General features: G+C 57.2%; 54 protein-coding genes and 3 tRNA genes (2 of these 57 running past the window's edge). 32 read left to right on the top strand and 25 right to left on the bottom strand.

What is annotated here, in order from left to right; translation table 11 throughout:
* The 4 genes from C3Z11_RS08870 to C3Z11_RS08855 all read right to left on the bottom strand — a co-directional run.
* A protein-coding gene (locus C3Z11_RS08870) for a DUF2252 domain-containing protein (RefSeq protein WP_106477553.1) crosses the window boundary here: on the bottom strand, window positions 1-1,421 show its 5' portion. It extends 73 nt beyond the left edge of the window; 1,421 of the gene's 1,494 nt are visible here — the first part of the coding sequence; it begins with the start codon at window positions 1,419-1,421; its stop codon lies beyond the left edge, outside the window.
* A gap of 363 nt (window positions 1,422-1,784) precedes the next feature.
* Window positions 1,785-3,224 (bottom strand): PQQ-dependent sugar dehydrogenase, encoded by a 1,440-nt coding sequence (locus tag C3Z11_RS08865; protein WP_106477552.1) that lies wholly within the window; start codon window positions 3,222-3,224, stop codon window positions 1,785-1,787.
* On the bottom strand, window positions 3,221-3,649 hold the full coding sequence (locus C3Z11_RS08860) for a DUF2231 domain-containing protein (protein ID WP_106477551.1): 429 nt from the start codon (window positions 3,647-3,649) through the stop codon (window positions 3,221-3,223). Before C3Z11_RS08860 ends, C3Z11_RS08865 begins: the two co-directional genes overlap by 4 nt.
* Before the next feature lie 306 nt (window positions 3,650-3,955).
* Window positions 3,956-4,876 carry a LysR family transcriptional regulator gene (locus tag C3Z11_RS08855; protein ID WP_106477550.1) on the bottom strand — a complete coding sequence of 307 codons (921 nt, stop codon included), beginning with the start codon at window positions 4,874-4,876 and terminating at the stop codon, window positions 3,956-3,958.
* A gap of 143 nt (window positions 4,877-5,019) precedes the next feature.
* Between C3Z11_RS08855 and C3Z11_RS08850 the strand changes: the two genes are divergently transcribed.
* On the top strand, window positions 5,020-5,760 hold the full coding sequence (locus C3Z11_RS08850) for an SDR family oxidoreductase (protein ID WP_106477549.1): 741 nt from the start codon (window positions 5,020-5,022) through the stop codon (window positions 5,758-5,760).
* 117 nt (window positions 5,761-5,877) lie between these two features.
* Here C3Z11_RS08850 and C3Z11_RS08845 read toward each other — a convergent pair whose 3' ends face one another.
* Complete coding sequence (locus C3Z11_RS08845; protein WP_106477548.1) at window positions 5,878-6,426, bottom strand: DsbA family protein; 549 nt, start codon at window positions 6,424-6,426, stop codon at window positions 5,878-5,880.
* 231 nt (window positions 6,427-6,657) lie between these two features.
* On the opposite strand from C3Z11_RS08845, the gene yghU reads away from it, so the two are divergent.
* Window positions 6,658-7,533, top strand: coding sequence for a glutathione-dependent disulfide-bond oxidoreductase (yghU, locus tag C3Z11_RS08840; RefSeq protein WP_106477547.1), 876 nt, complete (start codon window positions 6,658-6,660; stop codon window positions 7,531-7,533).
* Window positions 7,534-7,682: 149 nt separating this feature from the next.
* A complete protein-coding gene (locus C3Z11_RS08835) occupies window positions 7,683-8,531 on the top strand; it encodes a putative RNA methyltransferase (RefSeq protein WP_106477546.1) in 849 nt (282 codons plus the stop codon).
* A gap of 101 nt (window positions 8,532-8,632) precedes the next feature.
* Here the strand turns inward: C3Z11_RS08835 and C3Z11_RS08830 are convergent, their stop codons facing one another.
* The 6 genes from C3Z11_RS08830 to C3Z11_RS08805 form a co-directional block, all read right to left on the bottom strand.
* Window positions 8,633-8,944, bottom strand: coding sequence for a hypothetical protein (locus C3Z11_RS08830; protein WP_106477545.1), 312 nt, complete (start codon window positions 8,942-8,944; stop codon window positions 8,633-8,635).
* A gap of 163 nt (window positions 8,945-9,107) precedes the next feature.
* Window positions 9,108-10,106, bottom strand: a complete 999-nt coding sequence (gene yejK / locus C3Z11_RS08825) for a nucleoid-associated protein YejK (RefSeq protein WP_106477780.1) — start codon at window positions 10,104-10,106, stop codon at window positions 9,108-9,110.
* A 185-nt stretch (window positions 10,107-10,291) separates the two neighbouring features.
* Window positions 10,292-11,743 (bottom strand): alkaline phosphatase, encoded by a 1,452-nt coding sequence (phoA, locus tag C3Z11_RS08820; RefSeq protein ID WP_106477544.1) that lies wholly within the window; start codon window positions 11,741-11,743, stop codon window positions 10,292-10,294.
* Between the two features lie 200 nt (window positions 11,744-11,943).
* Window positions 11,944-12,132: a DUF3008 family protein gene (locus C3Z11_RS08815; protein WP_106477543.1), complete on the bottom strand. Its 189-nt coding sequence runs from the start codon at window positions 12,130-12,132 to the stop codon at window positions 11,944-11,946.
* A gap of 250 nt (window positions 12,133-12,382) precedes the next feature.
* Window positions 12,383-13,105: a YebC/PmpR family DNA-binding transcriptional regulator gene (locus tag C3Z11_RS08810; RefSeq protein ID WP_106477542.1), complete on the bottom strand. Its 723-nt coding sequence runs from the start codon at window positions 13,103-13,105 to the stop codon at window positions 12,383-12,385.
* Between the two features lie 38 nt (window positions 13,106-13,143).
* Window positions 13,144-13,869 (bottom strand): CTP synthase C-terminal region-related (seleno)protein, encoded by a 726-nt coding sequence (locus C3Z11_RS08805; RefSeq protein WP_106477541.1) that lies wholly within the window; start codon window positions 13,867-13,869, stop codon window positions 13,144-13,146.
* A 95-nt stretch (window positions 13,870-13,964) separates the two neighbouring features.
* On the opposite strand from C3Z11_RS08805, the gene C3Z11_RS08800 reads away from it, so the two are divergent.
* On the top strand, window positions 13,965-14,393 hold the full coding sequence (locus C3Z11_RS08800) for a pyrimidine dimer DNA glycosylase/endonuclease V (RefSeq protein WP_106477540.1): 429 nt from the start codon (window positions 13,965-13,967) through the stop codon (window positions 14,391-14,393).
* Window positions 14,394-14,408: 15 nt separating this feature from the next.
* Here the strand turns inward: C3Z11_RS08800 and C3Z11_RS08795 are convergent, their stop codons facing one another.
* Together C3Z11_RS08795 and hglS are read right to left on the bottom strand one after the other, a co-directional pair.
* Entirely contained in the window at window positions 14,409-15,650 is a 1,242-nt protein-coding gene (locus tag C3Z11_RS08795; RefSeq protein ID WP_106477539.1) for a multidrug effflux MFS transporter, read from the bottom strand.
* Window positions 15,651-15,866: 216 nt separating this feature from the next.
* On the bottom strand, window positions 15,867-17,264 hold the full coding sequence (gene hglS / locus C3Z11_RS08790) for a 2-oxoadipate dioxygenase/decarboxylase HglS (RefSeq protein WP_106477538.1): 1,398 nt from the start codon (window positions 17,262-17,264) through the stop codon (window positions 15,867-15,869).
* 235 nt (window positions 17,265-17,499) lie between these two features.
* Between hglS and C3Z11_RS08785 the strand changes: the two genes are divergently transcribed.
* The gene (locus C3Z11_RS08785; protein ID WP_158700975.1) at window positions 17,500-18,240 is read left to right on the top strand and encodes a carbon-nitrogen hydrolase family protein; all 741 of its coding nucleotides are present in this window, start codon (window positions 17,500-17,502) and stop codon (window positions 18,238-18,240) included.
* Between the two features lie 49 nt (window positions 18,241-18,289).
* Here C3Z11_RS08785 and C3Z11_RS08780 read toward each other — a convergent pair whose 3' ends face one another.
* Window positions 18,290-20,764 (bottom strand): EAL domain-containing protein, encoded by a 2,475-nt coding sequence (locus C3Z11_RS08780; protein ID WP_106477536.1) that lies wholly within the window; start codon window positions 20,762-20,764, stop codon window positions 18,290-18,292.
* A gap of 217 nt (window positions 20,765-20,981) precedes the next feature.
* On the opposite strand from C3Z11_RS08780, the gene C3Z11_RS08775 reads away from it, so the two are divergent.
* Window positions 20,982-21,758: an ADP-ribosylglycohydrolase family protein gene (locus C3Z11_RS08775; RefSeq protein WP_106477535.1), complete on the top strand. Its 777-nt coding sequence runs from the start codon at window positions 20,982-20,984 to the stop codon at window positions 21,756-21,758.
* A gap of 55 nt (window positions 21,759-21,813) precedes the next feature.
* Here C3Z11_RS08775 and C3Z11_RS08770 read toward each other — a convergent pair whose 3' ends face one another.
* Entirely contained in the window at window positions 21,814-22,833 is a 1,020-nt protein-coding gene (locus C3Z11_RS08770; protein ID WP_106477779.1) for an SDR family oxidoreductase, read from the bottom strand.
* A 338-nt stretch (window positions 22,834-23,171) separates the two neighbouring features.
* Here C3Z11_RS08770 and C3Z11_RS08765 point away from each other — a divergent pair, with 338 nt between their 5' ends.
* Window positions 23,172-23,510: a DUF3817 domain-containing protein gene (locus tag C3Z11_RS08765; protein ID WP_262927308.1), complete on the top strand. Its 339-nt coding sequence runs from the start codon at window positions 23,172-23,174 to the stop codon at window positions 23,508-23,510.
* A gap of 56 nt (window positions 23,511-23,566) precedes the next feature.
* Here the strand turns inward: C3Z11_RS08765 and C3Z11_RS08760 are convergent, their stop codons facing one another.
* Window positions 23,567-24,481 carry an AraC family transcriptional regulator gene (locus C3Z11_RS08760; RefSeq protein WP_106477534.1) on the bottom strand — a complete coding sequence of 305 codons (915 nt, stop codon included), beginning with the start codon at window positions 24,479-24,481 and terminating at the stop codon, window positions 23,567-23,569.
* Window positions 24,482-24,683: 202 nt separating this feature from the next.
* Between C3Z11_RS08760 and C3Z11_RS08755 the strand changes: the two genes are divergently transcribed.
* The 3 genes from C3Z11_RS08755 to C3Z11_RS08745 all read left to right on the top strand — a co-directional run bounded on the left by C3Z11_RS08755 (window position 24,684) and on the right by C3Z11_RS08745 (window position 27,015).
* Window positions 24,684-25,748, top strand: a complete 1,065-nt coding sequence (locus tag C3Z11_RS08755; RefSeq protein WP_106477533.1) for an NAD(P)-dependent alcohol dehydrogenase — start codon at window positions 24,684-24,686, stop codon at window positions 25,746-25,748.
* A gap of 108 nt (window positions 25,749-25,856) precedes the next feature.
* Window positions 25,857-26,324 (top strand): tRNA adenosine(34) deaminase TadA, encoded by a 468-nt coding sequence (gene tadA, locus C3Z11_RS08750; protein ID WP_106477532.1) that lies wholly within the window; start codon window positions 25,857-25,859, stop codon window positions 26,322-26,324.
* A gap of 208 nt (window positions 26,325-26,532) precedes the next feature.
* A complete protein-coding gene (locus C3Z11_RS08745) occupies window positions 26,533-27,015 on the top strand; it encodes a hypothetical protein (protein ID WP_158700974.1) in 483 nt (160 codons plus the stop codon).
* Window positions 27,016-27,029: 14 nt separating this feature from the next.
* Here the strand turns inward: C3Z11_RS08745 and C3Z11_RS08740 are convergent, their stop codons facing one another.
* Window positions 27,030-28,967: a sensor domain-containing diguanylate cyclase gene (locus C3Z11_RS08740; RefSeq protein ID WP_158700972.1), complete on the bottom strand. Its 1,938-nt coding sequence runs from the start codon at window positions 28,965-28,967 to the stop codon at window positions 27,030-27,032.
* A gap of 37 nt (window positions 28,968-29,004) precedes the next feature.
* Complete coding sequence (mltF, locus tag C3Z11_RS08735) at window positions 29,005-30,462, bottom strand: membrane-bound lytic murein transglycosylase MltF (protein WP_106477529.1); 1,458 nt, start codon at window positions 30,460-30,462, stop codon at window positions 29,005-29,007.
* Window positions 30,463-30,682: 220 nt separating this feature from the next.
* Between mltF and purL the strand changes: the two genes are divergently transcribed.
* Window positions 30,683-34,582, top strand: coding sequence for a phosphoribosylformylglycinamidine synthase (gene purL, locus C3Z11_RS08730; RefSeq protein ID WP_106477528.1), 3,900 nt, complete (start codon window positions 30,683-30,685; stop codon window positions 34,580-34,582).
* 108 nt (window positions 34,583-34,690) lie between these two features.
* Here purL and C3Z11_RS16800 read toward each other — a convergent pair whose 3' ends face one another.
* Window positions 34,691-35,005, bottom strand: coding sequence for a putative quinol monooxygenase (locus C3Z11_RS16800; protein ID WP_158700970.1), 315 nt, complete (start codon window positions 35,003-35,005; stop codon window positions 34,691-34,693).
* 100 nt (window positions 35,006-35,105) lie between these two features.
* A complete protein-coding gene (locus tag C3Z11_RS16795; protein WP_158700968.1) occupies window positions 35,106-35,519 on the bottom strand; it encodes a hypothetical protein in 414 nt (137 codons plus the stop codon).
* Window positions 35,520-35,653: 134 nt separating this feature from the next.
* On the opposite strand from C3Z11_RS16795, the gene C3Z11_RS08720 reads away from it, so the two are divergent.
* The 7 genes from C3Z11_RS08720 to C3Z11_RS08690 all read left to right on the top strand — a co-directional run bounded on the left by C3Z11_RS08720 (window position 35,654) and on the right by C3Z11_RS08690 (window position 40,767).
* A complete protein-coding gene (locus tag C3Z11_RS08720) occupies window positions 35,654-37,483 on the top strand; it encodes a DEAD/DEAH box helicase (RefSeq protein WP_106477526.1) in 1,830 nt (609 codons plus the stop codon).
* Between the two features lie 208 nt (window positions 37,484-37,691).
* Window positions 37,692-38,576, top strand: coding sequence for a segregation and condensation protein A (locus C3Z11_RS08715; RefSeq protein WP_394810205.1), 885 nt, complete (start codon window positions 37,692-37,694; stop codon window positions 38,574-38,576).
* Window positions 38,576-39,349 (top strand): SMC-Scp complex subunit ScpB, encoded by a 774-nt coding sequence (scpB, locus tag C3Z11_RS08710; protein WP_106477524.1) that lies wholly within the window; start codon window positions 38,576-38,578, stop codon window positions 39,347-39,349. Before C3Z11_RS08715 ends, scpB begins: the two co-directional genes overlap by 1 nt.
* Entirely contained in the window at window positions 39,346-40,377 is a 1,032-nt protein-coding gene (gene rluB / locus C3Z11_RS08705) for a 23S rRNA pseudouridine(2605) synthase RluB (protein WP_106477523.1), read from the top strand. Before scpB ends, rluB begins: the two co-directional genes overlap by 4 nt.
* Before the next feature lie 59 nt (window positions 40,378-40,436).
* Window positions 40,437-40,512 (top strand) — tRNA-Lys (locus tag C3Z11_RS08700).
* Window positions 40,513-40,562: 50 nt separating this feature from the next.
* Window positions 40,563-40,638, top strand: a tRNA-Lys gene (locus C3Z11_RS08695).
* A 53-nt stretch (window positions 40,639-40,691) separates the two neighbouring features.
* Window positions 40,692-40,767: transfer RNA gene (locus tag C3Z11_RS08690), tRNA-Lys, on the top strand.
* Window positions 40,768-40,884: 117 nt separating this feature from the next.
* Here C3Z11_RS08690 and C3Z11_RS08685 read toward each other — a convergent pair.
* On the bottom strand, window positions 40,885-42,078 hold the full coding sequence (locus C3Z11_RS08685; protein ID WP_106477522.1) for an AI-2E family transporter: 1,194 nt from the start codon (window positions 42,076-42,078) through the stop codon (window positions 40,885-40,887).
* Window positions 42,079-42,366: 288 nt separating this feature from the next.
* On the bottom strand, window positions 42,367-43,773 hold the full coding sequence (locus C3Z11_RS08680; protein WP_262927307.1) for a M48 family metalloprotease: 1,407 nt from the start codon (window positions 43,771-43,773) through the stop codon (window positions 42,367-42,369).
* 138 nt (window positions 43,774-43,911) lie between these two features.
* Between C3Z11_RS08680 and C3Z11_RS08675 the strand changes: the two genes are divergently transcribed.
* Window positions 43,912-44,151 (top strand): sulfurtransferase TusA family protein, encoded by a 240-nt coding sequence (locus C3Z11_RS08675; protein ID WP_106477520.1) that lies wholly within the window; start codon window positions 43,912-43,914, stop codon window positions 44,149-44,151.
* A 5-nt stretch (window positions 44,152-44,156) separates the two neighbouring features.
* Entirely contained in the window at window positions 44,157-45,254 is a 1,098-nt protein-coding gene (locus tag C3Z11_RS08670; protein WP_106477519.1) for an AI-2E family transporter, read from the top strand.
* A gap of 30 nt (window positions 45,255-45,284) precedes the next feature.
* On the opposite strand, the gene C3Z11_RS08665 is transcribed toward C3Z11_RS08670, so the two are convergent.
* Window positions 45,285-45,761 (bottom strand): peroxiredoxin, encoded by a 477-nt coding sequence (locus C3Z11_RS08665; RefSeq protein WP_106477518.1) that lies wholly within the window; start codon window positions 45,759-45,761, stop codon window positions 45,285-45,287.
* A gap of 288 nt (window positions 45,762-46,049) precedes the next feature.
* Here C3Z11_RS08665 and dapA point away from each other — a divergent pair, with 288 nt between their 5' ends.
* The 4 genes from dapA to purC all read left to right on the top strand — a co-directional run bounded on the left by dapA (window position 46,050) and on the right by purC (window position 49,473).
* The gene (dapA, locus tag C3Z11_RS08660; protein WP_106477517.1) at window positions 46,050-46,934 is read left to right on the top strand and encodes a 4-hydroxy-tetrahydrodipicolinate synthase; all 885 of its coding nucleotides are present in this window, start codon (window positions 46,050-46,052) and stop codon (window positions 46,932-46,934) included.
* The gene (gene bamC, locus C3Z11_RS08655; protein ID WP_106477516.1) at window positions 46,931-47,869 is read left to right on the top strand and encodes an outer membrane protein assembly factor BamC; all 939 of its coding nucleotides are present in this window, start codon (window positions 46,931-46,933) and stop codon (window positions 47,867-47,869) included. The genes dapA and bamC overlap by 4 nt, the downstream gene beginning before the upstream one ends.
* Before the next feature lie 18 nt (window positions 47,870-47,887).
* On the top strand, window positions 47,888-48,661 hold the full coding sequence (locus tag C3Z11_RS08650; protein WP_106477515.1) for an MBL fold metallo-hydrolase: 774 nt from the start codon (window positions 47,888-47,890) through the stop codon (window positions 48,659-48,661).
* A 98-nt stretch (window positions 48,662-48,759) separates the two neighbouring features.
* Window positions 48,760-49,473: a phosphoribosylaminoimidazolesuccinocarboxamide synthase gene (gene purC, locus C3Z11_RS08645; RefSeq protein ID WP_106477514.1), complete on the top strand. Its 714-nt coding sequence runs from the start codon at window positions 48,760-48,762 to the stop codon at window positions 49,471-49,473.
* 91 nt (window positions 49,474-49,564) lie between these two features.
* Here the strand turns inward: purC and C3Z11_RS08640 are convergent, their stop codons facing one another.
* Together C3Z11_RS08640 and tsaA are read right to left on the bottom strand one after the other, a co-directional pair.
* Window positions 49,565-50,131, bottom strand: a complete 567-nt coding sequence (locus C3Z11_RS08640; RefSeq protein WP_106477513.1) for a peptidylprolyl isomerase — start codon at window positions 50,129-50,131, stop codon at window positions 49,565-49,567.
* Window positions 50,132-50,282: 151 nt separating this feature from the next.
* Window positions 50,283-51,008: a tRNA (N6-threonylcarbamoyladenosine(37)-N6)-methyltransferase TrmO gene (gene tsaA, locus C3Z11_RS08635; protein ID WP_106477512.1), complete on the bottom strand. Its 726-nt coding sequence runs from the start codon at window positions 51,006-51,008 to the stop codon at window positions 50,283-50,285.
* Window positions 51,009-51,136: 128 nt separating this feature from the next.
* Here tsaA and C3Z11_RS08630 point away from each other — a divergent pair, with 128 nt between their 5' ends.
* From C3Z11_RS08630 to aceE, 8 genes are all read left to right on the top strand, one after another.
* The gene (locus C3Z11_RS08630; RefSeq protein WP_106477511.1) at window positions 51,137-51,754 is read left to right on the top strand and encodes a methylthioribulose 1-phosphate dehydratase; all 618 of its coding nucleotides are present in this window, start codon (window positions 51,137-51,139) and stop codon (window positions 51,752-51,754) included.
* 129 nt (window positions 51,755-51,883) lie between these two features.
* On the top strand, window positions 51,884-52,435 hold the full coding sequence (locus C3Z11_RS08625; RefSeq protein ID WP_106477510.1) for a 1,2-dihydroxy-3-keto-5-methylthiopentene dioxygenase: 552 nt from the start codon (window positions 51,884-51,886) through the stop codon (window positions 52,433-52,435).
* Window positions 52,432-53,115 (top strand): acireductone synthase, encoded by a 684-nt coding sequence (gene mtnC, locus C3Z11_RS08620; protein ID WP_106477509.1) that lies wholly within the window; start codon window positions 52,432-52,434, stop codon window positions 53,113-53,115. The genes C3Z11_RS08625 and mtnC overlap by 4 nt, the downstream gene beginning before the upstream one ends.
* Window positions 53,105-53,587, top strand: a complete 483-nt coding sequence (locus tag C3Z11_RS08615) for a GNAT family N-acetyltransferase (protein ID WP_262927306.1) — start codon at window positions 53,105-53,107, stop codon at window positions 53,585-53,587. Before mtnC ends, C3Z11_RS08615 begins: the two co-directional genes overlap by 11 nt.
* 30 nt (window positions 53,588-53,617) lie before the next feature.
* A complete protein-coding gene (locus C3Z11_RS08610) occupies window positions 53,618-54,067 on the top strand; it encodes a hypothetical protein (protein WP_158700966.1) in 450 nt (149 codons plus the stop codon).
* 146 nt (window positions 54,068-54,213) lie between these two features.
* Window positions 54,214-54,834: a homoserine/homoserine lactone efflux protein gene (gene rhtB / locus C3Z11_RS08605; RefSeq protein ID WP_106477507.1), complete on the top strand. Its 621-nt coding sequence runs from the start codon at window positions 54,214-54,216 to the stop codon at window positions 54,832-54,834.
* A 134-nt stretch (window positions 54,835-54,968) separates the two neighbouring features.
* Window positions 54,969-55,541 carry a 1,6-anhydro-N-acetylmuramyl-L-alanine amidase AmpD gene (gene ampD, locus C3Z11_RS08600; RefSeq protein WP_106477776.1) on the top strand — a complete coding sequence of 191 codons (573 nt, stop codon included), beginning with the start codon at window positions 54,969-54,971 and terminating at the stop codon, window positions 55,539-55,541.
* 250 nt (window positions 55,542-55,791) lie between these two features.
* Window position 55,792 carries a 1-nt sliver of a pyruvate dehydrogenase (acetyl-transferring), homodimeric type gene (gene aceE / locus C3Z11_RS08595; RefSeq protein WP_106477506.1) on the top strand. 2,675 nt of this gene lie beyond the right edge of the window, so just 1 of its 2,676 coding nucleotides falls inside the window; its start codon straddles the right edge of the window (only 1 of its three bases is visible, at window position 55,792); its stop codon lies off the right edge, out of view.

The following is a 55,792-nucleotide window of genomic DNA, read 5'->3' as shown; positions in this document are numbered from 1 at the left end:
CGCATACGATCAGCAGCTTCCACGGCGAACTCCACAATATCTTCGGCAAACAGATCCGGTGGCCCGATGGCGTTCATGATGGCCGGTTCGATGTCGTAATCGATATTGCCGGATTCGTCGGATAGCGCATGCACACGCGCGAGAACGCGCCCGCAGATGCCGGCATACTCCTTCCACTCGCTCTTGGAAAGATCGTCAAGATCGATGCCGTCGCGAAACGGCGCGCGCTCACGTGACGTGTAACTTAAGCCATCGAACTCGATATGGCCGTAGAACACGTCGCCGCGTACCAGGTGCACGGTATGGGCGTGGCTGATGCGCTCGGCGCGCGTATCCATGACGTAGGCCGAGGGCGGTACCAGGCCGGCCAAGGCTGAGCGCCGTGCCTGCTTGTATTCGATGATCAGATCGTCCGTGCCGTCGCGCTTGGGGCCTTCGATCAGCACGTAATAGCGGTTGAGCCCCAGCGAGGCGGTGCCTTGCCCGCGGCGCAGCGCCACGTCCTTGACTCGCATGCCCTTGGCACGTTCCGGCACCTCGATCGCGTTCTCCTTGACCAGCCGATCGGTGATCTTCTGGAAGTCGTCACGGCGCGACGAGATCGGCACCAGCTCCTCGGTAGAGCGAAAGCCGCTTTTCGTCTCGTCGAGATAGTCATCGACCAGCCATTCGGCGCGATTCTCATCGGCATCCTTGAATAGCTTGCGAATGAGCTTCGGCGCATTGTCGAAACGCATTTCTTCGTCCTGCTCGGTGCCCTCGCGTGCCAGCCGCTGCATATCCTCGATATAGCCCTGCACGAAGTGACGCACGATCTTGATCTGATGCTTGCGCTTGAGCTCGCCTTCGGTGTCTGCCGCAATCATGAAGCCGACCGCTCCCCGCTTGATATCCCAGGTGAACGGGGCGTAATAGGACTCATCGAAATCGTTGACCGAAAAGATCGGCACGTTGTTCACGTTGGGCATGACGCCGAAATTCCCGGGATGTACATCCCCAAGCGTGAGCACGGTGGGCATCCAGGCATCGTCGCCGGCCATGTCGCGATAGAACAGCAACGCTGTACCGCGAAAGAATGAAAACAGCGAATCCGACAGCTTGTCGAACTTGATGTCGGTCTCCTCGGAGGACGCCGCAATGCGTTTCTCATGATCCTCGCGCAGCGTTTGACGCACGTGCTGGCGACGCTCGAAGCCGGTCAACACCCGCGGGCGCAGCACGAATTCCCCGGCAGCCACCGCTTCGGCCAACCGGCGAAAGGTATCGACACGCGTGGCCACCACCGGACGTGCATCGTCGAACGGTTCACGTTCGAGTGCGGCCGCCAATTCCGCCTTGCTCATTGAAGAGCGCCCGGCAATCTCCTGCCGCTGGGCTTGCTCGTACAGTGCCTTGCGCGTTGGTTCCGATTTCTTGGCCATGGGTATCCCTTACCTGTCTCGTCTGCGCGTGATGTGGATGAGTCGTGGTATGTCCAGCATGGACGATTTGGCTGGGCGCTGCATGCTCGAAAGGTGGGAACGCTTATACTGGCTTGCATTGCAAAAAGCACATCGCGGCAAGCACCTTCGGGGACGACGGGCTGGTTTTGATTTCGACGAGGGAGAACGAGACTGCAGGTCAAGACTGCAAAATCCTCGATAGTTCACCGGTAAAGCCTGGGAAGGGCGGGAAGGGAACGGCTACGCCGCCAACGCTGAGAGACGCCAAGCCCATCGAAAAATACCCCGAGGAAGGAAGCCCATCGGGGTATTGAGTTACTCCGTCATGAACTTATGACGTGTTCAGGTGGATGTGGCAGGCTCATCGCTAGCCGTGGCGGCTCCACTCTCAGGCGCAGCAGCGTCATTCCCATCTTGGGCGGGTTCATCCTCAGACATATCCCCAGACATAGCGGGCTCATCCGCGACTGTCGGCTGCTGCGAGTTGGCGCCATCCCGCGTTACCCGCCACACCGCATTGGTCAGGTCGTCAGCAATGATCACCGCCCCATCCGGCGCGACGGTCACGCCGACCGGGCGACCACGCGTTTTGCCGTCGCCGGTGAGAAACCCTGAAACGAAGTCGACCGGGTCGCCGGCTGGCTGGCCGTTGCTGAAAGGCACGAATACGACCTTGTAGCCCACGGGGTCCGAGCGGTTCCAACTGCCGTGCTCGCCGACGAATACGCCTTCCGAGAATTCGCCACCTACGGCAGGCGTGGAGAAGGCGATGCCCAGTGGGGCCCGGTGTGAGCCCAGGCTGTAATCGGGCGCAATCGCCGATTGCACTTTTTCGGGTTTTTCCGGTTTGACGCGTGGATCGACGTGCTGCCCCCAGTAGCTGTAGGGCCAGCCGTAGAAGCCACCTTCCTGGATGGAGGAGAGGTAGTCGGGCACCAGGCCTGGCCCGAGTTCGTCGCGCTCGTTCACTACCGCCCAGAGCTGATCCGTTCCCGGCTGGAAGGTCAGCGCGGTGGGGTTACGCACGCCAGTGGCATAGGGCCGGTGTGCGCCGGTCTCGGCGTCGATCTGCCAGATTTCGGCCCGGTCGACTTCTGCCTCCATGCCGCGCTCGGTGATGTTGCTGTTGGAGCCGATACCGACGTAAAGAAAGCGCCCGTCTGGGCTTGCGGTCATCGCCTTGGTCCAGTGGTGGTTGATCGCTGAGGGGAGTGGCGTTACTACCTCGGGCGGGCCGCTGGCCTGAGTCTGCCCTTCCGCGTAATCGAAGCGCACCACTGCATCCTGATTGGCGACATAGAGATTGTCATCGACCAGGGCAAGCCCGTAGGGCGCATTGAGGTTCTCGGCGAAAACCGTCTGCTCTTCATAGGTGCCGTCACCATCGCCATCACGCAGCAGGCTCAAGCGGTTACCACTCGAAACGGAGGTCTTGCCTTTAGCCTTGATAATGCTGGCGATGAAATCTTTCGGCTTCAATTTCGGTGCGTTGCCGCCGCTACCTTCGGCCACCAAGATATCGCCGTTGGGCAGCACCAGTGTCTGGCGCGGTATCTTGAGATCAGTGGCGATAGCCGTGATCGTATAGCCATCGGGCACCGTCGGTTGCTGGTCGCCCCACTGCGCCGGCTCGGGCACCGTCATGTCGGGCAAGAGCCCCCGCTGGGGCTCGGGCAGGGCAGGGTTGGGGCCATATTCTCGCTCCGATTGTGCGGCGCTATTCCCAGAGGCGATCAGTAGAACCGTGAAGATGCTAACGGAAAGGAGGCTGGAAGGCTTCATTGCTTGTCTCCTGCGCTGAGGCTGGAAAAACCGATCCAGGTCGCCGCGCATGCCAGCACGGTAACGATAATCGAAAGAACAAAGCCGGTGGGCATCATGGCCCAGGCATCGCGGGCATGGACCAGCGCATTGATGAAGCCGAGTATCCAGGTGACGAGCAGTAAAGCGATGTAAACGAGGGAAAGACCGCGACGATGGTCGGCTCGAAATAGACCGATGACCCCACATAATAGCGCGAAGCCGGTGAAAACGAGGCCGCCAGCAATCAGCCAGGAGGCGAAGATGCTCCACTCTATCTCGTAAGTCGACACGTAGGCGTAATCACACAACGCAGCGCCAAGAAAGAGCGGAAGGGTTCCGCCAAGTAATATCGCATGAAACGGATTCAACCCGCTTCGGTAAGTTCGTTCGGCAGTGGCTGTCATGGCAAGCTCCTTGTGCTGATCAAGCGAAGACACGGCGCCTGGGGCCCCGGGCCTTCTTTCAGCGCTGATATCGCGGGCATTCGGTCAGAGTGTAGTTTAATTTTGGCTAATATGGCCAAGCTGGGCCTTGCCTCATTAGTGGAATGCGTTGCATTTCATTCAGTTAAAGGCGCTTGCGAAGATCCGCTAAAGGTGTCAGCTACGAGCGAATAAAAACGGGTTGACGCTAGGCTGACTCGTTTTCCTGCCTGTCTTGCGGCGCCTCAATTAAACCGTTTCCATTTGGCGGTGTTGTGGACGTCATTGTTAGCGGGATAGTGAGCGTTCCTCGCCGAAACGCTCCGCGTAAATCCCCACTAGCCAATCGACGAAGACCCGCACGCGCGGTGAGAGTTGTCGTCGCTGCAGGTAGACGACGTTGACTGGCAATGCGGGCTTTTTCCAGTCCGCCAGCACTTCCACCAGCCTGCCGCTGGCAAGTTCAGCGTCGAGGCGGAAGCGTGGCAGCTGAATGAGTCCGTAGCCTTGCAGCGCGCTGACCACGTAGCTCTCGGCATCGTTGACCGTCAACCAGCCTTCAGTCGTGAAAGAGTGCACCTGGCCGTCGATAACGAGATCCAGCGCAGTATCCGGCGCGTTGTGGCCGGAGACGAAATGAACGCCGTGATGGGTGCGCAACGCTGCCGGCGTCGTTGGCGTGCCCATGCGTTCGAGGTAAGCGGGGCTGGCGCAGATCACTTGTTCGAACGTTGTCAACCGCCTCGCGACCAGGCTGGAGTCGGCTGGCTCACCGCTGCGTACCGCGCAATCCGCGCCTTCGCCAATCAGGTCCACGCGTCGGTCGCCGCTAGTGACCACCAGCTTGAGCGCCGGGTAGCGCGCGTGAAATTCATCGAGTCGCGGTAACACGATGCGGCTAGCGTGAGTGCCGTGAAGCTCGACACGAAGCACGCCACGCGGATTGCTCGCCACGGGGTGCAGTGTCGCTTCAGCATCTTCCAATTCCGCCAGCAGATGCACGCAGCGTTCGTGAAAAGCCTGCCCTTCAGCAGTTGGGCGAACCTGGCGTGTCGTACGCTCCAACAGACGCACGCCGAGTCGGCTCTCCAGTTGCTGAATCGCCAGCGTTGCGGTCGCGCGCGGAATATCGAGCGTATTGGCAGCCTTGGTGAAGCTGCCGCTCTCGACAATACGCACGAAGAGTGCCATAGCGTCGAAACGGTCCATGCTGATTGTTCATCCTGAATAAATAATGTTGGCAGCTTGGCTGATTTATCCATCCTGACGGAACGTCCATACTTTTACCACGCACTTCAGGACGCATAGCCCCATCTTCGCTTTACCTTTCAATCTCATGGAGGAATCTGATCATGGCTAACCCTGCACAGAAAGCCGCTCTGGTGACCGGCGCGTCTCGCGGTATCGGCCGCGCCACCGCACTGAAACTTGCCGCCGATGGCTTCGCCGTGGTGGTCAACTACGCTGGCAATACGTCACTGGCCGAGCAGACCGTAGCCGATATCGAGACCCTGGGCGGCCGAGCGCTGGCAGTTCAGGCCGATATTGGTGACATGGAGGCGGTGGAGCGCTTGTTCGCGCAGATCTTGGAGACGTTCGGACGGATCGATGTGGTGGTCAACAGCGCTGGGATCATGCAGATGGCGAAGATCGCCACTGATAACATAGGGATGCTCGACAAGACGCTTTCAACCAACCTGCGTGGCAGCTGGTTGGTGATGGCCAAGGCCGCAGAAACCGTCAGCGAAGATGGCCGCATCATTGCGCTTTCTTCTTCGGTGCTGGGCAAGTCGTTTCCGGGTTATGGCGCTTATATCGCCAGCAAGGCCGGCGTCGAGGGGTTGGTCAAGGTTCTCGCCAACGAACTGCGTGGCCGTAATATCGCAGTTAACGCTGTAGCACCGGGACCGGTGGCCACTGAGCTGTTCTTCGAGGGCAAGAGCGAGGAGCAAGTCGCATCAATTGCCAATCTGGCGCCGTTCGAACGCCTGGGCCAGCCTGCGGAAATCGCCGATGTTGTATCGTTTCTGGCTGGGCCAAAGGGCCGCTGGGTCAATGGCCAGATCTTGCGCGTCAACGGCGGTATGGTCTAAAGCCTCGCACTTTCGAGGCAAGGTACATGCCACTTGTCAGCGAGTCGTGCTGATGAAAGATGCCGCCGTTATATCGGCGGCGTTTTTGTAGCCGCTATTCGAAAGCCACGCTCAGCATCAGTCAAACTTCTTCACCCACTCCTCGACCGCATCCCCGCTGCCCATGCCCGCATCGATAAGGCCGTTGACCATAAACGTCGGTGAGACGTGGATGCCATTCTGACGGGCGTATTTGGTGTGCAGCTTCACGGCCTGCTCAAGGCCGCGAATCTCGAATGCGCTGACGAGTTCGATGCCGCTGTAGTCTTCCAGCCGCTTGAGGATGTCGTTGGGCGTGGCGTCGCGATTGGGGCCGGTGCAGTGGTGATCGAATTCGAATTCCTCACGATGGGCTGCGACAGCGGCCATTACCTGCTTGGCGCTGTTCTTGCCGCCTTCCAGGGTAGAGGCGGCGAGGATGGCACGCGTGATCACGCCGGAATACATGTGCCACGGCTGCGACTGCAACCAGATCTGTACGCGCACGTTCCCTTCGCTTTGCGCCACAAAGTCATCGAGCTTGTTGAAAGTTTTGACCGAGAAGGGGCAGGTCGGCTCGAGAAACACTTCAAGCAGTTGCGGACCTTCGCCCCAGATCAATGGATCGGCGTGCCAGTCGTTGGCCATGATGAACTCCTTGCGCAATAGGTGAAATGTCGGCGGCGGTGAAATGACATTTGCCGGCTTGAAGACAAGGTACAAGATAGCAAAGACCGATTTGTAAGTAGCAGTGTCAAATAGCGATGAATCACAGGGCCGGGCTCGAAAGGCAATGATTAACGCGCTATCGTTTGAAGCAGTACAGGGCGCACCCGATTGCGGGGCGTCATAAATCACGCCGCGAACAAGGAAGGTCTCATGAGCGAAGACAACACCTATACACCGCCCGCCGTCTGGAGCTGGAACAAGGAAAACGGCGGCAAGTTCGCCAGTACCAACCGGCCCATTGCAGGGCCGACCCATGACAAGGAATTGCCGGTCGGCAAGCATCCGTTCCAGCTTTACTCACTGGCGACGCCCAACGGAGTCAAGGCCACGGTCATGCTTGAGGAGCTGCTGGCGCTTGGTCATCAGGAAGCCGAATACGACGCCTGGTTGATCAAGATCGGTGATGGCGACCAGTTCGGCAGCGGTTTCGTCGAGGTTAACCCCAACTCGAAGATTCCGGCGCTGATGGATCACTCCACCCAGCCGCCGACCCGCGTGTTCGAGTCCGGCTCGATCCTGCTCTATCTCGCCGAGAAGTTCGGTGCCTTCCTGCCCACTGATCCGGCTACGCGCACCGAAGCGCTCAGTTGGTTATTCTGGCAGATGGGCAGCGCGCCTTATCTCGGTGGCGGCTTCGGTCACTTCTACGCCTATGCACCGACCAAGATTGAATACGCCATCGACCGCTTCTCGATGGAAGCCAAGCGTCAGCTCGATGTACTCGACCGTCGCCTGGCCGAGACGCGCTATCTGGCTGGTGATGAATATACTATCGCTGATATCGCTACCTGGGCCTGGTATGGCCAGTTGGTGTTGGGCCGTCTCTATAATGCTGCTGAATTCCTGCAGGTGCAGGAATATACCAACGTCCAGCGCTGGGCCAAGGAGATCGACGCTCGCCCGGCGGTCAAGCGCGGGCGCATAGTCAACCGTAACTTTGGCGAACCGGAAGAGCAGCTTCACGAGCGTCACGATGCCAGCGATTTCGACACCAGGACGCAGGATAAGCTGGGCGCTTCGGACTAAGCGCTCGCAGACCTCCCGCGACGGTCGGATGAAATAAATCCTCCTGTCGCCAAGTGAGTTGTTGGATAATGAGAACCCGCCATCCGGCGGGTTCTTCATGTCCGGCTTGGCCAGAGAACACCATCACAAAAGAGACGTAAACAATAGCCATGACCATCACTGCCTTTCAGGCGCTGGCTTGCCCGCTGGACGGTGACCCGCTGCAGCGTGACGGCGCTAGCTGGCGCTGTGCCGCCGGTCACAGTTTTGATATTGCCCGTCAGGGATACACCCATCTGTTGCCGGTACAGAACAAGCGCTCACGCGACCCGGGTGACAGCAAGGAAATGGTGGCGGCGCGGCAACGCTTTCTCAATGCGGGGCTTTACCAGCCGATTGCCGAGGCGGTCAGTCATGCGGCACTGGCGGATTTGCCCGCTAGAGCCTCGGTGAGTTGCCTCGATGCCGGCTGCGGCGAGGGATATTATCTGCGTGAGCTGGCAAGTGCGGCCCGCGAAGGGCAGACTTTGGCATTGCTGGGGCTGGATATTTCCAAGTGGGCGGTTCTGTCGGCCGCGAAACAGGATAACCGGACCTGCTGGGTGGTGGGCAGCAATGCCAACTTGCCCGTGCAGCCGGGCACGCTGGATCGCTTACTGTGCATGTTTGGCTTCCCGGTTTATCACGAGTTTGCTCGCGTGTTGAAGCCGGGTGGCCTGCTTTTACAGGTTGATGCCGGACCGGATCATCTGCGTGAACTGCGTGAAATTATCTATCCCACGCTGAAGCCGGAACGCACGGGTGAGGCTCAGGTACCGGAAGGCTTTACGCCGCTTGCCACGGAAACTGTTCGCTATGTGCTCAAACTTACCGGTGCAGAACAGATTGCCGATCTATTGACCATGACGCCGCACCTTTACCGTGCCAGTGCCGAAGGCCGGGCGCGGGCCGCAGCGCTGAGTGAGCTTACGGTCACTGTCGATGTGCGACTGACGCGTTTTGCACGCCAGACGGGCTAAACGATCATCGGCGCGCCTCGGCACAGGGCAAAATGAACGACACCCCACTCAGCCAAGGGCCGGGTAGGGTGTCGAAGTAACGCTACAGCTCAATCAGAAACTTAACTCTGTTGCTCTTTCTCGAACAGCTCTGCCTTGGCATCACGCATGACATCTTCACAAGCCGCCTGGTGGGCAAGTTGAGTAAGCAGGCTCTGGGTCAATTCAAACCCCTTGCCGAGACAGATATCCAGATCCTCGCGGCTTACTGCCGGAGTCACGTTGTAATCGATCTTTACCGTTCTTCCGCCGCCGTCTAGCTTGTCTGCGTACTCCCGCAGTTGCCAAGCGATCCGTTGTTTCCAGCTGGCTGATTCTTCCACACCGTCTTTTACGTTAAACGTGCATCGCCACTCAGGTCTGTACACCTTCATGAGAATCTCCCGTGCTGGATGGGCTTCAATGGTTGATCGTTTCTTCTACCCCGTAATTGAATATGCTGCGTCTCCCAGCATACGGACTTTCCATGAGAAATGAGCGGAAATGACAAGAAAAAGTTTTATTGACATCACCTTTTTCGAGGTGACGTGATTAGTCTCACTCTCCCCGTTGCTTGATCTGCTCCTTCAACTGCCCCGGCACCTTCTTGATGATCAACCGATCCCGTTCCGCGTCGTATTCGATGCTGTCGCCCAACAGGTGAGAGTCGAAGCTGATCGAAACGCCGCTGGCACGGCCGGTAAAGCGGCGGAACTGGTTGAGGGTGCGCTTGTCAGGCGGAATCTCCGGCGACAGACCGTAATCCTTGTTGCGAATGTAGTCATAAAACGCGTCAGGGCGCTGTTCATCGACCAGCCCGGAAAGCTCATTTAACGTCATCGGTTCACCGCTACGGGCCTGTGTAGTGGCGTAGCCGATTACCGCGTCGGTCTTCTCGCGGCTTTTTTCCTCGGGCAGGTCTTCGCTTTCAACATAATCGCTGAACGCCTTGAGCAGAGTGCGGGTTTCGCTGCTGGCATCGACGCCTTCCTCGCAGCCCAACCAGTCGGCAAACCCTTCGGCGAGCTTCTTGCCGCCGCGATCCTTGAGATAGGACACATACTGCTTCGAGGTGCCGGCCTGCATCTGGGTCAGGTCGATGCGTGCCGCCAGAGTGAGCTGCGCCAGATTGAGCTGCTGCGTCGGGGTAATGTTAAGCGCAGCGTCCAGGCCAAAACCGTCGCGGTGATGCAGCAGGGCCACGCTCAGGTATTCGGTCTCGCCCTGGCGGTTGTGGGCAAACAGCAGATGCCCACCGACAGAAAGATTGTCATCAATCAGCGCCTTGAGGCCTTCTGCCGCCTGGCGGGTAAAAACGACGAAATCACGGGCGCCAGCAACATAATCGGCAAGACCGGCCGCGAAGGGGCTGCGCGCGCTATCGTCACCAAAATGGCCCCAGGCCTTGGTCTTGGCGTGATAGCTGCTGTTGAGGTTCGTCAGCAATTCATCCATGGCTGCAGATGCTGCTATGGCCTGATCGGCAGCGTGCAGCGTGGCGGGCTGGTCATCGGATGATTTGTCGATGCGGTGAACGATGCTATTGATAATCGGCATGGCGGTCTGGGGGATGCCCTGGTGAAACATGTGCAGCGATGATAACGCGCCAGGCAAGTCATCCCTAGCACTCATGATCCTGTGCCTGTTTGATGGCCGCCATGAATTGAGTCGAAAGACGCGAGAGCGCCGCACGGCAGGAACCGGCGGCGCTCTCTTTGAGGCTTAGTTGATCACACCAGAGGTTATTTCAACTGCATGGCATCGCGCATGGTGAAGAACAGGTCGGTCTGATCGGTCAGGCCGACCACGTTGGCGGCGTGGGGGCCGTAGGCGGCAATGCGTAGCTGGGTGCCTGTGTGGCCCTGGGCCTCTTCTTCGGAGTTGCCATAGCTTACAGTCATGACGGCGCCATCTTTGGTGGTGAGGGCTTCGGTCAGACCCGGCGTCTTGGCGTTGGGGTAGACGATCTGGCTGGAGTGGGCGTGATCGGCGGTGACGACAACCAGGGTATTGCCGTCAGCCTTGGCAAACGCCAGCGCCTTCTGCACGGCTTCGTCGAGATCGACGGTCTCACCGATCTGTCCGCAGGGATTGGCGGCATGGTCCTGCTTGTCAATGGAGGCGCCTTCGACCTGGAGGAAGAAGCCGTTTTGATTGCCCTTGAGCAGGTCGATTGCCTTCTCGGTCATGTCGGCAAGCGTCGGAACGCTGGCGGTACGTGTCGGGTTGGGCTTGCAGGTGACAGGCGACTGGTCGAGGTTGCCGTGATAGGTCGCCTTGGGCCCTTCCCAGCGGACCGGCATATTGCCCGGAGCGAACAGCCCTAGCAGGGGATGATCCTGATCGGCGACATTCACACCCTTGAGGTCGGAGAGGTCCTCGACAATACGGTAGCCGCGGGCTGACGCTTGTTCACGCAGCGTTCGGCCCTGCCACTGGCCCGCCGTGGCGCGTTCGGCAAAGGTCTTGGCGCCTCCGCCCAGGGTCAGGTCCGCACGGGTATCGAGTAGCTGCTCGGTGATCGAGCCGCGACCGCCATTTTCCAGGGCATTGCTCGGGCAAGTTTTAAGGGTCGCAGCCGGGCCGTAGCACTTGCGCGCGGTGACGTGGGCATACTGGGCGGCAGGCGTGGCATCCTGGATCTCGGCGGTGGAGACGTTGCCTGTTGCCTTGCCGGCGGCTTTGGCGATTTCCAGCAGGGTCTGGTGGGGCGTTTCGGTGATGTCCACTCCCAGCGCGCCGTTGTAGGTCTTGGTACCGGTTGACCAGGCCGTGGCCGAGGCTGCGGAGTCGGTAACGTAGTTGGGCTTGCCGGTAGTCTTGTCCAGCGAGTAATGGGTGTACTGGCCAGTAAGCGGCAGTGCGTCGATACCCTTGAAGAAACCGCCAGCTCCCTCGGCATAGTTGCGAGCGATGGTGATTTCAGAGTCGCCCATGCCATCGCCGATCAGCAGAATCACATTCTTGGCAGGCTGGGTGGACAGCGATGCCTTCAGGGCTTCGGTCTGATCGCCCTGGAGGCGACGAGCGCCGCCAAACGCCGCAAGGTTGCCTTGAGCCGCACGCTCGAACAGCACCCGTGTATCGGTGGTCGCCGTATCACTGGAAGCAGTGTTGGCGGAGGGCGCAGAGCAGGCATTGAGTAGAAGTGCGGCTGAAACGATAGCGGGAAGCGTAAGCGGATAGCGGGTCATGGATCTGGAGATTCCTGCATTGAATGAAAGGAAAGCGGCTACGGAGTACTTTCCACATAAGGCAGGCTTAAGTTAAGCATCGACTATGACGCTTTTATGACAGCTATGCCTGGGCATGCCTCCAACGAAGAGGCCTTAACGACAAGACGCCGCCGGGCATAGCCCAGCGGCGTCTTGTTACCTCTCTTTGAGAAAAAAGATCACGATTTTGAGTTGTGCTCAGGTTTACCCTTCTGCGAGGTGGAAGCCATCTTGTCGAGCTCTTCCTCGCTCATCGATTCATACATCGATTTAGACGCGCCTTCCAGATCACTGACTTTTGTATCGCCACGCTTGGCGGAAAGGGCGGCACCGGCGGCCATCTGTTGCGCCTTGGATTTTGCGGGCATCGCGTCAACCTCCTGTTGTGAACGTTGCATGTCCTTTGGCCTCCGCTGTCTAAGGCGGAGTGCGAACGTGCTCAGGTCTCACTTTTCATATTTAAGCGTAGTCAGCACGGCCGAGTTAGCCAAACGATGGTTGGGCTATCTCCTGCTTGTATACTTGAAATCGGTAAGACGTCACCAGATACAAAAACACCGGCTGCTGAGAGCCGGTGTTTTGGAGAAGACGCTAGCGAGAGCGCGTTTGCCCTGAGGCTTACTCTTCCACTTCCGCGTTGTGATAGACGTTCTGAACGTCGTCCAGATCGTTGAGCATGTTCAGAAACTTCTCAAACATGGCCACGTCATCGCCGCTGACTGGCGTGGTGGTCTGCGGCAGGAACTGAATCTCGTCAACCTCGAAGTCGATTTCGCCAAAAGCATCTGCCAACGCCTGCTTGGCCTTGGCGTATTCGGTATGAGGTGCGAAAACAGTGAGCTTGTCTTCTTCGTTTTCGATATCGGTAACGTCGACATCGGCTTCCATCAGCGCTTCGAGTACGGCTTCTTCGTCATCGCCCTTGAAGGAAAGAATGGCGCAATGATCGAACAGGTGGCTGACGCTGCCTTGCGCGCCGATCTTACTCTTGGTCTTGGTGAAGCAGCCGCGAACGTCGCCAAAGGTCCGGTTGGGGTTGTCGGTCAGGCACTCGACAATCACCATGCAGTTGCCCGGGCCAAAGCCTTCATAGCGAGCCACGGCGAAGTCTTCACCGCCGCCGCCCTTGGCCTTGTCGAGCGCCTTCTCGATTACGTGTGACGGTACCTGCGCCTTCTTGGCGCGGTCAATCAGGCCTCGCAGGGCGAGGTTGCCATCGGGGTCGACGCCACCCGCCTTGGCCACGACATAAATTTCGCGGCCGAACTTACTGTAGACCTTGGTTTTGGCATCGGCCGTCTTGGCCATCGATTCTTTGCGGTTTTGGTAAGCCCTGCCCATGTCGCTATCCAGTCAAGTCATCATCGAAGCGCAGAATTTTACTGAACATCCGCAGGCGCGAACAGGTTTATTTGGCTGGCTGCCTTCACGAAAGCGACGATTAGCGGCGCGCGTTCATGCTTTAAGGCGGCGCGCTCGGGCTGGAATAGGGTGGCAACAAAGAAGGGATGACCGTCGAGTTCGATGGCGCGGATCTCCTCGCTATGATCATCCGCACTGGCACGCAGCGGGCCTGCCACCAGTGCGGCCTGAAACTCGGGATTGATACCGTAACGGCAACGATACCCTTCGCTCGTCTCAGACGCAGCGTAGGCGGTGGCCAACTTAGTGCCAGAAAACAGGCGCACCGTATCGTTGACCTCGACCAGCGCGCACTGCAGTGGCGTAATTACAGCGCGCGTGGCGTCCGGTGTGCTTTCGGCGTGCTCGGCGTCCTGCCAGTTAAGCACGTTGCGGGCATACTCGATCACGGCATGTTGGAAGCCGCCGCAGGTGCCGAGAAAAGGCACGCCGTTTTCCCGTGCGTGCCGGATGGCGAACAATGCGCCTTCCATGCTGCGATACGGTGTGGCCGGGACGCACCATAGAGCGTCGAATTTCAGGAATTGTGAAGGTGCGGTGATGTGCTCGGTGGGCAGCCATTCGGCGCGGACTTCGATACCCAGCTCATCGCCGGCTTGATTCAGTGCCAGTGGAATCGCCTGATGAGCAGGAACCGTCGGGTCATAGTCGCCTACCAGGCCAATTGAAACGGGGTTGTTCATGGTTTTTATCGTTCTCTGCGCGGCAGTAGATCGACATAGCTTACTATGCTTCGTGAGCATCACAGAAAGGTCATTGAAATCGCGTTAGGGAACTTATGAGACTTTGGTCATTACATCCACGTTATCTGGATGCGAAGGGGCTTGTTGCCCTCTGGCGGGAAGGGCTGCTGGCCCAGAAGGTGCTGCAGGGCGCAACGAAAGGGTATAAAAACCATCCTCAGCTGATGCGCTTTAAACGTACCGATGACCCTGTAGGCGCGGTGGCCCGTTACCTGAGTAGTGTGGTCGATGAAGCGGATAGACGAGGTTACAACTTTGATCGCAGCAAAATCGATGAACGCGGCTTCGCAGCGCGGTTGCCAGTGACCGTCGGACAGCGTGACTATGAAGTAACTCATCTGCTCGCCAAGCTAGAAGTCAGGGACCATGCCCGCTATCTGCAGCTTGGCGAGGTTGAGGCCGTCGAGCTTCATCCTCTGTTCATTGCGATCGACGGCGACGTCGAGCTATGGGAAATCGTTTGATTTTTATCGCACACGCTATTGATCCGGGGCGTTCAGGCGAGCGCTTGGCTCTACAGCCGCTTGATCCGCTGCCAGCGCAGGCTTCTTTATCAATAGCAGATACGCCACCAGTGCGCCGGCGCCGGCCAGCATGATGACAAAAGCCATTGGCAGCGCCGTGCCGTTGTAGAGACGGCCAACAAGTGCACTGGTGATCCCCGCTGCGCTCATCTGGATGAAACCTAGCAGCGCGGCGGCCGTGCCCGCCATATGATGAAAGGGCATCAAGGCTCCGGCGATCAGCTGCGGCATGATAAATCCGGCGCCGATGGCGTAGACAAGCTGCGGCCCGATTAGCGTGGCCGGCGAACCGACGCCGAGCAGCACGACGCTCACCATCAGCGCACCCGCTAAGGCCAGCAGCGTGGCGCCAGCAATGACCAGGCGGTGAGCGCCGACGCGTGGCGCCAGCCGTGCCCCTGCCAGACTGCCGGTAATGAAAGCGCCAACGACGAACATGAAATACCAGCCAAAATTAGCCTCCGGCACGTTGAACAGCTCGATCAATACGAACGGAGCACCCGACATGAAGCCGTAGTGGCCGGCGAACATCATGCTCACCGCGAGCGCATGACCGAGGAAAGTGCGGTTCGTGATCACGGTGCGGTAGTTGTGCAGCACTGAACGGGGATGTAGCGGCTGGCGGCGATCACGCGGCAACGACTCGGACAGCGCTATGCTGACCACCACCAACATCAGCGCTGCGTAAATCATCAGCACGGCGAAGATGGCGGGCCAGCCGAAGTGCACCAGCAGGACGCCGCCGGCCACCGGCGCGACGGCGGGGGCTAGCGCGGTGGTACTGCCCATGTAGGCTAGCATGCGTGCGGCGTCGGCCGGTGCGAAGGTATCGCGCACGACTGCCTGGGAAAGCACCATGCCTGCGGCAGCCCCAAAGGCTTGCAGAAAGCGGTAGGCAAGCAGCGTGCCAATGGTATCAGCCAGCAGACAGCCCAGACTGCCGAGCACGAACAGTGCCATACCGGTCAGCAGCAGCGGCTTGCGCCCGAAGCGGTCGGCCAATGGCCCGCAGATGAGCTGTGCCACGGCGAGCCCACCCATGTAGACGCTGAGCGTAAGCTGAATCTGATCCGCACCGACACCGAAAGCCCGTGTCATGGCCGGAAAGGCGGGCAGGTACATGGAGGTGGCCAGCGGGCCGAGTGCCGTCATGGCCGCAAGGACAAGAACCATGCCGGGGGTGTTGAGTTTGATCATGAAAGCCAGTGTTCTTGTTAAAGTAGGCGAAATTGCAATCCTTCCTAGTGTAACCGCTTGGATGACAACATCCTTAGCCATTGCATTATTTTTCAGCTAGACACGTCTGCCAAGTCGCAGCGGTGCGCCGCATCAGAGATGAGAGGCGGAGGATGGCTGCCGTGGGGCGGGTGCCCCACGGCGTTGCGATCTAGGGAGGCGTTGGGTCGATACAGGCTACGTTGGAATTTCTATGTCCAGCGTGGCAAGGCAGTGCGAAAGTGATTCCCTGCTGATTTGCTCGTAAAGCGCGAATTCGTTGGCGACGCTGACGCCTAATGCTTCCTCGAAAGCCTGCTGATTGGCCTGCTGGGTGTAGCTGGCGATGCTGCTTTCACCCAGGTTGGACTGGAAGATGCCGGCTGCGCTGACCGGCAGGAAATCCTCATAGATAATCGGCGCGGTAGTAATCATACCGCGCTCGATCAGGGTCTCGATGCGTGCTGTCGATTCACTGGGCAGCTCGTCGGCAGGAAATGGCATGGCATGCCCGGCCAGCCGATAGCGATAGTAGGCCAGACCCTCGCGGCGCAGCATCGCCTCGTCGTCGGGAAAGTCAGTGAAGGCGTGCTGCAGTGCCTGTTGATAGGCTTCACCGCTCAGCCCTTGGGTGAGTGTCTTGGCATCGTCGAGCAGCCGATCATAGAGGGCGCGACCTTTAGGCGTCAGCGCCACGCCGCGCTGTTCGATCTCGCCGAAGCGGGCGGTATGCGACCCTTGCTGTGTATCGTTGTCGGCGCAGCGAAACAGGATATTTTCCTCCAGCGCCTTGAAGCTGGTCTGGCGCAACAGGATCGGACAGCACCGTCTGGGTGGGCCTTCGATTGTTGCCTTTGGTGTGATGCCGTGATTCGGCATGCCCGCCTGGGTCGCGTCGATATCAAGGGTGCGCGGCGTTAGATGGTTGATGTGTGGTCCTTTGAAACAGACCACATCGGCGATCAGACGATGAGCGTCGTGCAGCGCGTCATAGGTGGAGCGGTCAACGGTGGCGTGGCTATGCCAGCGGAAGGTTTCGAGCGCTTCCAGCACAAAGGCGGTGGCCCGATCGTCATCAAAGCCGCCTTGTTGATCATGGGTATCGAGCAATTCAAGCGCGGCGGGAGTGAATATCTGGCGCTTCGATAAAATTTCGCGGGTTTGGGTACGCAGCGCATCGTCCTCGATCAGCTCGAGGCGCAGCAACGACGTGAAGACGCGAAACGGGTTACGCGCCAGCGATTGTTCATCGATAGGGCGAAAGGCGGTGGCGTGTACCGGCACGTCGGCTGGCGTCAGGTCGTAATAGCCCACCGGCATCATGCCCATCACTGCAAACAGCCGACGCATAGTAGCGAGTTCATCGGCGGTGCCGAGACGAATCGCACCGTGGCGCTCGATATCGAGCCGAGTCAGTGCGTCATCGCCCTCCGCAGCATCGAGCGCCTCGGGGTGCTCGTGAAGGGTACGCGCGTTGACCTCGGCAACCAGTTCCAGCAAAGCGCCGTACTGCGGTACTTCCTCGCGATACATCTCGGACATGGCGTGCGAGAAACGGGTGCGGATATCATCGGGACTGACGAAGTGCGCCGACATGGTAGTGTTCCCCCTCGATACGGCTGGATGAGCGCTGACGCAACATGCATTGACACAGTGCAATGAGTATCGATTTAACGCGCCGCTCTCATCGTCTGCAATAGGACATGGATAAGAAAGGGCAGAAACAGGAAGGGGCGGACGCCAGTGTCCCGCAGGCAGGTAGCATATGGAGGCGGTAACCCGTCAACGGCACGCTCCGCAGCGAGCAATGCATGGCTCAAGGAGAAAAGCTGTGAATAATTTCAAGATCGCTGTCGCTCAGGTGCCCAGCGTCAAGGGTGACATCGCGTGCAACATCGCCACCCATCTCCAGGCAATCGCCGTGGCAGGGGCAGAGGGCGTCTCGGTGTTGATATTCCCTGAGCTGTCACTGACCGGCTATGAGCCTGAACTGGCCGCGGCGCTGGCATTTACATGTGATGATTCACGCCTTGCACCGCTGATCGAGGCGGCACGCGCTCATAATCTGTACATCATCGTCGGCGCGCCGCTGGCGGGTGATCCACTACCGCGCATCGGCGCGCTGATCGTCTCTCCGACGGGCGAGGTGTCGAGCTATGCAAAGATGTACCTGCACGAGGGCGAGGAGTGCTACTTTAGCCCCGGCGATGCCCATCACCTGCTTGATATCGGTGGGCACACGATGGCGCTCGCCGTTTGTGCCGATACCTCCCAGGCTGCCCATGCGAGTGCTTGCGCTGCGCAGGGCGCCGATATCTATCTGACCAGCATGTTGATCTCGGCAAATGGCTATGAGCACGATACCGTGCAGCTGGCTAGTTATGCGCGCGACCACAAGATGCTTGTGGCAATGGCCAATCACAACCGCCCGACGGGCGGCTTGGCTGCAATCGGTAAAAGTGCGATGTGGACGGCCGCGGGGCGATTGGCCTGTGCCGATGAAGCTCAGAGCGCATTGGTGACTGCCCAGACGACAGCGGCAGGCTGGATAGCCGAGGTGGTCACGGTGTAAACGCCGTTCCGAATGCTGTAAGCCCGCCTTTTGGGGTGGGCTTACGTGCTCATGATGCCATGGCGAGACGGCTTTCGAGCGCATCGACCGGTTCTGGTCGACCGAAGTAGTAGCCTTGATGGACACGACAGCCCAACTGTTCAAGCAGCGCGAACTGTTCGTAGCTTTCCACCCCTTCGGCCACAACCTTGAACTTGAGGCTGGCCGCAAGCGCAATGATCGTCCTGACGATAGCGGCATCGTTGGCGTCAACGAGGATATCGCGCACAAAGGCGACGTCGAGCTTGAGCGTGCTGAAGGGCAGGCACTTGAGGTAGGTCAGCGATGAATAGCCGGTGCCGAAGTCATCGAGTGCGAAGCTAACACCATGAGTGTTGAGCTGCTCCATCTTGCTGATAGCGTCATCGAGGTCAGTCATCAGCAGGCTTTCAGTCAATTCCAGCGTCAGGCGTTCGCCCGGCGTGCCGTGACGGCGCATCACGGCGAGCGTGCGAAACACGAAGTCGGGTTGCTGGAACTGGCGCACGCTGACGTTGACCGACAGTCTAAGTGATGCCATCGCCGGGATGCGTGCCCAGGCGGCAAGTTGAGCGCAGGCCGAATCCAGAACCCAATCACCCAAGGGCAGAATCAGGCCGCTCTCTTCGGCCAGCGGGATGAACACCCCCGGCGACACCATGCCGCGCTCAGGATGCTGCCAGCGTACCAGAGACTCCGCGCCGATGATCTTGCCGCTGGAATCGACCTGTGACTGGTAGTAAAGCCGTAGCTGATCGCCCTCATTAAGGGCCTGGCGCAGATCCGTTTCGAGTTGAACGCGCTCATTAAGATCATGCTCCATACTCGGCTCGAAGAAACGCACCGTGTTGCCGCCCGCCTGCTTGGCATGTGACAAGGCAAGACTGGCCTGCTTAACCAGATTATCCACCGTGTTTTGACCACCATGAAAGAGCGCGGTGCCGAAGCTGCTGGTAGTGACGTGGTGAACGTCGGCAAGCCTGTAGTCGGTATTGATTGAATGCTGAATCGCTTTAATTGCCGCGATGACAGCGGCAATCGCTTCACGTTCATTTTGCGGCAGTTGGGTTATTGCCAGAGCAAATTCATTACCACCGAGCCGGGCAATATTGATTTCTTCCTTGCTGAAGGCACACAGCTTTTGCGCGATGTTGCAAAGCAGCATGTCGCCTTTAGCGTGGCCGAAGGTATCGTTAAGCAGCTTGAACTTGTCGATGTCGATGAGCACCAGTGCGCCATGGCTGTTGGTCTGGGCGCATTCCTCTCTCGTCGCGTGCAAGCGGTCATAAAGTAAGCGCCGGTTGGGCAGGCCGGTTAATGCGTCGTAGTAGGCGAGGTGGCGGATCTTTTCTTCCGAGTCGCGCTGGGTGCTGATATCGCTCAGCGTGGCCACGCAGTGGCGCAGCGGACTACGGCGGTAATCAACAAAGCTGACACTCAGGCGTGCAGGGAAGCGTTCGCCACCTTTGCGCTGTGCGTCAATTTCGCCCTGCCATTTGCCGCGGTCGCGAAGGTTTTCTTGCACATACTCGGTAATCGACCTGACGCTGGAGCCATGTTCCAGCATGGCGATAGGGTGACCGAGAACTTCGTCTTCTTCATAGCCGGTGATATGCGTGAAGGCGCGGTTACACATCAGAATCCGGCCCTCTTCATCAAGCAGCAACAGGCCATCGTTGATCGCGGTGATGATCTCAAGCAGACGGTCACGAGACATATTCGCCAGCTGTTCGTTGTGCTGTAGGCGACGGTCGATGAATATCACGGTCAAGGTCGCGGCGACGACAAAAATGGTCCCGCCCAGCACGCTCCAGGCCAGCCAGGATACGTGATGCTGATGATGCTCGGTAGCTTCAGACGGTATGTAGTGGGCGGCGAACATTGCGGTGTAGTGCATGCCGCTAATCGCCAGCGCGATGATGGCGGCGACCACGAGATGTCGCAGATCGATGCCGAGCCAAGCAGGCAGATTAATTCGCAGGCGATGGGCATAGAGGGCAGTGATGCCGAGCGAGACGGCAGTTACTAGAGACAGCAAAAATAGCGGTGAGTAGTAGCTCAGCGTTGCTGGCATACGCATCGCGGCCATGCCGAGATAATGCATCAGGCCGATGCCGACACCCAATACGACGCCGCCGAGCAGAGAGGTCTTATGGGTGGGGGTGGGCCTGGCGATGATAGTCAGGGTATAGGCGCTGCATAGGATCGCTGGTACGCCAGACAAAAGCGTAAGACCAACGTCATAGCTCATTTTTACAGGGAGTTGATAAGCCAGCATGCCGACGAAATGCATGCTCCATACGCCGATGCCGAACATGATAGCGCCGGCCCATAGCCACGTCAGCCGGCGGCTACGAGTAGGCGCGTCACGCAGCTGCTCGGCAATCAGCAATCCCGCATAGGCGGCCAGCAGCGCAACGAGATAAGACAGCAGCACAAGGGAATAATCGTAACTGCCGCTGATGGCGGCCTCGGCTGCCGTGCTGTCGGATATAAAATGGATCATGACGCCGCGGATTCCTGGTAAGACGATGTCGCGGCCAAGCAGCGAATGGCTCAGCCGTAGAAATGCGTCGCCTGTCGATATGCCAACAGCAGGCGGTAATACTGCTTAATCGGCTCGGGAGGTTATTTCTTCAGCGGCGTGTAGGGTGAACCCAAGGTGACGTCATGGCGTGTCTACACTTATCAGATATCAAGAGCGTCTATTGATTGAGGTGAGCATGCTCGGAGCTATCGCAGGCGATATTATCGGTTCCATCCACGAGGGATACGCCGCGCAGGACAAGACGTTTGCCCTGTTCACGCCCGCTTCGCGTTTTACCGATGACAGTGTAATGACCATTGCCGTCGCTAGTGTGCGGCGGCAGGGCGAGGACTATGTCACAGCGTTACGCCGCTGGGGTCGGCGCTATCCTGACGCAGGCTATGGCGGCAGATTCAAGCAGTGGCTGGTCGTACGTGAGCCCAAGCCCTACAACAGCTTCGGCAACGGTTCGGCAATGCGAGTTTCACCCGTTGGCTGGGCGTTTGATGCCTTAGATTATGTATTGGCTGAGGCGCGCAGAAGCGCCGAGGTCACACATGATCATCCCGAGGGCATCAAGGGCGCTCAAGCCGTGGCGGGCGCTGTATGGCTAGCGCGTCACGGCGGCGACAAGAAGCAGATCAGGCAGTTCTTCACTGAACGCTTCGGCTACGACTGTTCTGCCAGTCTCGTGCAGTTGCGTGAGCACTCCCATTTCGATGTCACCTGTCAGGGCACGGTGCCTGCTGCTGCAGTGGCTTTTCTCGAAGCAGAGGATTTTGAGGATGCGATTCGCAACGCCGTATCGCTGGGTGGCGATGCCGATACGCTGGCCTGCATCTCAGGCGCGCTAGCACAGGCCTACTATGGCAGTGTGCCGGACGCTATTCGTCATGAAGTACTGGCGCGTCTCGATCAACCGCTGCGCCACGAAGTGGAAGCGTTTACCCAGCGTTATGGCGGTGGCAATTAAAAAGGCATGAGCCTAGTGCTCATGCCTTCAAAAAGTGAACGGTGAAGCTGATGCTTTAACGTGACGAGCCGCGGCGGGCAAGCGCAACGATGCCGAGTGCGGCGCCAGCAAACAGGGTCGCCTTCAGCGCGGGTCGAAGTGATGCTTCGGTGTAGATGCTCGATTTCATTACGTGGCGTTGATAATCCGCGCCTTCCTTCATGTCCGTCGCTGGTTCATGCAGGGCAAAGTGGCGGCGATGCTCCTGCCGTCCGGTCTTTTGCTGGCGAATCATCATCGACTCCATGATCGCGTCGGTCAGGCGCGGCGCGCAGTGGCCCAGGGCGGAAATGAACTTGGCCCCTGCGCCGACAAATATGTCGCGTTTAGGCGTCTCGGCACAGTGAATGATGCTGCGTGCCACCACGGATGGCTCGTAAAGGGGCGGCGGTAACGTAGGCTGCACATCCATGGTGTTTTCGGCATGTTGTGCAAAAGGCGTCGCGATGCTGCTTGGCTTGATGAGCGACACGGCAACAGGGACACCTTCATCCTCAAGCTCCATGCGCAGGGCATCGGTAAAGCCTTTGACCGCATGCTTCGACGCGGAATACATGCCTTGAATCGGTATGGCGCGGTCCGAGACCAGCGAGCCGAGGTTGATGATCACTCCGCCAAAATCGCCACGCACTTCACGAAAGTAACGGGCGGCTTCCAGCGAGCCGTGCACGACGCCCCAGTAGTTCGTTTCGAACAGGCGGCGATGATCCTCCGGGGGAATGTCGAGCATCCTGCCGAAGATGGATACGCCCGCATTGTTGACCCAGGTATCAAAACCACCGAAGCGCTCGATAGCAGTACGCGCTATCTGATGGACCTGTTCGGCATTGCCGACATCGGCGACCACATAGGTAGCCTCTCCGCCTTGCTGGGCTAGTTCCTCGACGAGGTGACGCAGTGCATCCTCGTCGCGTGCCGCCAGCACTACACGTGCACCGCCGGCGACAGCCATGCGCGCAGTTGATAAGCCGATGCCTGTAGTCGCACCAGTGATAACGATCGTCTGATCATGGAGCTTCTTCAAGTTCAGTGCCATGCCGCCCTCCTTGTTTGATGCACCGCCACGCACCTTTACGATTGGCGTAAGCGATCCGGTATCCATTCCTTGTCTCTCCGATAAGGATAGAAGCCTTACGTGAATTGCAAACAGGATTTAAACGGGGAGGAGGCTTCTCAATCGCGCCGCGCTATTTAACGTGTGCATTAACGCTTTGACCGGTATGAAGCCGAATGGGGCGGAGGAGCGGATGGCTTGGCGAGCTATCATGCCCATTGTTTTAACTTCAGCGACAATGGACACAGCCCTGTTTATCATCGGCGCGCGTGAGCACAATAGCGCGGCTCATATAGTGACTACTTTTCAAGGAGATGATCATGTCCAGTGCCATCAGTGCCAAAATGAATCGATTACGCATCGTGTCGATGGTGGAGGGCACCACGCTGGTAGTGCTTTTATTCATTGCGGTCCCGCTCAAGCACATGATGGATCTACCCGCCGCTGTCTCGATCATGGGCCCTATCCATGGCGTAGCCTTCCTGCTCTATCTCTGGATGGTATTCAAGACGGTCTCGACTGAAACATGGCACAAGGGCGAAATCGCACGCATGGTGATTGTGGCATTCATTCCCTTTGGCGCCTTTCTGAATGCGCCATTCATGCGACGCAAGGAAAAGGAGCTTAAGACGTTAGCGCCTGCATCTTCTGCCAAATAGTCAGTAAGCCGATTGGTGTAGCCATGCAAGTAACCGGTAGATGAGCCGTTTCGGTATCAACGCGCTGCTTGTACGGGAACACGCCTTGATTCATTTGCAGGGCTGATACCGAAATAGCGTTTGTACTCGCGACTGAACTGGGAAACGCTCTGATAGCCAACAGCGTTGGCCGCGCCGCTAACATTATGATGCTGACTGGTAATCATCAGACGAGCCTTGAGCAGTCGAATACGCTTTTGGTATTGCAGTGGTGAAAGGCAGGTCACTTGCTTGAAGTGATGATGAAACGCCGAGGGGCTCATGTTGACCTCACGTGCCAGCGTCTCGACGGTCAGCGCTGCGGCATAATGGTGATGCAGCGACTGTAATGCACGAGCGATACGCGCATATTGTCCCTGCTGAAACAGCAGTTGCTGTAGCGAGGTTCCCTGGGGGCCTCTAAGCGCTTCGAACAGCACTTCACGTAACCGTCCCTTGCCGAGCGCTTCTTGCATCACGGAATCGTGCAGGCATTCCAATAAATGAACGACGCTGTGACCCATGCGTGTGTCCATGGCGACCGCTGCCATCGGCAGAGGCGTCGTTTGCAGCGGTGCCGGCATCAGCTCGGTCAATTCACCGAGCATGACCAGATCGATGTGAATGGATAGCCCAAGCAGTGGCGTGCCGGCTTCGGCATACGTTTCGCACTCGAAGGGTAGCGGCATGGCCTGGACCAGATAGGTGCCCGCACCGTAGTGAATGGTACGATCTCCTAAATAGCCGACTTTCTCCCCCTGGGCGATGATGACCAGGCTCGGTTCATAGACCAGTGGGGTGCGCGGTTGACTGCATTGGGAAGCAATCAGCTGTAATCCCCCAAGGGACGACGATGTGAAGCCATCGTGCTCGACCAGCGGTGCGATCAGCTCGGCCATGCGACGATTGATCGCCTGAATATCGGCATTATGGGCGATGGTTGGTGGCGTCATTACGTCCTTGGTAGGGTGGTTGGGAATACTGATTATTATGCATGAAATATTGCGTTTGTAGCGTGGTTTTCCTGCTTGTCTAGGAGGATTGGGCAAGTATTGGGCAGGAATGAGTATGGCGACTTGGGCATCAATGACACACACTGTTAGTCGTACAGTGCTTTGCATGAGCGCTGGTAATCATTGTTGATCAGGAGATTTCATGCCAACAGTTGCAAAGGGATATGCCGCGCATTCGGCTGACAAGCCGCTCTCTTCTTTCAGTTTCGAGCGTCGCGATTCACGCCCCGATGACGTATCTATCGATATCCTCTATTGCGGCGTCTGCCATAGCGATCTTCACTTCGCTCGCGATGACTGGGGGATGACCACTTATCCGGTAGTGCCCGGTCATGAGATCGTCGGGCGCGTTACTGCCGTAGGCTCTGACGTCTCCCAGCACAAGGTGGGTGATATTGTTGGTGTCGGATGCATGGTCGATTCCTGCCGTCACTGCGCTGCCTGCAATGATGGCCTTGAACAGTACTGCCTTGAAGGCTTTACCATGACCTATGGCAGCCCCGATCGTCACGATGGCACCTTGACTCAAGGCGGCTACTCCGACGCCATCGTGGTCAGTGAGCGCTTTGTGGTGCGCATGCCAGAAGGCATCGATCTCAAATCAGCGGCGCCGTTGCTGTGCGCGGGTATCACAACTTATTCACCGCTTAAGCATTATGGCGTGAAGCCAGGCCACAAGGTTGGTGTGATCGGCATGGGTGGTCTGGGTCACATGGGCGTCAAGCTGGCCAAGGCGTTTGGTGCTGAAGTCACGCTGTTTACCCGTTCCGAAAGCAAAGTCGAAGAGGCGAAGCGGCAGGGTGCCGATCACGTCATCATTTCCACCGACGAAGCGCAGATGGCATCGGTCGAGGGCAACTTTGATTTCATGCTCGATACCGTACCGGTCCAGCACGACATCAATCCATACCTGACCGCGCTCAAGTATGATGGCGTGCATATTCTGGTAGGCCTGCTGGAGCCGATCGATCCTGCTGTCAGTGGAGGGGCTTTGATCTTCAAGCGCCGTGTACTGGCCGGTTCATTGATCGGTGGTATGCCTGAGACGCAGGAAGTACTCGATTTCTGCGCGAAGCATAACATCACCTGTGATGTTGAAATGATCGACATTCGTGACATCAATACCGCTTATGAGCGCATGATCAAGGGCGATGTGAAATATCGTTTTGTGATCGATATGGCTACGCTCAAGGAAGATGCGGCATAAGCATTGATCACGCGTGATGGTGTGAAGAACCGGTGCCTCAGGGCGCCGGTTTTTTTATACCATGTGTTTTTTACGGGAGCGTAACCGTAGGCTGCAAAGGATGGAGCGATGGCAAGCGATGAGTTTTACATGTTTCGAGCGCTGGATCAGGCCCATCTTGGCCTGCAGCAAGGAGAAGTGCCGATCGGCGCTGTGGTAGTCGATGCAAACGGCGACATCATTGGCGCGGGGTTCAATGCGCCGGTGAGCAGCCACGACCCTTCTTCCCACGCTGAGCTTAATGCCATGCGTGATGCTGCAATTCGGCTGGGCAATTATCGGCTGTTGGACTGTACGCTCTATGTCACCCTGGAGCCCTGCATGATGTGTACCGGGGCGATCATCAATGCTCGTATCAGACGTCTGGTTTACGGCGCTGCCGAGCCGAAGACCGGGATGGTGGAATCGAAGGCTAATCTATTTGCCCAACCCTGGTTCAATCACTATGTAAATATCGAGGGTGGCGTGCTGGCGAGTCGATCCAGCAAGCTGCTCAAGAGCTTTTTTGCGCAACGACGTGAACAAGGCACTTTGTAACCTTGCCTATTAATTATAGTTCGGTGATCTGGCGAAGCAGATGGCTTTTATCAACCTTATCCAATAGTCGAGTCAGCCTCTTTTGCCGCGTATTGGATTAAAGGATACGGTGCTGCGAGCGATATTAGGTAAGCCATCGTAATGTATTGTAACAATGCGTTGGTAGGATCGAGTACGGTACGCGGCAAGAAAAGAGGTGGAATTCGCCATGAGTAACATGATTCAGGTATGGACCAATAGTCTGACCGACAAGTCACTTCTGTATGTTGCCAGCATCATGGAACACGGCAGCGAGAAAAGCGTCATTTTCGAAGATGGCAGGGTCAAGGTGTGTCATGGGGTAGCAGGAGAAGAGGGTGACGCCGTCTATGGCGAGGCGGCCGCTATCCCTAAGCAAGAGTGGCCTGAAATAAAAAAGAAGCTACTGGCTCATTTCGGCGTCGTTGTCTCCATTCCGGTGGCGTTGGTTACCATGGCAAGTCCCGTGATCGAACCTGATGCCGAGAGTGCCTTTACGATTATCTCTCCCACCCGTGCGATGCTGGCTGCTGGAGCCGATGTACTCCCCATATCGATCGACAACGATGAAGCCATGCGTCTGGCGGGTGATGTCTTTTTTGCGATGATGAGTCGCATGTCGTTGGCACGGGACGCGCAGACGGATGCCCGTCTGGAACAGCACGCTGTCTAGCGTAACGAGGGGCATTACACACTATATTCGACGCGGTTGCGTCCGCTGCGCTTAGCGCTATAAAGCGCCTGATCGGCTTCGAGTACCAGCGTCGCCAGATCATGGCGAAGCTCATGGGTGGTAGCGATGCCGATGCTGACGGTAACGGTGTCACCCGTTTCCGGCTGGAACAGGTCAAGGGCGATAATATCGCGCCGGATCTGTTCCGCCAGTATCTTGGCCTGCGTCAATGAACAGTGGGGCAGGCATGCGATGAATTCCTCTCCGCCATAGCGGGCGAGAATACCCGGATGGTCTTCGATCGGTACCCGTGCGGCACTGGCGACCTCCTTGAGATAGCGATCACCTTCCTGATGGCCTAAGCGATCATTAATCGACTTGAAATAGTCGAGATCAATAATCATGACCGTAAGCGGCAGCTCGTCATGATAGGCCTGCACACGCTCCATGAAATAACGGCGATTGGGCAGCTTGGTCAACTCGTCATGACGTGCGAGCCATTCCACCTCCCGCTGCAAAGCGATACGTTTGTTGATCTCGTCAGAGAGGTTGCGATTGGCATGTTGCAACTGCACATGTTCATGCCGTAGACGCAGAAAGAAATACATCATGCTATAGAACAGATAGGTGAGGACGAGCCCAAGTACGAGCGTAACATCGGGCAAAAAGGAGCGCTGCTCGTAAAGGCGGGACAGGGCTGGCCGTATACAGACGGTCAATGCATCATCGCCGACCGCGAGCAGGTTGCAGTACTTTCCCTGGCTGAGATGCTGTGTTGGCCTGATGCGGAAAAACGTGTTGCTATGCTCACTTGCTGTCAGCCCTATCTGCTCTTTAGCAATATATCCACGCTGAGTTTCGAATAGAGCCGTCGGCTCAACGAAATAAGCTATCGCGCCGGGGATTCTTCCAGAATTTAGGCCCGTTACCGGCATGTAATAGATGATTCCACGTCCACCCTCGGGCAGATCCGTTGTCTGAGTAGCACTACTTTCACCATAGACAAGCGCCTGACGCAACGGCTCGTTATCGACGAGGTCATAAAGGTTATGGCCAATCAATCGCGTATTGTTTTCGCTGGGGTAGGTGCGTGCCGCCCGGCCATCTGGAGCAATGTACACGATACGTTTAATATAATTGAAATCATTAACGATCTCCTGTGCCTGACGTGCCCATTCGGTATGGCTCGGGGCCCGATTGAAAAGTCCCCAGAAGCTTGCAAAGCGCCACATTGCTTGTTGCTGGGCATGAAGCGTCTGGCCGAGCCGCTCGGTTACGTTGTCGCTGAGTGTATGCGTGAACGTGTCCATGTCATGTAGGTTCTGTTGATTCTGGTAATGCCAAGCAAACAGCGTTCCGCTGAGAACGACCATGCTGATCACAATGGGTGCGAGTAGAAGTTTGCGAAGCTGCCAGAGCTCGCCTGGCAGGACGCAGGCCTGGGCAAGGATCAACAGCATCAACGCGACGTTAAAGCCTGCCGGTGTGGTAGGTTGTAACTCATTTGCGCTGGACGAGCCGGTTGAAAGATACAGCAACGCCAGCACGGCACCCATCAGCACGAGAATCAGCCGAGCATGGCGATGATGTATGGGCAGCAGGGTACTGAACGTTGCCATACATAACGCCATTAGCGCGAGAATCGGCGGGCGCAGCAGATAGAAGGGCTGGGTATAGGAGGCATCGGTGAAGATGCGCTGCCAGTCTTCAAGGCTAATCCAGCTACGAGGCACCACGTAAGTCGCCAGCAAGGCCAGAATCAGCACGACGATAACCGTACCCGCCATGCAATGCAGTCTTGTGGTCGGTAAGCATCGGGTGAGCTGAAGCAATGCCACGGCGATGAGAAAGAAACCGAACCACCACTGATCATGCGTCGTGATGGTCAGCCAGCCGGACAGGAGCGACAGGAGCAGTGATAAAAGGGTCAACAGGACAGCGATACACGCCATTGGCGTCATTTAATCCTTGCGGCTCGACCCTTGCGGATCAAAGTACAGGCGGAACGGTATCGAACGCATCATCCGTTGATTCTGGGTCGCGGGATAACTCATTCAACGGATAAAACTGCTGCTGGCTGCGATAGATGTAGTTAAGGATTTCGTAATAGCGGCGTATGTTGCGCACATAAAATACAGCAATATTGCCTTGTACGAACCCGTGGCGCACCTGTCGGTACCATTTTCTTTCCTGTAACAGTGGCAAGGCCGTGCGGATGTCCTGCCAGCGATCAGGATTACCCCCACGCAGCTTAACGACATGCCGGGCATCAAACAGATGCCCCAAGCCTATATTATACGCTGCCAGCGCCACCCAGGTACGATCGGGTTCAGGAATGCTCTCCGGCAGGCGTGACTTGACGCTGGCCAGGTAGCGCGCGCCGCCATTGATGCTCTGCTCAGCATCGGTACGGTCATCCACGCCCATGTGATTGGCGGTTGGCGTGGTCAGCATCATCAGGCCGCGCACGCCCGTCGGTGAGACGGCGTCGGGATCCCAGTGCGATTCCTGGTAACCGACAGCGGCGAGCAGCTTCCAGTCAAAGCCCGACTCCGCTGCCGCCGCCTTGAAAGTATCGATATAGTCCGGCAGACGCTGACGAGCCTGGCGAATGAAATGGCGAGCACCAACGTATTCGAGATAATCATCATGGCCAAAGTACTGCTCGATCAGCGCGGTAAGCGTGCCGTTGGCTCTTAATGTGTCGATAAAGGCGTTGGCTTCATCAAGCAGGGCAAAATCGCCGTTATCTGGGAATGCCCAGGCGAGGGTCAGCGTATTACCCAAGGTGAAACCATTCTCAACGCCCGGGAAAAAGAGACGATTCAGTCTGAACTGATGAGCATAGATAACAGCGGCATCGAGCGTGCCGTTGTTGACCAGGCGTAACAGATCGGTCGCCTCAAGGTCGCTGGTTTGTTTCCAGCTAAGCCCGGGATGATCACGCTGAGCATCGCGCAGTGCAAGATCAGCGCCTGAATTGGCAATGACGCCTATATTGCGATCAAGCAAATCGTCGAGTGACGTTATCGGTGGCTGCCCACGGCGGTAAACGACCAGCGGTTGCATGGTCATGATCGGCCGGCTGAAGCGAACGCCAAAGGCAGAAGGATCAAGCGCCAGGCCGGCAGCCCCAAGGTCGGCCTGACCGGTGCGCACCCCGTCGAGCACGCTGGCGATATTATGGTTATGATCAACCGCCAGGCTGACGCCCAAGTAATCGGCGAAGCGTCTTGACAGTTCATATTCGAAGCCCGTGGGGCCCTGACGACCTTCGTAAAAGGTCGTTGGCGTATTACGCGTGAAGACCTGAAGAAAGTCGCGTGCCTTGACGGCGTCAAGCGAGCTGGTGTGGGGCAGCAGGGCGAGATTGGGCAGCAGCAGGGCAATCGTACCCAACAACAACGCCAGCAACCAGCGTAGCCGGCCGGTCAAAGTGTTGAGCATGAAATCGTGTCGGTTAACATAAAGTCACACGATACCGTGTCCGACGCTTTGCTGCCAGTCAGCACTGTGCCGTTAATGTCATCTGTCGATGACACACTGATTTCGTCACAGCCATGCTTTCCAGTATCATAGGACGCTTCTCGGTCGCCACGGGCGCATTGCTCGCCACGTCTTTGACACGACCCCTCCTATTTATGCAGCTGCAGAGGCTTCCTTGGTCATGCTCGAACTGCAAGGTGCGAATGCCCTTTCTTCCTTCCGTCACGCCAAACTTCTCTCGGCCCTGCGTGCAGCAGCGCCTGAGATAGAGGCCATCAGTGCCCGGCATATCTACTTTATCGACATCAATGGTGAGCTTAACGATATCGAACGGGACAGGCTCGCGCGTTTGCTGGATATTGATAACGCTCCATCATCTGGCGATGGCGCACTGTATCTGGTCGTTCCGCGTCTGGGCACGCTGTCACCCTGGTCATCGAAGGCCACCGACATTGCGCGCAACTGCGGGCTAGACAAGATCAGGCGCATCGAGCGAGGTACGGCTTATCGCGTCGTGACCCGAGGGATGCCTACCCGTGAACAGGTCGAGGCCATCAAGACGCACCTTTTTGACCGCATGACCCAGACCGTGCTGTTCGATACAAGCGATGCGGCCAAGCTGTTTGACCGCCATGCGCCGGCACCGCTCGGTCACGTCGATATTCTGGAAGGGGGGCGTGATGCGTTGGAGCGGGCCAATAGCGAGCTTGGTCTGGCACTGGCCAATGACGAGATCGACTATCTGGTCGAGGCGTTCAAAGGGCTTGAGCGCAATCCTTCTGATGTCGAATTGATGATGTTCGCGCAGGCCAACTCCGAGCACTGCCGTCACAAGATTTTTAACGCCGATTGGACCATCGATGATGAGCCGCAGCCGCGCTCGCTATTCAAGATGATCAAGAACACTTACGAATGTTCATCTCAGGATGTTCTCTCTGCCTATAGCGATAACTCGGCGGTTATCCGCGGTCACGAGGCGGGGCGTTTCTTTCCGGCGCCAACCGATCACTGCTATGGCTACCATCAGGAGCCTATTCACATCCTGATGAAGGTCGAGACGCACAATCATCCGACTGCCATTGCCCCTCATCCGGGCGCGGCTACCGGTGCGGGCGGCGAGATCCGCGATGAAGGTGCGACCGGAGTGGGCAGTAAACCCAAGGCGGGACTGACCGGCTTCACGGTTTCCAATCTGCGTATCCCTGAATTTGTACAGCCGTGGGAAGCGTACGACTACGGCAAGCCGGAACGGATCAAGAGCGCGCTCGATATCATGATCGAAGCGCCCATCGGCGGTGCGGAGTTCAACAATGAGTTCGGCCGTCCCAATCTGGCCGGCTACTTCCGTACCTACGAGCACGATGCGGTCGGTATAGACGGGGTCGAGCGTCGCGGCTATCACAAGCCAATCATGCTTGCTGGCGGCTACGGCAACATTCGTGAACAGCATGTCGAGAAAGGAGAGATTCCGGTCGGTGCCAAGCTGATCGTGATGGGCGGCCCTGCGATGCTGATTGGCCTCGGCGGCGGTGCAGCCTCATCGATTTCTTCAGGACAAGGCAGCGAGGATCTCGATTTTGCTTCCGTGCAGCGTGGCAATGCCGAAATGGAGCGGCGCGCCCAGGAGGTGATCGACCGCTGCTGGGCGCTGGGCGACGACAATCCGATCTGCTTTATTCATGACGTCGGTGCGGGTGGGTTGTCCAACGCGCTGCCGGAGCTGGTCAAGGATGGCGAGCGTGGTGGCGTCTTCGAGCTGCGCGCCGTGCCCAACGCCGAACCAGGCATGAGCCCGCTAGAAATCTGGTGTAACGAAGCTCAAGAGCGCTACGTGCTGGCGGTACCGGCCGAGCAGCTTGAGGTGTTCGAAGCGCTATGTGCCCGTGAACGCTGCCCGTTTGCCGTAGTCGGTGAAGCGGCTGAAGCGCATCATTTAAGCGTGCATGACGGTCATTTCGATACCTTCCCTGTCGATCTACCGATGAGCGTGCTGTTTGGCAAGCCGCCAAAGATGAATCGTGAATTTACCCGTCAGAGCGTCGAGTTACCGGGCGTGAGGCTTGAAAACCTCGATCTTGTTGAAGCCTTCAAACGCGTACTTACGCTACCCGCTGTCGCCTCGAAGAGTTTCCTGATCACGATCGGTGACCGCTCGATTACCGGCCAGGTGGCGCGTGATCAGATGGTTGGGCCGTGGCAGGTGCCGGTGGCTGACTGTGCGGTAACCACCTCGTCTTATGACACCCACAAGGGCGAGGCGATGGCAATGGGCGAGCGCACCCCGGCAGCGCTGATCTCTGCCGCGGCCTCGGCGCGTATGGCCGTTGCCGAAACGATTACCAATATTGCTGCCGCGCCGATCGCCAAGCTGGCGGATATCAAGCTGTCTGCCAACTGGATGAGCGCCGCTGACCACCCCGGCGAAAATCAGGCGTTGTATGAGGCGGTGTACGCGGTGGGCATGGAGCTGTGCCCGCAGCTCGGCCTGACCATTCCGGTCGGCAAGGACTCGATGTCGATGCGCACTGCGTGGCGTGATAGTGACCACGATAAAGCAGTGATCGCACCGCTATCGCTGATCGTGTCCAGCTTCGCGCCGGTGAGCGATGTCTTGAAGACGCTGACGCCACAGCTCAAGACCGATCAGGGCGAGACCGACCTGATCCTGATCGATCTGGGGCGTGGCAAGAACCGCCTCGGCGCCTCGGCGCTGGCACAAGTCTACGGTCAGGTCGGCAACGACACGCCTGACCTCGATGATCCCGAGGACCTCAAAGCATTCTTTGCGGTTATTCAGGGGCTCAATGGCGACGACAAGTTACTCGCCTATCACGATCGCAGCGACGGCGGCCTGCTGGTCACGCTTGCTGAAATGGCGTTTGCCGGTCATGTGGGTCTCGACATTACCCTCGACTGGTTGGCCGATGAGCCCAGCACGGCGGTAGATGCACTGTTCGCCGAGGAGCTCGGTGGGGTCATCCAGGTCAAGCGTGATGACACCGAGTTCGTGCTGGCACAGCTCGCCAATGCGGGGTTCGATCATGCCTGTGGGGTCGTCGCTCGTCCGCGTGATGACGATCAACTGCGCGTGACACTGTTTAATACGACGCTGCTTGAAACCAGTCGTACCGCTGCGATCCGCACCTGGAGCGAGACCAGTTATCGGCTGCAAGCGATGCGTGACAATCCCGTCTGCGCCGAGTCTGAATTCGATGCACTGCTCGACGCAAACGACCCGGGGCTGTTTGCCGACACCAGTTTTGATGTCAACGACAACATCGCCGCGCCCTATATCACTCGAGGCGAGCGGCCGAAAGTAGCCATCCTGCGTGAGCAGGGCGTCAACGGTCAGCTCGAAATGGCGGCGAATTTCGATCATGCCGGTTTCGCGGCAATCGATGTGCACATGAGCGACATTATTGCTGGTCGCGTTGATCTCGCTGAGTTTCAGGGCATGGTAGCCTGCGGCGGCTTTTCCTATGGCGATGTGCTCGGCGCCGGTGGTGGCTGGGCCAAGTCGATTCTATTCAATACCCGCGCTCGTGAGCAGTTCGAGGCATTTTTCGCCCGTGGCGACAGCTTCTCGCTTGGCGTCTGCAACGGCTGCCAGATGCTGTCGCAGCTCAAGGAGCTGATTCCCGGCGCTGAAAGCTGGCCGGCCTTCGTGCGCAACGAGTCCGAGCAGTTTGAGGCAAGGGTGGCGATGGTGCAGATCGAAAAGTCGCCATCTCTGTTCCTGGCGGGAATGGAGGGCTCGCGTGTGCCAATTGCTGTGGCTCATGGCGAAGGGTTGGCGAAATTCCGCGACGATGGCCATCTGCGCAGCGTACAGAGCAGCGGTCTGGTCGCGGTGCGCTACGTTGATAATTATGGCCAGGTCACGACGCGTTATCCGGCCAATCCCAACGGCTCGCCGGCCGGTATTACCGGGCTGACCACAAGCGATGGGCGCGTCACTATTCTGATGCCTCACCCCGAGCGCGTCGCACGTGCCGCCACCAACTCGTGGCGTCCGTCTGGCTGGACCGAAGACGGTGCCTGGATGCGGATCTTCCGCAACGCACGCAAGTGGGTGGGCTGAGCCCTAACGCGATTGATGTAAATGTACCCGTGAGTAACGAAAGCGCCCCCGCCGAATGTCGGCGGGGGCGCTTTTTATGGTGACCCCAGTCATTGCCAACCGGCTTGCTCAGCCGATTCGTGTGAAGGTATGAAGGTCAGGCTCCGCGTTAATCAAGTCCGGAAGGTTTTCCCAGAAATCCTCGCTGGCGTCGGTTTCGCTATGCGCGGCATAGGCGGTGCGGTCGGTATAGACTTGATAGAGTGTAATGCAGCACGATCTATTTTCTGGCATCAGGATATCGCTCTGCAGGCAGCCTCCCAGTTCTTGTGCCGAGGTGTCCTCGGCGACGGCTCGCGCCAACGCCAGAAACTCCTTTACCTTGTCTGATTTGACATCAAACTTGGCGATCACCACAAAGGCGTTCTTGTTGGGTGCAGGCATAGCTCTTCGCTCTTCATTGATCTGCGTAATGTCTATCCTAGTCGATGAGTGGGCGGGGAGAGAAATAGAGTGGCAGCACCTGCGTGTGCAGCGCCATTGCCTAATGCAGCCTGGGGGCTTCACCCATGCCGAGCCGCTCATGGAGCTCAGCCACCGCGCCGCGCAGAAGCTCCATGAGCCCTGGAATAAGCGCAGCTCCCTGTTCAGGGCCGGACACGAACTGCTCAACGCTGACATGCACGCTTTCACCGATAATGACCAGCTTGGCGGCCTTGATGGTGTTCATGACATCGTTGGTGGCATCCAGCAGCGCGCCGCGCTCAGTGCCGGCACTGGCTTGCCAGGCATTGGGTAGCATCAATTGGAAGAACGCCGCTTCCTCCTCAGCGACGACGAGAATGAATTCGAGTGCGTCGGACGTGATTTTAGCGGCGTGTCTATCCACCACTTCGATGCTTAGATTGCTTTTGTCCAGCAACTGCAGATAGCTTTCGAGCTGAGGGTTGGGTTGCATATCGACTCCCTTTACTATGGGCTCATGTTTATTTATACAGATATCCTATACGTCTGGCGCCTTCTAAGGGCTGTACCTTGTCAGCGTCAGCGCTCTCACCTCCGAGCCATTCGTGTCATGTCTTCACTACGCCCATGTTAGAACTGCGCCCTTATCAGCACGAGGCCGTCAGGCACGTGATCGACTACTTTCGCGCCAGTGATGCGCCTGCCGTGGTAGTGCTGCCCACCGGTAGTGGCAAGTCGCTGGTGATCGCCGAGCTTGCCCGGCTGGCGCGCGGCCGCGTGCTGGTACTGGCGCACGTGCGCGAGCTTGTCGAACAGAATCACGCTAAATACGAGGGCTATGGCCTTGAGGCAGACATCTTCAGTGCCGGACTCGGCAGGAAGGAGAGCGGCCGTCAGGTAGTGTTCGGTTCGGTGCAATCGGTCGTCAACGCGCTCGATGCTTTTGATGATGGTCAGTTTACGCTATTGATCATCGATGAGTGCCACCGCGTCTCTCATGAGCCGGTCAAGCATAAGCCCGTCAAGGGGCAGACCGAACGGGGCGCTGCCGGACAGAGCAACACTGACAACGCCAAAAAGGCATCAAGTTATCGTCGTGTTATCGATCGTCTGCGCTTGGCCAATCCCCGGCTCAAGGTGCTGGGACTGACTGCGACGCCCTACCGAATGGGGCAGGGCTTCATTTACCATCGGCACTATCATGGCATGGTGCGTGGCAGTGAAGATGCCTTCTTCGCCGATTGTGTATTCGAACAGCCACTACGCGTCATGGTCCGTCAGGGCTATCTGGCCGAGCCACGGCGTGTCGATGCGGCGGTGGCCCGCTACGATTTCTCTGCACTTGAGCCACGCCGTGGCGGGCTATTCGCCGAAGAAGACATGAATCGCGTGGTAAGGGGCAGTCGCGCCACGCCAACAATTATTGAAGACGTCATTGCCCATGCCGAAGACCGTGCCGGGGTAATGATTTTTGCTGCAACCGTAGCGCATGCCGAGGAAATCGTCACTTATCTGCCCGCTGCGCAGACCGCGCTGATTACCGGTGAGACCCCGGGGAGCGAGCGCGAACGGTTAATTACTGCGTTCAAGATGCGGGAGCTCAAGTATCTAGTGAACGTCGCCGTACTGACTACCGGCTTCGATGCCCCCCATGTCGATCTGATCGCTATCCTGCGCCCGACCGAGTCGGTCAGTCTGTATCAACAGATCGTTGGCCGTGGCCTGCGTCTTGCTCCAGACAAGCGTGACTGCTTGATTCTCGACTACGCTGGCAACCCTTGGGATCTTTATGCACCGGAAATCGATGCGCCGCGCCCGGCGGGGGATACCGAACTGGTTCAGGTCGAGTGCCCACTATGCGGCTTTGCCAATATGTTTTGGGGGCGACGCGATGGTGATCTAGTGATCGAGCATTTCGGGCGGCGTTGTAAAGGGCTGGTCGAAGGAGAGAATAACAAGCTGCAGCAGTGCGAATTTCGCTTTCGTTTCAAGATTTGCGATGAGTGCGGTACCGAGAACGATATCGCCGCACGGCGCTGTCATGGCTGTCAAAAATTGCTCGTCGATGCCGATGACAAGCTCAAGGACGCGCTGCGCCTCAAGGATGCCAAAGTCTTGCGGGTTAGCGGTATGCAGCTCGAAGCCACGGTCAATGGGCGAGGTCTGGCACGGCTCAAGGTCACCTACCACGACGAGGACGGCGCGACACTCAGCGAGTGGTTTGCCTTGGAGACTCCGGCGCAGCGCGCGGCCTTTCGTCAAGCTTTTCTACGCTATCATCTGCGTGCGCCGGGCATCGACTGGCGTCCGGCCTCGCTCGATGAGGTAATGGCCGAACAGCATCGGCTACGTGCGCCGGACTTCGTGGTCGGTCGCAAGGTGGGTCGCCATTGGCAGATTCGTGACAAGCTGTTTGATTATGAAGGACGCTATCGCAAGGCGGCCTCTGCCGATTGAGACGATAAGTCAGTGCACTATCGATCCTTTATCCCTTGGCGAAGAGTAGGCGCAATGCCTGGGCCTTGATAGACTGGGCGAAGTTTCCGCTTAACAGCGGAAAGAGGCGTCCCGTTGTCGGCCCGCCGCCAGTCAAGAGTAGAGATAAGATCCCATGAGTGTTGATCACGACGACAGCGTCGATGTGTCCGTAGTGGAGAATAGCGTAATGCCCCTTTCTCCTGCGGCTATCGCTCTGGTCAGCGGAAAGCCGTTGCTTGAGCTGCCGGAAGATCTCTATATCCCTCCTGAGGCGCTGCGTGTCTTTCTCGAAACGTTCGAAGGGCCGCTCGATCTGCTGCTTTACCTGATTCGTCGTCAGAACCTCGATATTCTGGCAATTAACGTGGCTGCGATCACTCATCAGTACATCGAATATGTGGAACTGATGGAGGTGAGCGGGATTGATCTGGCTGCTGAGTACCTTTTGATGGCGGCGATGCTGGCCGAGATAAAGTCGCGTAGCTTGTTGCCTCGTCCGCCCAAGAGTGAAGAAGGCGATGACGAGGATGATCCTACGGCAACGTTGATCCGCCGGCTTCAGGAATATGAACAGCTTAAGCTGGCTGCAGAGACGCTTGATGAACTGCCCCGTCATGGCCGGGACTGGTTCGCGGCACAGGCGGCACTTCCACCGCTTGAACCACGCGTGGTCCATCCTGATGTTGAGCTTTCCGAGCTGTTGCGTGCGCTGTCGGGTATCCTGCAACGCGCCGAGCTGAATCAGGTCCATCAGATCAGTCGTGAGACGTTGTCGACCCGTGAGCGCATGTTGAAAATCATGGAAATGGTTAGCGCGGCACATTTCACACCGTTCGAAGCGCTGTTTACCTTGGAGGAAGGCAAGGCCGGGGTAGTGGTGTCCTTCATGGCAATTCTGGAACTGGCCAAGGAACGCATGATCGAGATTGTACAAAATGCACCGCTATCGCCGATTCACGTCCGGGCGCGCCAAGCCACGCTTGACGCTGAACCGGAAGAATCGGCGTTTGAAGAGACGTTTAGTACTGACGGTGAGAGTGCCTTCGATGTTCGTGACGAGGAGCTTACGTGATGCCTGTGCGTCCATCACTTGAGCATATTCTCGAAGGCGTGTTGCTTGCCTGTGAAGAGCCCCTCTCTCTGGAGCGCCTGGAGGGGTTGTTTGACGAGCATGAACGACCACTGCGCCGTGAACTCAAGGAAACGCTGGTAGTGCTGGGTGAGCGTCTTGACGGCACGGCGTTGGAGCTGCAGGAGACTGCATCAGGTTATCGGTTGCGTATCCGTGCCGCCCTGTCGCCCTGGGTTTCGCGGCTATGGGAGGAACGCCCACAACGCTACTCGCGCGCTCTGCTTGAAACCTTGGCCCTGATTGCCTACCGGCAGCCGGTGACCCGCGGTGACATCGAAGATGTGCGTGGTGTCTCGATCAGTGCCTCGATCATGCGCACGCTTGGCGAGCGCGGCTGGATTCGCGTCATTGGTCACCGCGACGTGCCGGGAAGACCGGCAGTTTATGCCACGACACGCACATTTCTTGATGATTTCGGGCTGAAAACCCTCGACGAATTGCCGCCGATGCACGAACTTAAACAGGGTGACACCTTCGACTGGCTTGAACAGTCAAATGACAGTACGGCCACGGCAGCCGATACCAATGCCGAACACGCCGGGAAGGCGTCCTCGCGGCAGCGTGACCTGAGCTTTACCGAGCTTGGTGAACGTCTTGCCGCACGCGCCCGCCGGGAGAGTGCTGAAGACAGCGCATCGGAGGCAGATGATGCCACTGATCGAGCTGCGGACGCGGACATACCCTTGGATGATGAGATATCACCTGACTCATGACTACTGAAAAGCTTCAAAAAGTGTTAGCGCGTGCCGGACTGGGATCGCGTCGTGAAATGGAAACAGCCATTGTCGCCGGACGAGTTACCGTCAATGGTGATGTGGCCAAGCTAGGTGATCGTGTCGCTGTGACCGATAACGTCCAGTTCGAGGGACGCCAAGTCGTGCTCAAGGACAACGAGGCTATAGCGCGCCGAGTCATCATGTACAACAAGCCGGAAGGTGAGCTGTGCACGCGCAAGGATCCGGAAGGACGAAGAACCGTATTCGAACGCCTGCCGCGTTTAAAGGGCGAGCGCTGGATCGCTATTGGCCGTCTTGATATCAATACCAGCGGCTTGCTGCTGTTTACCACCGACGGTGAGCTGGCCAACCGACTGATGCATCCTTCGATGCAGATTGAACGCGAATATGCGGTACGCGTGATGGGCGAGGCCAAGATCGAACAGATCAAGGCGATGGTTGAGGGCGTGATGCTCGAAGACGGTCCGGCTCGCTTTACCGATGTGCAGGAGTTCGGTGGTGAAGGGATCAATACCTGGTTCCATGTCGTGATTCTTGAGGGGCGCAATCGCGAAGTGCGGCGTCTGTGGGAATCACAGGGCCTGACGGTTAGCCGCTTGAAGCGGGTGCGCTATGGTAATGTGTTTCTTGACAAGCGTGCCAAGGCCGGCGAGTGGACGGAATTGACCCAGGAAGAGATCGATGAGCTGTCGACACTGGCGGGGCTTGAGCTTCGGCGTGTGCCGGATCTGACGCCCGATGAGAAAAACCGCTGGAGCCGCGACAAGAATAAGCGTCGTCCAGTACGAGCGATGAAGGCCCCCGAGAGTACCGATTCAAGACGCGGTGCAAAGGCAGGCGATACCAAATCGAAAGAGGATAAGCGTGTCAGTGCTAAAGAGGTACGCGGCAAGGATGTGACGTCTCGTCAGGAGAACGGTAGAAAGGGCTCGGGCCGTCAGGAGCGCAGCGATTGGGGCGATCAGGCCCGGCCGCCACGGCGGGGGACACGGCGCTCGCGTTAATCGAATTCAAATGCTTGCATCCATTTAATTTTGAAAGTAATATTTGCGCCCTGTCGAGCGGGTCGTTAGCTCAGTTGGTAGAGCAGTTGGCTTTTAACCAATTGGTCGTAGGTTCGAATCCTACACGACCCACCATTTGTTTATGGTGTTGTGTGCTTGCTCGATAGGCTTTGGACGTTGTATGTGGGTCGTTAGCTCAGTTGGTAGAGCAGTTGGCTTTTAACCAATTGGTCGTAGGTTCGAATCCTACACGACCCACCATGTCCAAACGTATATTTATGTCGAATACAGCAAATGCTGCGGCGTGAATATCCGGGTCGTTAGCTCAGTTGGTAGAGCAGTTGGCTTTTAACCAATTGGTCGTAGGTTCGAATCCTACACGACCCACCAGCTTCGCTAAAAAAGCCCCGTTCTCATTGAGAGCGGGGCTTTTTTTGTGTCATTCATTATCCATTGACGGTTGTTCTTTACACGTGTGTGTAAAAAATCCCTCGTCTCATCGTGCTGCTATGAATGATCTCTGGTTGTTTCCACATCGCTGACCGTCTTGGCATGTGACGACTTGTTGTGATCATCACCTGGCACGGAATCGTCTTGCGTATCCCTGCGTTGTAACTGTGAGAGGTCTTGTGCGGGAGAGGCGGTATCTAGCGCTTTAACCTCACGCAGCCACTCCTTCCAGATGGCCATCAACAGCGCCATCAACACCGGGCCGACGAACAGACCAACCACGCCCATCGTTTTTACGCCGCCAATCAGGCCAAAAAAGGTGGGCAGAAAAGGAAGTTTGATCGGACCGCCGACCAGCTTAGGGCGCAGTGTCTTGTCGACCACGAAGAGTTCAATCGTTCCCCAGGCGAAAAGGCCGAGAGCTGCTGCGGTATGTCCCGAGCCAAACAGATAGAGTGACACGATAGAGAAGGTCAGCGGCGCGCCACCGGGGACGAGCGCCATGAAGCCCGTCAGTACGCCAAGTGCTACAGGTGATGGCACGCCAGCTATCCAGTAAGCGGTGCCTAAGACAACGCCCTCACCCATAGCGATTAATCCCATGCCAATCACGGTAGAGCTGACCGTGGCCGGTACCACGCGTGAAAAACGCTGCCAGCGACGAGGCAATACGCGCTCACCGACCAGGTCGAGCTGCTCGACCAGACGTTCACCATCTTTATAGATGAAAAACAGCGTGACCAGCATGAACAGTAGCGTCAGCAGCAGCTCGAAGGCACCGCTGCTGAACGCCAGTAGCCAGCGGTAGATATTGCCAAGATGTTCACCGCTGAAAAGTTGGATGATATCGCCGAGTGCGTTGGGCTTGCCTAGGTATTCTTGCCAGTAGATATCCAGGGTGGGACCGATGCCGGGCAGCGCAGTGAGCCAGTCTGGTGTTGCAGCGCCAAACCGATTAGCGGCCAGCAGCCATTCAACCCAGGTCTTGAGTTCCTTGAAGGCAAAGGAGAGCGCCAGTGAAATGGGTACGATCAGGACAACAATAATAAGTACCAGCGCCAGGCTCGCGGCCATGGCGCTACGCCCGTTACAGAAGCGAAGCCAACGCTGATAGAGCGGCCAGCTGGCAAAGCCAATTACCAGTGCAGCGAGAACGGGCACGAGAAAGCCGCTGAAAAAATAGATCGCAGCAAGCAGCACGAAAACCAGCAGCCAGCGCGCGATGGGATGCTCGGGGAGGATGGGCGTCATGATAGTCCTGTCTGCGAAGCGTACAAGGCCTGAAACGCAACGGGGCCTGCGGCAATCGTGCCACTCCAGCATGTTCATTACGCCGCCGCGCGTTGCTAGGTAGGCAGAAATATAAAATGCTGGCGCGTGTCGAATGTTGTTGTCCGTTCGGGCTGATAACAGCGCTACGAACGGAGCAGGGCATTACAGTAGCATGACCGCTTGCTTGGGGGGTTAGCGATTTCACTTATTGCCTGAGTCGCTTGCCCAACGTAACCGTGGTGCAACGCCTATAGCGGCGTTGCGGCATCAGAATTGATCAAGATCGTCGCGATAACGTTGAAAGTCATTTCGACGGTCGCGGATACGGCTTTTCATCGTGAAGTCATCTGCGTCATCGGCGGCCTTCTCGGCATAATCGAGCTGTTTCAGCGCGCTATCCAGGCGACCATTGAGTTGCATGCGCTCACCCATCGCCAAGTGGCCCCAGGCCTTACGTCCGCTACGTCCGGCGGCTTCGGCAAGCAGGTTCCAGACGTCGGGGTCTTCAGGGCGCTCATCTGCTAACTTGCGCAGCACATTGAAGGCTTGGCTGGGGTCGAGCGTCAATAATGCCTCTCCCTCTGTCATGCGTGCCGGATAATAGTTGGGGGCGAAGCGTAGAATGCGACGAGCGCGATCCAGCGCCTCCTGGCGACGGTTAGCGTCCAGAGCGGCATCGGCGGCACTGGCAGGGATCATTAACAGGTCGGGTTGTTCGGCGGCGAGCTTGTCGAACTTGGCCAGCGCTTGGTCAGGGCGATTCTGCACTGAATCAATCAATGCATCGAGATAGCGAAACGCGAAGGGATCGTCGGTATCCTGCTTGAGGCGAATCTGTGCCTGGCTGGGCGCGCTCATGTTGATCGCCAGCATGGCGCGAGCACGGACCATGTCATACTCGGGGCCAGGCGGCGCCTCCTTGACATGGAGCTGGTTGGCGCGTGCCTGGACGTAATTGATGCGTGATTCGGTGAGTGGGTGTGTGAGCAGGAATTCGGGGGGAGAGTTGCCCTGCAGGCTGGCGATGCGTTGCATGGCGCGAAACATGCGCGGCATGGCTTGCGGGTCCATCCCGGCGCGCGCGAGCGCCTCTAACCCGACGCGATCGGCTTCCTCTTCATACTGGCGTGAGTAGGCGAGCTGATTTTGCAGAAATGCCGCTTGGGTGCCGGCAATGGTCGCTACGCCGAAATCACCGCCGCCACCGCCTGCGGCAATAATCATGCCGGCCAGTAGCGCAGCCATGGTCGGTAGTTGGGAGCTTTCAGCCTGCTGCATCTGACGTGCGAAGTGATGTTGCGAAAGATGGCCTAGTTCGTGAGCAAGTACAGATGCAAAGGCGTCACGGTCAGGGGCGAACAGAAAAAGCCCTGTATTAACCCCTACCACGCCACCGGGCACAGCAAACGCATTGAGCATGCGGCTTGCGACCAGCACTACGGTAGGATGAATATCGCCGAGATTGCTATTGGGCACCAGGCGCGCAACGATGGATTCCAGATAGTGCTGCGTGATCGGATCTGACCATTGTCCGGTCTGGGCGCGAAACTGTCGCAGCCAGGCACGGCCCAGGCGCTCTTCATTCATGCCGGCGTAGGTGACGGTCTGTTCGCCGAGCGCGGGCAGGCCATAATCACTTTCTGCCGGCACGCTGGGCGCCGATAGTAATGTCATCAAACCGACACTCAATAGCCACGTTCTGCCTCGTGCTGTCATTGCCACACCCACGTGATGAATCGCCGATCAACATTGATTTGTCTGGCAAAGTGCCCTTAAATCAGGGCGATTTCAACCTGTTTGAATGGAAACCGCATGGTAGACCAAGCTGACACCGAATTGGATGCGACCGGACTACCGTGTCCGATGCCGCTGCTTAAAGCAAAGCAGGCGATCGCGCAACTTACGCCGGGGCAACGGCTGATTGTCAGCGCGACTGACCCTGGCGCCTGGCGTGACTTTGAAAGCTTTGTCGCCCAGAGTCAGCATATTCTTGAATATCGTGAAGAAAATGACGGTATCTATCGCTTTGTTATCGTCAAGGGAGGCCAGTAAATCCCATGGCCATGAAGGCAGTGCTGCGTCGATGGGTCGACCGTTATTTTTCCGACGAGGAAGCTGTGGTGCTCGGTGCGCTGCTGATTATTGGCTTCAGCATCGTGGTTTATCTGGGCACGATGCTCGCGCCCTTTTTTGCGGCGCTGGTGATTGCCTTTTTACTGCAGAGTAATGTTCGGCGGCTCGAACGCTATGGATTGCCTCGCCTGGCCGCAGTGCTGGTCGTTTTCCTGTTCTTCCTGGGCATGTTCCTGACCATGGCGCTGATTATTTTTCCCATGGTTTGGGATCAATTGGTCAGTCTGATCCAGGAATCGCCGCGCATGTTTGCCCGCGCACAGGCGATGCTCGATGAATTGCAGCAACGCTACCCCAAGGTCGTTACGCCGGAGCAAGTGCAGAGCTGGATCAATACCGCAGGGCATGAGTTCACGCAGCTCGGACAGCGTGCCATTCGCTTATCACTGACGTCATTGGGCAATGTGTTGAGTATCATTACTTATTTGATCCTGGTGCCGATCCTTGTCTTTTTCATGCTCAAGGATCGCGAGACGTTGGTCGCTTTTCTGCTCTCTATATTGCCGAAAAATCGCAGCCTGATGAGCCGAGTCTGGTTCGAGATGGACGATCAGATCGCCAATTACATTCGTGGCAAGTTCATTGAAATCGTGATTGTCGGTGTAGTGAGCTACGCGACGTTCTTTTTCCTGAATATGCCTTATTCGGCACTGCTTGGGCTGATGGTTGGCCTGTCGGTGCTGATTCCCTATATCGGCGCGGCTTCTGCTACGTTGCCGGTCGCGGCAGTGGCGGGGTTTACCTTTGGACTGAGCGATCAGTTTTTCTATGTGCTGCTCGCCTACGGAATCATTCAGGCGCTTGATGGAAATGTTCTGGCGACGCTTTTATTTTCCGAGGCGGTTAACCTGCATCCGGTAGCCATTATCGTGGCTATTTTGTTCTTTGGCGGCATCTGGGGATTCTGGGGCATATTCTTTGCTATTCCGCTGGCAACGCTACTGAAAGCGTTGATGCGGGCCTGGCCTAGAAGTATCGCCTCCAGGCGAAGCAGCGCCGAGATCGAACTCGGCGAGCATTGAACGCGATAAATATCGAAGACGGTAAGTTTCTTAATCCTGAGTATTTAGGGTGCGGGCCGCGTCGAGAACCTCTTCGACGTGGCCTGCTACCTTGACCTTGCGCCACTCGTGGGCGAGGTTGCCGTTTTTATCAATCAAGAAGGTGCTGCGCTCCACGCCCATATGCTCCTTGCCATAGAGCTTCTTGAGCTTGATCACGTCGAACTGACGACATAGCGTTTCGTCAGGATCGCTGATCAATTCAAAGGGCAGGCACTGCTTGGATTTAAAGTTTTCATGACTTTTCATGCTGTCACGGGAGACACCGAAGACTAAAGTGTTAACTGCTTCGAATTCGGCAATTAGATTGCGAAATTCCTGGCCTTCGGTCGTGCATCCGGGCGTATTGTCCTTCGGATAAAAGTAGAGCACGACCTGTTTGCCCTTGAGGTCAGCGAGGCTGACTTGAGTTTCGGAAGTGGCTGGTGCGCTGAAAGCGGGCACTGCTTCGCCGATTTTGATACCCATACCTGTCTCCTTGCATGATATTGGCGCGGTTAATCGCTGAAAGCGGTATTACACGTAACGTGCTTTGGCATGTAAAGCGTGACATCCATAGGGAAAGGGCATCTTCTTGTCATAGAAGATAGTTGCAGCCTGTACAGGTTGAGTCTGCCTGAGTACCATCTATGACCTGTTCAAAGGCTGGCTTGCTGACCTACGGCGAGTGTCTTTGGATATTGTATAAATGTGAATTAGCGTTCAATGGTCGTGTCCTTTTACGGACGACCGGACTTTACAGGAGAGGTTCGCGGGATGATCACAGGCAGCATCGTCGCCTTGGCGACGCCGATGAAGGCTAGCGGCGAGATTGACTGGGATGCGCTGCGCCGCCTGGTCGGCTTCCATCTCGAAAATGGTACCGACGCGATCGTCGCCGCCGGAACCACGGGCGAGCCAACGACCATGTCGTTCGCCGAGCATTTCGATGTCATTCGTACTATCGTCGAAACCGTCAATGGGCAGATTCCGGTCATTGCCGGGACTGGTGCCAATGCGACATCCGAGGCTGTTGAACTGGCCAAATATGCCAAGCAAGTGGGTGCCGATTACTGCCTTTCAGTGACGCCGTATTACAACCGTCCGACGCAGGAAGGACTCTATCAGCACTTCAAGGCTGTGGCTCAGGCCTGCGATCTGCCGGTAATCCTTTACAATGTGCCGGGGCGCACCGGGGCTGATCTTTATAATGAGACGACGTTTCGGCTCGCCGAAGTCGATAATATCGTCGGTCTGAAAGACGCTACCGGTAACCTTGAGCGTGCCGAAGAGTTGATTGAGCACCTGAGAGACACCGACTTTGCGCTTTATTCCGGCGATGATCCTACTGCTTGCGAATTCATGCTGGCCGGTGGGCACGGTGTCATCTCGGTTTCTGCCAACGTGGCGCCGAAATCGATGCGTGACCTGTGTCATGAAGCTCTCGCTGGTAATAACGACCGCGCTCATCAGATCAATACGCGATTGATGCCGCTGCATTCCGTACTCGGCATTGAGGCAAATCCGATTCCCGTGAAGTGGGCGCTTAACCAGATGGGGCTGGCCGATACTGGTATTCGCCTTCCTCTGACCTGGCTATCCGAACGCTATCATTCCACCGTGGGCGAAGCCTTGCAGCTGGCAGGAGTAATTAAAGAATGAAGTTCAATGGCAGGTGGGTCGCGGTAACGCCGATGCTCATTCTCCTGGCAGGTTGCGGCAATAGTGGTTACTACTACGATCGCAACGCTGAATACGACGATGCGAAAGTCGTCGATCCGCTGACGTTGCCCGAAACGCGCAATACCCTGAACTATCAGGATGCAATGCCGGTACCGCCAGCGAATAATGGCTTCATCAAGCAAGACGGTAGCTTTGAACCGCCACGGCCTCAGGCGCTGGGAAGTGGCAGTGAAGAACAGCCCTTTGTTGAAACGCGTGAATCCGGTGCGCAACGCTGGCTAATCGTCAATGCTGCGCCCGCCAGCGTATGGCCGCGGCTGCAGGAGTTCGTCACGCAAAACGGTTATACCGTACAAAGTATCGATGGCGATAACGGTCAGATTTCAACCGATGCGGGCATGCTCGCCGTTCGTCAGGGGCTGCGCAATAACACCAGTGAAGTGTATTGTCTGCAAGGTAATCAGGTCGCCAGCGAGTGCCTGCAATCGCTGCAGCAGTATCTGGCGTCAAGCGCGCCTGAAGGCGGTGTATCGCTTGTCGCGCAGCGTTTGTCGCGCAATGACCGTATCCATCTGCAGAGTCAACATGGTAACTGGCGTCTGGCGATTGAGCTCGACTTCCAGCGCGCCTGGTCAGAACTCGCCTATCAGCTCGAACGTAACTTCAATAATGATGATCGCAAACTGGTCGATCAAAACCAGAGCGAGCGAGTCTTCCGTGTCAACTACAAGGCCAAGGATTCGGGCAGTGGCTGGTGGATATTCGGCAGCGATGGCGAAGCCAAGCCCTATCAGCTGGTTGTGACACCTGCGGGAGATAGTGTCTTTGTGACGGTGACGGATGATCAAGGTAATGCAGTCGATCAGAAAACGTCACGCGAGCTGCTTGATGCTGTAGCAACTACCTTGCGCTGATATGAGAGCGCATTAAGCATGGGTCTTCGTTTCGCCTCACTCGGCAGTGGCAGCAAGGGCAATGCGACTCTTGTCGCCACCGACGAGACGTTGGTATTGGTCGATTGCGGCTTTGGCATTCGCGAGGCGCAGCGGCGCATGGCCTTGCTCGGTGTCGATCCTGCCTCGATTGATGCCATGGTGGTTACTCATGAGCATGGCGATCATCTTAAAGGCGTCGGGTCACTGGCCCGACGCTACAAGATGCCGGTCTACATGACCGCCGGTACCTGGCTCAGCGGCCGAACCGGCGACATTCCCGATCTTCACCTGCTAACGCCTGAGCAGCGCTTTGCGATCAAGGATATCGAGATCGATCCTGTGACCGTGCCTCACGATGCACGCGAGCCCGTTCAGTTTCTGATCGAAGCAGGCGGTGCGCGGCTTGGCTTCCTCACCGACCTGGGATTTGCTACCGACCATGTGCAAAAGCGCTATCGTAATTGCAACGGCTTGGTGATCGAATGCAATCACGACGTGCGCATGCTGGCCGAGGGGCCCTATCCGATGAGCCTGAAGCGTCGGGTCGGCGGCTATTGGGGGCATTTGGCCAACATGCAGGCCGTGGAGCTACTTAGGCATCTAGGTACAGACCGGCTGGAAAAGATCGTTGCATCACATCTTTCGGAAAAAAATAATCGTCCTGAACTTGCGCACAGCGCGCTCTATCCGCTGCTTGATGGCGATGAGTCGCGTCTTGTGATCGCCGCCCAGGACAAGGGGGCGGGCTGGCAGACGCTGGCGCGTGCCTGATCTGTTGTGCTGTTCATGGGCGTACTGTCGAGACGGCCAGCACATCTATTCCTACTGTTTCATTTCCTATTCAACCCGGCGTGCTTCTGGAGAACCCCATGGAAAAGCGCAACGAACTCTACGCGGGCAAGGCCAAGTCCGTTTACGCCACCGATGATGCCGATCGGCTGATCTTGCATTTTCGCGATGATACCAGTGCTTTCGATGGAAAAAAGGTCGAGCAACTGGCGCGTAAGGGCATGGTCAACAACAAGTTCAACGCGTTCATCATGGGCAAGCTCAAGGAGGCCGGAATCCCCACGCATTTCGAGGCATTGCTCTCCGATAATGAATGCGTGGTCAAGAAGCTCGATATGATCCCGGTCGAGTGCGTGGTACGTAATCTTGCTGCCGGTGGGCTGGTACGCCGTCTGGGTGTCGATGAAGGCATGGAGCTTAATCCACCCACCTTCGAGCTGTTTTTGAAAAACGACGCCAAGGGCGATCCGATGATCAATGAGTCGCTGGCCGAGACCTTCGGCTGGGCGACGCCTGAGCAACTGACTACCATGAAAACCTTGACCTTCAAGGTCAATGAAGTGCTTAAGCAGCTGTTTCTCGATGGCGGTATGCTACTGGTCGATTACAAGCTGGAGTTCGGACTGTTCCATGGCGATGTTGTGCTTGGCGATGAGTTCTCACCGGATGGCTGTCGCCTGTGGGATAAGGATACACGTGAGAAGATGGACAAGGATCGCTTTCGCCAAGGGTTGGGTGGCGTGATCGAGGCTTATGAAGAAGTCGGAAAGCGCCTCGGTATGCGCTTCGACTGATCGCCCGTTGTGCAAGCGATGCCCTAGGTAAAGAAAGCGCCGATAGTTACGCTGTCGGCGCTTTCACGTTTCTGGCTGGTGCTTGGGTGGCTCAGTCCAGTCGCTCGGCGCCGAGAATGGTGATCGGCTCGCGCGGCACGTCGGCATGCGGGCCCTGCCGGCCAGTGGGCGCCTCGGCGATCGAGTCGACCACTGGCATGCCGGCAACGACGTGGCCGAACACGGTGTAACCGGGGTTATAGCGATCGCGATAGTCGAGCGCGGCGTTGTCGGCCAGATTGATGAAGAACTGACTGGTGGCAGAATCGGGGTTGGCGGTTCGCGCCATGGCGATCGTGCCGCGGGTATTCTCCAGCCCGCTCTTCTCGAGCGCGATCGGCGAATGCGTCTCCTTGGCTTCGAGAGACGCTGACATACCGCCGCCCTGTATCATGAAGCCAGGAATGACGCGGTGAAATACCGTCCCGGCGTAGAACTCTTCGTCGACGTAATGCAGAAAGTTCTCTACCGTCTTCGGCGCCGCCTGGGCGTCGAGTTCGAGCTCGATGTCGCCCTGGCTGGTTTGCAGACGAACATGGGGATGGTCGGCGTCGGCCAGCACTGGCAGCGTGAACAGCGCCAGGGTCAACGGACAGAGGCGTAACAGCGTTTTTAGCATGAAGGACTCCGTAAGGCATGCGGCGATAACGCGTCCGACGGGCAAACGTCGGACTTAGGCGTCATAGCCTATCACGTGCTGCATAAACCAGGCTTTCGTCAGGTTGGCGAACGGGAGGATACGCTGGGACAGCCAGCCACTCTACGCAGCCTTATCGCCGCGCGATGGAGATCACGTGGATCTTCACCGGACCTTCCCCCTCCAAGGCGCGAAAACGCACGTTGACGTCACGCAGGAAGACGCCATATTCGCGCCCGCTGGTGTCTGCGGTGCGATGATAGGCGGGACGCGGGTCCTGAGCGAGCACCTCTTCGATCAGGCGTGCGAGCGGCTGGCCATCGGGGTGTTCGGCTAGTGCCTGCCTCGCCTCGTCGCTGAAGCTCACGCAGCGCAGGGGCGGCGGCTCTGGCGCAAAGCCGGCACGAGCGTTGTCGGCATGATCCGCCCACGGCAGATAGGGCTTGATGTCGAGAATCGGCGTGCCATCGATAAGGTCATGTCCTCTTAACAATAGCTTGATGCCCCCCTGGGTTTCGATCGCCGTGAGCTCAACCAAGGACAAGCCGAGCCGGTTGGGACGATGGGTGGCACGCGAGGCGAAGACGCCTATCTTGGCGTTGCCGCCCAGGCGCGGCGGACGTACCAGCGGAGTCCAGCGCTCCGGGCTATGGTGAAAGACGAACGTCAGCCATAAGTGGCTGAACTGTTCGAGACCACGTACGGCATCGGCGTGGTCGAAAGGCGGTAGCAAGCGCAGCGTGGCGGTTGCGCTGGGGGCAAGGCCCGGCTGGCGTGGAACGCCAAACTTGTCGGGGTAGCCATCCTCGATGATGCCAATCGGCGCCAGCGTAAAAGGAGAGAGTTGAGAAGTCGACATGGCAACATTATGCCAGCCTCGAACGGGCGGCGGGAGAGGCGACATCAATGCTGCAATGGTTGGCATCAACAAGCGAGTCCGCTAGGCTTGCCGCCATTTACAGGCCGCACGCGGCGGGAGAACCGAACATGATCGATCTTGAACGCTTGGCGCGCGCTCAGCAGTCGCTGGTTGAGGCTGGACGCGTGCTGCATGGCGCGGGCAAGGTGCCTGCCACCGGCGGCAATTTTTCAGTGCGCCTTGACGACAAGCACATGGCAGTGACCGCCTCGGGTCGTCACAAGGGCTTTCTGACGCCGGCTGACATCATGGTCACCGACTTTGCCTGTCATCCGGTGGGCAGCACGCTCAAACCCTCCGATGAGGCGCGTCTGCACGGCCAGCTCTATGAGGATTTTCCTGAAGCCGAGGCCATTTTGCATACGCACTCTCGCCCGTCGACACTGCTCTCGCTGTTGACGACAGGTAGTGAAGTGGTCGTGACCGGGTACGAATTGCAAAAGGCGCTTGAAGGTATTTCCACCCATGAGGCTCGCGTGGTTATTCCTGTATTTGATAACACCCAAGATATCGCGGCGTTAGCTCAAGTGGCTCATGCCCGCCTGGCGGGAACGGAAAGTTGCGCCTACCTGATTCGCGGACACGGTATCTATACGTGGGCGCGAGATATGAATGCCTGTCTTCGTCATGTCGAAGCCCTCGATTTCCTGTTCGATTGTGAGCTTGAAATGCGGCGTCACCGCTGAATGTGCTGAAGGCTTCTCATGTATGGCGTGAATAGGTCAGAATGGATACCAACAGAATCTCGGTTCTTTTGAATTTATTTCGACATAACTTATTTCTATGTGATTTTTATTTTTAATGAGGCGATCGCGATGAGCTTTCTACATGTCTACCACGAGGCTGACGGTATTCAGCCGATTCTTTCCACGTTTGAGGGTGAGCGAATCGCGCAGGAACTGAGCGATCACGGTATCCGCTTCGAGCGCTGGGGCATCGTCGATCTGCCGCAGGATGCCGATCAGGAGAGCATTCTTGCCGCCTATGGCAAGGAAGTTGCGCGCCTGCAGGATGAAGATGGCTTCTCGACCGCTGATGTTATCAATATGCATCCCGATCATCCTGACAAGGAGGCGCTTCGCACCAAGTTTCTCGATGAACATCGTCATAGCGAAGATGAAGTGCGGTTTTTTGTCCGCGGTCTAGGCATTTTTTACCTTCACATCAATGACCGTGTCTATGCAGTGGGATGTTCACAGGGCGATCTGATGTCGGTTCCGACAGGAACTACGCATTGGTTCGATATGGGCCCCAATCCTGATTTTACTTGTATCCGCATGTTCACCAACAAGGAAGGCTGGGTCGCGCAGATGACAGGGAGCCCGATTGCTTCACGCTTTCCTCGCTTCGAGGCGCTGACGGCATGATTCGTGCGATCGTCACCGATATCGAAGGGACTACCGGCTCGATCGCGTTCGTTCATGAGGTACTGTTTCCCTATGCTCGCCGTCGCCTGCCGCAGTGGCTTGAAGCCAACGTGCCGTTTCCGGCCGTAGCGGAGCAGGTCAATGAAGTACGGTTGGCCGCAGGTGAACCTGATGCTGATGTTTCACGGGTTAGCGACATTCTGATCGAGTGGATCGATGCCGACCGTAAGGCAACACCGTTAAAAGCGTTGCAAGGCATGATCTGGGAAGAAGGTTATGCCAATGGGGATTATACCGGCCATGTCTATGAGGACGCCGTGCGTCAACTACGTGCCTGGCATGCCGCGGGTATTTCACTTTACGTGTATTCCTCAGGCTCGGTCCATGCGCAGAAGTTACTGTTTGGGCATAGTGATCACGGTGATCTGACGCCGCTTTTCAACGATTATTTCGATACGACCGTGGGCCCCAAGAAAGAGTCAGGTAGCTATCGCCGAATTCTCGACACGCTCGGGCTGCCGGGACAAGAGGTGCTTTTTCTCTCCGACGTGGTCGAGGAGCTTGATGCGGCACAAGAAGCGGGGCTACAGACGACACAACTGGTACGTGAGGAAAATATGAAAACAGGCGTTCATTGTGTGGCGCATGGTTTCGATGAGGTGAGTGTCCGTGGTGCTTGAACGTCTGCGCCTGCGCCTGGCACGCGAGCAGGATGGAGCCGACCAGGCCGAGGTGTTCCATCACGCCATCATGCAGGGGGCGGTCAGTCATTATGATCGTGAGCAGCGCGAGGCGTGGGCCAGCGCGCTACCTCGCGAGGCGTCGGCCTGGAGCGTACGCCAGCTTAACTACCTGACATTGATAGCTGATCTCGACCGGCGCTGTGTGGGATTCTGCGAGCTCGACGTGAAGGCCGGACTGGTGGTGACGCTCTATGTCTGGCCAACCTTACAGGGGCAGGGCATCGGCATGCAGTTGCTCGAAACTGCCTCCGACCAGATGCGTGAGGCAGGGGGTGAAACGCTCTTGATCGATGCAAGTACGATGCTCGCACCACGCCTGATTGCGCAAGGTTGGGAAAAAATCGGCGAGGATAAGGTTGAACGTAACGGCGTACTCTTGCCCCGCGTTCGCCTTCGTCGTGACCTTTAGTGAGCCCCATCGTCAACTGGAAGTTCTGTCATGCCTCGAAATCTCCCGCCGCTAATGTTTACTGAAAGGCGGCGTAATACAGCGTTTCTGCTTCTGGCCTTGATCATTACGCTGACGGGTGCCGTCATGCTTGTCATGCTAGGGCAACAACAAAACCGTCTGGGCGAGACGGCACCCGTCGTTGCGATTCTAGGCCTATGGGGCATGATGTTAGCCGGTAATCTCTACAAGCGACGTAAACTATCACCGATTCTGCGAATCGAAGATACGCGGATTCGCTACCTTGGTGGGCCCGCGTTTGCGCCGCGTCTGCACGACATCCCTTTCGCTGATATTGAGGCAATCGATCGGATCAACGCATCAGCGGTACGTCTGCGCTTGAAAGGAAAAAAGCGCAAGCGCTCGATTCCGACCGGGTTGCTGTCGCTTGAGGACCGCAAGCGGTTTGAGAGCGCCTTGCATGAGCGTCTTGCCCTGTAATTCAGCGACTTCAGTTGAGGATACACAACAAGCGTCTCACCCTTGCTACGCGGCAATACTGTCGGGGCGGCTGTAGATTAATGTCCTACGTGAGCACATATAGTCGCGGCTCGTCAGTAACCCGATGGGCGGTGGAGTAAACGAAAATGAAGATGGAGCTGTTCTGGGCATTTCTGGTGGCATCGATACTGATCAGCATTACGCCCGGTGCGGGAGCGATCAATACCATGTCCAATGGGTTACGCTACGGTGTCCGCCGTACTCTGCCAGCGATTCTAGGGCTACAGCTGGGATTCGGTGTCCAGATTCTTGTCGTCGGGTTTGGTCTGGGTACACTACTAGCCTCGTCTGAACTGGCCTTTATCTTCATCAAGTGGGCCGGGGTGGCCTATCTCGTCTATTTGGGAGTCAGCAAGTGGCGAGAGGGCGCTGTCTCACTCGATGCTGCGCATAGTCCGGTAATGGAGTCATCCGCTAAGCGTTTCTGGAAAAGTGCGCTGGTAAATATCACTAACCCTAAAGCGACCATCTTTCTGATCGCGTTGTTACCCCAGTTCTTTGATGCAGAAATGCCGCACGTTACCCAGTTGTTGGTGATGGGCTCGACCATGATCGGGGTCGATTTCATAGTGATGTGTGGTTTTGCCGGTTTGGCAACGGTTATTGCTGGATGGTTGCGTACGCCGCGCCAGCAACGCGCCTTGAACCGTATTTTTGGTGGATTATTTGTCTTTATCGCCGGCTTGCTGGCAAATTACCGTACCTGAGTTTGAACACTCAGTTCATGCTATTGGCACGGCGCAAAGCTTATCGGGTAGACGGTGATACTTCGTCCCCACGGATAGGTCACCACGGGTAGTAAAATGCTGTGCCAATGGGCATAGCCAGCGCATGGGTGGTTATGGCCATTATTGAGCAACATCGTCTTCAGCAGGCGCGTCAATGCGATTCTCCCAACCAGAATGAACGTCCAGAAAGGGAAATATCCGTTCTGGTGCTGCATTCCATCAGCTTGCCGCCTGGCAGGTTCGGTGGCGATGAGATCGAACGTCTATTTACCAACCGTCTCGATGCCTTGGCGCATCCTTATTTTACTACGATTGCACACCTGCGTGTTTCGGCTCACCTGCTTATTCGACGTAATGGGGAGTGCGTGCAGTTCGTGCCATTCGATCGTCGCGCCTGGCATGCAGGGCGTTCTTTATGGCAAGGGCGATGTGAACTCAACGATTTTTCTATTGGCATTGAACTTGAGGGCGACCATAGGCCGTTTCGCGAAGTGCAGTATCGACAGCTTGCCCACGTGACGGCAGCCTTGTTACACGACTATCCTAAATTGAGCACCGAGCGGATCGTGAGCCACGAGCATATTGCGCCGCTGCGTAAGCATGACCCTGGTCCGAGTTTCGATTGGCAGTACTTTCGTCAGCGTCTCAATTCAGTACTGGCTGAAGAGAGCGTCGCTGGACACTGATTATCGTGCAGCGGCGTTTTGTCTTATCGACAATTATGTCTTTATGCGCGTGTTAATTGGCACGGAAGGGCGTTTGCGGTATCTTCGTCACCCAACAAAAGTACCTGTTTTCATTTCCAGGCACTTCCGCTTGTAAAGAATTTACAGCTTTCGGAGACACGGCCCATAGAAGGCTATGCCCGCACTGAAAAGCGCCACAAGCCCGCACTAGGGCTGACTGACAACATTTCTTCATTCGGAGAAGACGTCTA

The organism is Phytohalomonas tamaricis (assembly GCF_003012345.1).
Lineage (GTDB): Bacteria > Pseudomonadota > Gammaproteobacteria > Pseudomonadales > Halomonadaceae > Phytohalomonas > Phytohalomonas tamaricis.
Note: the sequence above shows the minus strand (reverse complement) of the source record. Positions and strands in the feature narration are given on the sequence as shown.

Bases quoted from the DNA above. Each gene is read 5' to 3' on its own strand.
- C3Z11_RS08865 (WP_106477552.1), bottom strand. From the start codon at position 3,224: ATGAAGCCTTCCAGCCTCCTTTCCGTTAGCATCTTCACGGTTCTACTG.
- C3Z11_RS08860 (WP_106477551.1), bottom strand. From the start codon at position 3,649: ATGACAGCCACTGCCGAACGAACTTACCGAAGCGGGTTGAATCCGTTT.
- C3Z11_RS08855 (WP_106477550.1), bottom strand. From the start codon at position 4,876: ATGGACCGTTTCGACGCTATGGCACTCTTCGTGCGTATTGTCGAGAGC.
- C3Z11_RS08850 (WP_106477549.1), top strand. From the start codon at position 5,020: ATGGCTAACCCTGCACAGAAAGCCGCTCTGGTGACCGGCGCGTCTCGC.
- C3Z11_RS08845 (WP_106477548.1), bottom strand. From the start codon at position 6,426: ATGGCCAACGACTGGCACGCCGATCCATTGATCTGGGGCGAAGGTCCG.
- yghU (WP_106477547.1), top strand. From the start codon at position 6,658: ATGAGCGAAGACAACACCTATACACCGCCCGCCGTCTGGAGCTGGAAC.
- C3Z11_RS08835 (WP_106477546.1), top strand. From the start codon at position 7,683: ATGACCATCACTGCCTTTCAGGCGCTGGCTTGCCCGCTGGACGGTGAC.
- C3Z11_RS08830 (WP_106477545.1), bottom strand. From the start codon at position 8,944: ATGAAGGTGTACAGACCTGAGTGGCGATGCACGTTTAACGTAAAAGAC.
- yejK (WP_106477780.1), bottom strand. From the start codon at position 10,106: ATGCCGATTATCAATAGCATCGTTCACCGCATCGACAAATCATCCGAT.
- phoA (WP_106477544.1), bottom strand. From the start codon at position 11,743: ATGACCCGCTATCCGCTTACGCTTCCCGCTATCGTTTCAGCCGCACTT.
- C3Z11_RS08815 (WP_106477543.1), bottom strand. From the start codon at position 12,132: ATGCCCGCAAAATCCAAGGCGCAACAGATGGCCGCCGGTGCCGCCCTT.
- C3Z11_RS08810 (WP_106477542.1), bottom strand. From the start codon at position 13,105: ATGGGCAGGGCTTACCAAAACCGCAAAGAATCGATGGCCAAGACGGCC.
- C3Z11_RS08805 (WP_106477541.1), bottom strand. From the start codon at position 13,869: ATGAACAACCCCGTTTCAATTGGCCTGGTAGGCGACTATGACCCGACG.
- C3Z11_RS08800 (WP_106477540.1), top strand. From the start codon at position 13,965: ATGAGACTTTGGTCATTACATCCACGTTATCTGGATGCGAAGGGGCTT.
- C3Z11_RS08795 (WP_106477539.1), bottom strand. From the start codon at position 15,650: ATGATCAAACTCAACACCCCCGGCATGGTTCTTGTCCTTGCGGCCATG.
- hglS (WP_106477538.1), bottom strand. From the start codon at position 17,264: ATGTCGGCGCACTTCGTCAGTCCCGATGATATCCGCACCCGTTTCTCG.
- C3Z11_RS08780 (WP_106477536.1), bottom strand. From the start codon at position 20,764: ATGATCCATTTTATATCCGACAGCACGGCAGCCGAGGCCGCCATCAGC.
- C3Z11_RS08775 (WP_106477535.1), top strand. From the start codon at position 20,982: ATGCTCGGAGCTATCGCAGGCGATATTATCGGTTCCATCCACGAGGGA.
- C3Z11_RS08770 (WP_106477779.1), bottom strand. From the start codon at position 22,833: ATGGCACTGAACTTGAAGAAGCTCCATGATCAGACGATCGTTATCACT.
- C3Z11_RS08765 (WP_262927308.1), top strand. From the start codon at position 23,172: ATGTCCAGTGCCATCAGTGCCAAAATGAATCGATTACGCATCGTGTCG.
- C3Z11_RS08760 (WP_106477534.1), bottom strand. From the start codon at position 24,481: ATGACGCCACCAACCATCGCCCATAATGCCGATATTCAGGCGATCAAT.
- C3Z11_RS08755 (WP_106477533.1), top strand. From the start codon at position 24,684: ATGCCAACAGTTGCAAAGGGATATGCCGCGCATTCGGCTGACAAGCCG.
- tadA (WP_106477532.1), top strand. From the start codon at position 25,857: ATGGCAAGCGATGAGTTTTACATGTTTCGAGCGCTGGATCAGGCCCAT.
- C3Z11_RS08745 (WP_158700974.1), top strand. From the start codon at position 26,533: ATGAGTAACATGATTCAGGTATGGACCAATAGTCTGACCGACAAGTCA.
- C3Z11_RS08740 (WP_158700972.1), bottom strand. From the start codon at position 28,967: ATGGCGTGTATCGCTGTCCTGTTGACCCTTTTATCACTGCTCCTGTCG.
- mltF (WP_106477529.1), bottom strand. From the start codon at position 30,462: ATGCTCAACACTTTGACCGGCCGGCTACGCTGGTTGCTGGCGTTGTTG.
- purL (WP_106477528.1), top strand. From the start codon at position 30,683: ATGCTCGAACTGCAAGGTGCGAATGCCCTTTCTTCCTTCCGTCACGCC.
- C3Z11_RS16800 (WP_158700970.1), bottom strand. From the start codon at position 35,005: ATGCCTGCACCCAACAAGAACGCCTTTGTGGTGATCGCCAAGTTTGAT.
- C3Z11_RS16795 (WP_158700968.1), bottom strand. From the start codon at position 35,519: ATGCAACCCAACCCTCAGCTCGAAAGCTATCTGCAGTTGCTGGACAAA.
- C3Z11_RS08720 (WP_106477526.1), top strand. From the start codon at position 35,654: ATGTTAGAACTGCGCCCTTATCAGCACGAGGCCGTCAGGCACGTGATC.
- C3Z11_RS08715 (WP_394810205.1), top strand. From the start codon at position 37,692: ATGCCCCTTTCTCCTGCGGCTATCGCTCTGGTCAGCGGAAAGCCGTTG.
- scpB (WP_106477524.1), top strand. From the start codon at position 38,576: ATGCCTGTGCGTCCATCACTTGAGCATATTCTCGAAGGCGTGTTGCTT.
- rluB (WP_106477523.1), top strand. From the start codon at position 39,346: ATGACTACTGAAAAGCTTCAAAAAGTGTTAGCGCGTGCCGGACTGGGA.
- C3Z11_RS08685 (WP_106477522.1), bottom strand. From the start codon at position 42,078: ATGACGCCCATCCTCCCCGAGCATCCCATCGCGCGCTGGCTGCTGGTT.
- C3Z11_RS08680 (WP_262927307.1), bottom strand. From the start codon at position 43,773: ATGACATTACTATCGGCGCCCAGCGTGCCGGCAGAAAGTGATTATGGC.
- C3Z11_RS08675 (WP_106477520.1), top strand. From the start codon at position 43,912: ATGGTAGACCAAGCTGACACCGAATTGGATGCGACCGGACTACCGTGT.
- C3Z11_RS08670 (WP_106477519.1), top strand. From the start codon at position 44,157: ATGGCCATGAAGGCAGTGCTGCGTCGATGGGTCGACCGTTATTTTTCC.
- C3Z11_RS08665 (WP_106477518.1), bottom strand. From the start codon at position 45,761: ATGGGTATCAAAATCGGCGAAGCAGTGCCCGCTTTCAGCGCACCAGCC.
- dapA (WP_106477517.1), top strand. From the start codon at position 46,050: ATGATCACAGGCAGCATCGTCGCCTTGGCGACGCCGATGAAGGCTAGC.
- bamC (WP_106477516.1), top strand. From the start codon at position 46,931: ATGAAGTTCAATGGCAGGTGGGTCGCGGTAACGCCGATGCTCATTCTC.
- C3Z11_RS08650 (WP_106477515.1), top strand. From the start codon at position 47,888: ATGGGTCTTCGTTTCGCCTCACTCGGCAGTGGCAGCAAGGGCAATGCG.
- purC (WP_106477514.1), top strand. From the start codon at position 48,760: ATGGAAAAGCGCAACGAACTCTACGCGGGCAAGGCCAAGTCCGTTTAC.
- C3Z11_RS08640 (WP_106477513.1), bottom strand. From the start codon at position 50,131: ATGCTAAAAACGCTGTTACGCCTCTGTCCGTTGACCCTGGCGCTGTTC.
- tsaA (WP_106477512.1), bottom strand. From the start codon at position 51,008: ATGTCGACTTCTCAACTCTCTCCTTTTACGCTGGCGCCGATTGGCATC.
- C3Z11_RS08630 (WP_106477511.1), top strand. From the start codon at position 51,137: ATGATCGATCTTGAACGCTTGGCGCGCGCTCAGCAGTCGCTGGTTGAG.
- C3Z11_RS08625 (WP_106477510.1), top strand. From the start codon at position 51,884: ATGAGCTTTCTACATGTCTACCACGAGGCTGACGGTATTCAGCCGATT.
- mtnC (WP_106477509.1), top strand. From the start codon at position 52,432: ATGATTCGTGCGATCGTCACCGATATCGAAGGGACTACCGGCTCGATC.
- C3Z11_RS08610 (WP_158700966.1), top strand. From the start codon at position 53,618: ATGCCTCGAAATCTCCCGCCGCTAATGTTTACTGAAAGGCGGCGTAAT.
- rhtB (WP_106477507.1), top strand. From the start codon at position 54,214: ATGAAGATGGAGCTGTTCTGGGCATTTCTGGTGGCATCGATACTGATC.
- ampD (WP_106477776.1), top strand. From the start codon at position 54,969: ATGGCCATTATTGAGCAACATCGTCTTCAGCAGGCGCGTCAATGCGAT.